Here is a 57,061-nt window from a genome sequence, read left to right as displayed (position 1 = left end):
CGCACACCGAGTCGAGCGGCACCGGCCTGCAGACCACCCGGTTGCGCGAGGACGCCCGCCAGATCATCCACGACAGCGTCGGCGGTGACGACGAGACCGCGGTGATCTTCTGCGGCTCCGGCGCGACCGGTGCGATCGACAAGCTGATCGGGATCCTGGGCCTGCGCATCCCGGCCGGGCTCGACGACCAGTACCACCTGACCGACACGATCCCGCCGGAGCAGCGGCCGGTCGTCTTCATCGGCCCGTACGAGCACCACTCGAACGAGCTGCCCTGGCGCGAGTCGATCGCGGACGTGGTGGTGATCGGCCAGGACGCCGACGGGCACATCGACATCCCGCTGCTGGAGAGCAAGCTGGTCGAGTACGCCGAACGGCCGCTGAAGATCGGCTCGTTCTCGGCCGCCAGCAACGTCACCGGCATCGTCAGCAACACCCATCGGGTCTCCGCGCTGCTGCACCGGCACGGCGCGCTGTCGTTCTGGGACTGCGCCGCAGCCGCGCCGTACGTCGAGATCGACATGTACGGCGGTCGTGACGCGGATCCGCTGGCCTACAAGGACGCGATCTTCCTCAGCCCGCACAAGTTCATCGGCGGTCCCGGTACGCCGGGAGTGCTGGTGGCCCGGCGTGAGCTGATGCGCAATCGCGTGCCCGACGTACCGGGTGGCGGCACGGTCGCCTTCGTGAACCCCACCGAGCACCGCTACCTCGACGACCCGATCCACCGCGAAGAGGGCGGCACACCGGCGATCATCGAGTCGATCCGGGCCGGCCTGGTCTTCCAGCTCAAGCAAGCGGTCGGCATCGACGTGATCCGCGCGCACGAGGACGCGTACCTCCGTCGTGCTGTCGAGGCCTGGCGCGAGGAGCCGGCGATCGAGATCCTCGGCAACCTGGACGCGGAGCGGTTGTCGATCGTGTCGTTCGTGGTCAAGGCGCCCTCGGGCCGGTACCTGCATCACAACTTCGTGGTCGCGCTGCTGAACGACCTGTTCGGGATCCAGTCCCGTGGCGGCTGTTCTTGCGCGGGCCCTTACGGTCACACGTTGCTCGGCATCGATCTGGCCCGCTCGGCCGAGTTCGCCGAGGAGATCGTGCACGGCTGCGAGGGGATCAAGCCGGGCTGGGTGCGAGTCAACTTCAACTACTTCATCTCGGAAGCAGTCTTCGAGTACGTCGTTGCCGCCGTGAAGCTGGTCGCTCGGGACGGCTGGCGGCTGCTCGGTGACTACCGTTTCAATCCAGCCAACGGCCTGTGGAAGCACTACCGGGGTCCGGTCGAGCCGCCGATGCGCCTGTCGCAGGTCGGGTACGACGCCGACGGCCAGCTCCGTTACCCCCGTCACGATGACAAGGCTCCCGAGTCGGCCCTGGCCGGCTACCTGGCCGAGGCCCGTACGCTGCTCTCGGCCTGCCAGCACAAGGATCCGCAGACCGAGGCCCACGTGAACGAGGAGTTCGACCACCTTCGCTGGTTCGACCTCCCGGCCGGCTGCGTCACGAAGTAGCGGTTCGCAACGCCTGCTCGTACTCCCCGTCAGCGCCCACCGTCCACGGCACCCCGTTGAGCAACAGGGTCCGCCCGGCGATGGGCGCTTTCGCTGTCGCCAGGACGGAATCGGTCTTCAGGTGGCAGCCACTGCGGTAGACGCGCTGGGTCACCCGTACCGCGATCGCGCCGGCGCCCTCGGCGTACGTGACCACCTGCGGCTCCTGCGCGCAGCCGGTCGGGGTGGCGACGATCAGCACGACCTGCTGCGGATTGCCCTTGACTACTTGTACTTCCATCACGCCGACCGCGACCGGGCGCCGATCCACGGAGGTGCTCGGGCTGGAGACCGCTTGAGGTTCGGGCGCCGGCTTCTCCTCGGGTGCCGACGATCCGAACACCTTCGACAACACGAACACGGTGAAGGCGAGCATCCCGACCAGGAAGGTCACCACCACGGCGATCCCGTACCCGAACCACGCACTGCCCGACGCTTTCACGCCTCGGATCCTAAGGGGGTGTGGGTGGCGAAGCCCCCACCCGCGCCGAAGGCGCACAAAATACCGAGGGCGACCGGTCTGCGCTTTCCGCAGACACGATCGCCCTCGTCCGAGGGTGAGTAACGGGACTTGAACCCGCGGCCCCCTGGACCACAACCAGGTGCTCTACCAGCTGAGCTATACCCACCATGTTTCAGCCGCCTGAATGAGCGCGACTGGAGAATCATAGCGATGAAGGTCAGGAACTTGAAATCGGGGTGCTGACCGCACTCGCGGCCGCCTTGGCGGTTTCCGTGTCGGGTCCGGGCAGCGGGACGAAAACGGTCTGCCGGTAGTAGCGGAGCTCGGCGATCGACTCGGTGATGTCGGCCAGCGCGCGGTGGTTGCCGTTCTTGGCCGGCGTCGCGTAGTACACGCGGGGGTACCAGCGGCGGACGAGTTCCTTGATCGAGCTGACGTCGACGTTGCGGTAGTGCAGATGCGACTCGACCTTGGGCATGTCGCGGACCAGGAAAGTGCGGTCGGTACCGACCGAGTTGCCGGCCAGCGCGGCCTTGCGCGGCTCCTTGACGTAGCCGGAGATGAAGTCGAGCACCTGCTGCTCGGCGTCGGCCAGCTCGATGCCGTTGGGCAGCTCGTCGAGCAGGCCGGAGCCGGTGTGCATGTCGCGGACGAAGTCGCCCATCTGCTCCAGGGCGCCCGGAGGTGGTGCGATCACCAGGTCGATCCCGTCCCCGAGCACGTTGAGTTCGTAGTCGGTGACGAGCACGGCGACCTCGATCAGGGCATCCTTTTCGAGATCGAGTCCGGTCATCTCACAGTCGATCCACACCAGCCGGTCGTTCATGGGCACCCACCTTAGCCGTCCCGGGACAGCTGTCCCGCCGATACCGGGCAAACCTCCCGTAGAGATCCGGGCTAACACTGTTGCGGCCTCACTACTGACGGTGTTGTCCTGTTTCTACGTACTCGGGGGAGTGCACACGGGGACACGGAGGTGGGGCATGGAGGGGACCGTCGCGCGGCCCAGGCTGACCAAGCTGCTCAGCGAGGGCGCTCGCCGCCGCCTGCTGACCGTGGTGGCCGACGCTGGGTTCGGCAAGTCCACTCTGCTCAGCGCCTGGGCTGCCGAGCGCCCCTGCGCTTGGTATACCGTCCGCGCCGAGGACCGCTCACTAGCTGCGATGGTCACCGGTCTCGTCGACGCACTGCGCCGCCAGGTGCCCGCACTGTCGACTGTGCTCGCCGCTGAGCTCCAGGGACCGCGCGGCCCCGACGCTGACGCCGAGCAAGGCACCAGAGCTCTCGCGTACGCCGCTTTGCTGGCCGACGCGCTCGAGCAGAACCTCACTGGTGACCTGGTGCTCGTGCTGGACGACCTGCACGAGCTCAATCCGGGTGACCCGGCAACGAAGTTGATCGAGGGGCTGGTGCGAGTCGCGCCGCCCTCGCTGCATCTTGTGGTGGCGTCGCGGACGGCCATGCCCTTCGGGATCGACCGGTTGCGTGGCCGGGGCCAGGTGCTGGAGATCGACGCGACAGCACTGGCTTTCACCGTGCAGGAGACCGTTGCCGTGCTCAACGTAGTACTGGGTGAAGGGGCTGAGGAGCTTGCTGAGCCGTTGCAGGCCGCAGTACAGGGGTGGCCGGCTGCTGTGCGACTGGCTGTCGAGGCGCTGCGGACAGTACCGGCCGCAGAGCGGCAGGGGCGGCTGCGGCGGGCACTGCGGTCGGATGGGCCGCTCTACGACTACCTGGCCGAGGAGGTCTTCGCAGCAGAGCCACCGTCTGTACGGCGGTTGGTTGCTGCGGTCGCCGTCTTGCCCAGGTTCAGTGCCGAGCTCTGCCAGGCGATAGGGCTCACCGAGAACGCGGAAACCCTGCAGCAGTTGCGTACTAGAGGTCTGCTCGTCTCTGCCGGCGAGATGGACGGCTATGAGCTCAACCCCCTTGTCCGGGGCTTCGCCATCGACAGGTTGTCGGCGGACGAGATCGGCATGGCTGAGCTGACACTGCAGGCTGGGCAGTGGTTCGAGTCCGTTGGAGACCAGCGAGACGCCCTGGCCTGCTACCAGGCAGTGGACTCAGCCCATGTGGCCCGGATGCTCAGGGAGAGAGGACCGGTCATGGTCCACGCTGGTCTGGGCGAAACGGTGGTTGCTGCCGTCACCTCTCTACCCGATGAGCTGCGGGACGCCGCGATGGACCAGCTGGAAGGCGAAGCGCGGCAGGTGCTCGGGGACTGGCAGGGCGCGGAGCACTGCTTCGACCGGATCATCGTGCCGGAGGGCGAGATCCCTGTCGCTATTGCTTGGCGGCTCGGCCTCATCCATCACCTGCGCGGCAGGACCGACGTAGCGGTCGCCGTGTATCGCAGGGGAAGGATCGACGGGCAGCACCCGGCAGACGAGGCGCTACTGCAGGCCTGGTGGGCTGCTGCGCATTGGCTGCGCGGGGAGTTCGACGAGTGCCGGGAGCTGGTCGGGGGCGCGGAGGTCTCGGCCAAGGTGTCGGGCGACGATCGAGCGCTGGCGATCGTCCACACGGTGCTGGCCATGCTCGCTGCCGTCGACAGCGATCCAGCGGGCAACGCCTCGCACTACCTGCGCGCTCTTGAGTACGCCGAGCGCGCAGGCGATCTACTGCAGTCGATCCGCATCCGGGTGAACCGGGCCTCGCACCAGATCGACGAGGGCTACTACTTGCTCGGCCTGGACGAGCTGGAGATCGCACTGGAGCTAGCCGACCGGGCCGGCTTCGCAGCGTTCCGGGCACTGGCTCTGAACAACAGGGGTGAGGCGCTGCTGCGGCTGGGCCGGCTGGACGAGGCCATCGTCGAGCTGGAGGCTTCGCGGGCGCTCTACCAGAAGTTGGAATCGAAGCAGATAGCGCTACCACTGACCACACTCGGTGAGGTCTACCGGGAGCGAGGGGACCGGGCCATGGCGAGAGCTTGTTACGAGGAGGCGATCGCGGTGGCGGACTCCAAGGACGTGCAGTCGGTAGTGCCGTCGCTGGCGGGCCTGGCACGCGTACTAGCGGTCGAGGAGCCGGAGCGAGCCGCCGAGCTTGCTGGCCTCGCCCGGAAGGCGGTGGCCTACGGTCCCGTACTGGACCTGTCCGGCGCGCTGGTCGGGCTGGGCTGGGTGTCGCTCCATGCGGGCAACAAGGACGAGGCTGCCGACGCGGCGATGGAGGCGGCTGCCCTATGCCGCCGTCGCCGGGACCGGGCCGGGCTGGCCGACGCACTCGAGTTGTACGCGGCTGCTGACGGCGGTGAGGTGCTGCACGAAGTACTGAACATCAGGCATGAGTTGGGCGACCCGCTGGGCCAGGCGCGGGCTGAGTTGATGCTGGCGCACCGCACACCGGGTGGTGAGGGTCGCGATCTGGCACTGCAGGCTCACCAGCAGTTCCTGGCTGCGGGAGCTACCCGCTATGCCGCGGCGGCTCTGGCGGCTAGTCAGCAGACAGGGCCGGCTCCGGTACGCATCGAGTGCCTGGGCGGCTTCCGCGTACTACGAGACGGCAAAGCCATCCAACTAGGCGAGTGGCCGTCCAAAAAAGCACGCGACCTACTGAAGATCCTGGTAGCCCGCCGCTGCCGCCCAGTCGCCCGGGTGCAGCTACTCGACCTGCTCTGGCCGGACCAAGGAGAGTCAGTCGCCTCGCCGCGACTCTCGGTTGCCCTCTCGACTGTGCGCTCGGTACTGGACCCGGAGAAGCGCTACTCGCCCGACCGCTTCATCGGGGCCGACCGGGCGACCATCTGGCTGGATGGCGACCAGACCTCCGTCGACGTCGAGGGCTTCCTCCACGACGCCCGGAGCGGCCTGGACGGCAACAGCATGCCCCTGCTGCGAGCGGCGGAGGCGGCGTACAGCGGGGACTTCCTGGAGGAGGACGTGTACGCCGACTGGGCCGCGGGGATGCGTGAGGAGGCTCGGGCGCTTTATGTCCGGGTGGCCCGGGTCCTGGCTGAGCGGGGGAAGGATGATCCCGACGCGGCCGCCGGGTACCTGCTGCGGATCCTTCAGCGCGACCAGTACGACGAGCGGGCCCACCTGGGTCTGGTGGGGGCTTTTCAGGCGAGTGGGGCGCATGGAGAGGCCAGGCGGGCGTACCGGACCTATATCCAGCGGATGGCCGAGCTGGAGGTCGAACCAGCTCCCTATCCGGCCCTCCCCGCGCGGGTTTAAGGCTGTCTGAAGGTTTGTCCGCACGCTCATCCCATGGCAGCTCCTGTACACAATGCGGACGTGACCTGCGAGTTCGGGGTCGCAGGCGGTGAGCAGCACGGCCTCCACTCGGGTCGTGACTACCGCGCGGCGGCCGGTACGCCGATCAGGGCCACCATGGCCGGGGTCGTCGTCCGGGTGCTCGCACATCAGGTCGTGGTCGAGTCCAATGCCATCTGGCATCTCTACGACCATCTCGCCGAGCCGGAGGTCCGCCAGGGCGACACGGTGGAGACAGGGGATCGCCTTGGCGTGGCCGCCGGCCCACACCTGCACTACGAGGAGCGGGTCACGCCGTACGGGACCGGTGATCACCGGAATCCGCGGTTCGACCTGCATCCGAACACCAGGCTTCGGGCGTAACGGGAGGAAAGAAGGGGCGGAGATGGCGACGAGCGGGCCGACCGTGGAGGGAGCGGCCGAGCCGCTCGAAGCTACCGTTAGCCGGATGATCGCGACCAGGTTCGTCACCGACCGGCTGGCGATGCTTCCGCTGCGGGTGGAGTACGCCGACGCGATGGCCAAGGTGCTCGCGGACAGCAAGCTCTATGAGTTCACCGGTGGTGAGCCGCCGACGGCAGAGGCGCTCGCCGAGCGGTACCGGCGTCAGGTGGTTGGGCCGGGGCGTCCGGGGGAGTCGTGGCTCAACTGGGTGATCAGCGCTACGCAGTACGACGAACTGGTCGGCTACGTGCAGGCCACCGTTCTCGGGGACGAGGCGGAGATCGCCTGGGTCCTGGGGACCGCTTGGCAAGGGCAGGGCTATGCCAAGGAGGCTGCTGTGGGGCTGGTCGGCTGGCTGGTGGCTCATGGGGCCGCGCGGATCATTGCGCACATCCACCCCGACCACACCGCTTCTGCTGCCGTCGCGGCCGCCGCCGGGCTTCGGCGTACCGAACAGCTGGTCGACGGCGAAGTTCTCTGGGTCAGGTAAAAAGAACGAGCCCGGCCGAAGACGGCCGGGCTCGTTCAAGCGGTGGTTCAGACCGGGCGGACGTTCTCCGCCTGCGGGCCCTTCGGGCCCTGGGTCAGGTCGAACTCGACCTTCTGGTTCTCATCGAGCGAACGGTAGCCGTCCGCCGCGATCGCCGAGTAGTGCACGAAGACGTCGGCGCCGCCGCCGTCCTGAGAAATGAAGCCGAAGCCCTTTTCACCGTTGAACCACTTCACTGTTCCGCTGGCCATGATCTGCTCCTTGTGTGGGGCGGGTAACAGGTCCCGACGGTCGTCGGTCCCCTGGTTGCCGAACGAGCCCTCCCACACCGGACCGAGGCCCAGAAATGAGAAAACGCCCTGCGGATCACAAATCCGCGGGCGTTTCAAAAACGAACGGGGAACTGCAAAACTGCAACCGTCAGAAACGGTAGCACACCGTGGCCGCGGGCACCCGACACGGCCACCGGCAAATTTCTCACCAGGATCCGCGGTGGTCGGGGACCAGCAGGGTGAGCGGGATGATCAGCAACAGCACCAGGGCGAAGACGACGAAGCTGTGCGCCTGGGCGAGGCCGCCGTTGCCGGCGTGGGCCAGCCGGGAGGTCGTCACGGAGACCGCGACGATCCCGCCCGACTGGCGGAACATGCCACGCAATCCTGCGATCGCCGAGATCTGATCGGGAGCAAGTTGCAAACTGGCGTTGTTGGAGGCGGGGATCGACAGGCCCATCCCGACGCCGGTGATCCCCGCGGCGAGAGCCAGCCATCCGTACGGCGTAAGGCCGTGTGGCGCCAGCGCCATGACGGTCATCCCGCCCGCGACCAGCAGGAAGCCACCGATCATCGGCGCCCGATAGCCGGTACGCCGGAGCGCGAAGACGGCCAGCCCGGCGACGCAGATCATCCCGACGGCCCTTGCGGTGAGCAACGTCCCGGCCTGGAGCGGCTGGATGCCGTAGCGCGATTCGGCGTACAGGGGGACCAGGGCGCCGAAGCCCAGGACGGCCGCGCCGAAGAGGAAGTTGATCGCGTTCATCGCGCCGAAGCCGCGGCCGCGGAGCAGGGTGATCGGGATGAACGGGTCCGCGTCGCGGTTCGCGTGCCGGACGAAGAGGAAACCGAGCGTGACCGCAATCACCTCGGCGGCGATGAACAACGGATCGGTCACCGAGGCGCCGCTGCTGCCGAGCGAGGTGATCCCGTACATCCCGAACAGGATCGTCAGCGCGAGCAGCACGGCGCCGGCAGTGTCGACGCGACCGGCCGGCTTGGGGGTGCTGCGCGGGATGAACGGGCGCCGAGCGCGATCAGCAGCACGCCGATCGGGACGTTGACGATGAAGATCTCCCGCCAGGACCAGTACGTGACGATGACGCCGCCGATGATCGGGCCGAGGATGCCGCCGATCGGGAAGATCGAGGTGAACATCCCGATCGCCCGGTCCCGCTCACGGCCGAACTGCTCGGCCACGATCCCGGTCGCGGTCGGCATGAAGGCGCCGCCGCCGATCGCCTGGAAGGCACGGAACACCACCAGCAGGTAGATGTTGTCGGCCAGGCTGCAGCACAAGGAGGCGACCGTGAACAGCGCGGCGGCGGCGAGGAAGACCCGCTTGCGCCCGAACTGGTCGCCGAGCCGGCCGGCCAGCGGCATCACGATGATCTGGCCGAGGGCGTAGATGGTGATCGTCCAGCCGCTCCAGTTGAGCTCCGCGTGCAGGTCGCCGCGAATGGCGTTCAGCGCGGTCGCCACTATGGTCTGATCGATCGAGGCCATCATCAGGCCGATCGCCACGATGCCGAAGACCAGCCGCCGGTGCGCCAGCGGTTCGTCCGCGGCAAGGTCGGCGGTCAGCTCGGCAGAACTCGACGGTTCCATCGATGAACAGACTACATTGCTTGCCAGCAGGCAATAAAGGCCGAAAAGAGATTCCTGAGATGACCGACACCGAGACGTTGAGCAAGCTCCGCGGCGTGATCTCCCGGCTCGCCCGCGAGCTCAACGCCACGGCCACCGCCGAGGGCCTGACCCCGACCCAGGCCTCCGTCCTCGGCCTGATCGCCTTCCGCGGCCCGTTGGGGCTGACCGAACTCGCGCAACTGGAGGGCCTCAACCCGACGATGCTGTCCCGGGTCGTCGGAAGGCTCACCGAACTCGGCCTGATCCAGCGCGACCCCAACCCCGACGACCTCCGCGCCATCCGCGTCGAAGCCACCGACGCCGGCCGCCACCTGCACGAACGAGTCAAACTCCTCCGCACCGAAGCCATCGGCAGCTGCCTGGACCAACTCCCGGCCGACACGGCGAAGACCATCATCGACGCGCTCCCCGCCCTGGACGAACTGGCCCAGGCGATGCGCGCCTCGCACTAGCCCCCGCGTGGCATCCCTGGGTGCTTTCATGGGCGGGTGGACTTCGAAGTACGGACGGCGCCGTTTCGGCGGGAGTTGCCGGCGCTTTGTTACCGGATGTCCGGGTCCAACCACGATGCCGAGGACCTGCTGCAGGAGACGATGATCCGGGCCTGGCGGGCTTCGACCGGTACGACGAGACGCGCGCCTCGCTACGTACCTGGCTCTACCGGATCGCCACCAATACCTGCCTCACCGCTGCAGGTCCTGCCGGCCAAGCAGCGCACCGTGTTGATCCTGCGGGACGTCCTTGCCTGGTCGGCGGCCGAGACCGCCGAGGTGCTCGAGCCGGATGACCCCAAGTGCGTCGACTTCCTCAACCGATACATCGAGGCCTTCGAGCGCGCCGACGTCGTGGCCTTCACCGACCTGCTGACCGAGGACGTCCTGCTGGAGATGCCACCGTTCTACAACTGGTTCCGCGGCCGCGACCATCACCTGCGCTTCGTCGCACGGGTCTTCGAACTCCGCGGTACCGACTGGCGCGTCCATCCGATCGCGGCCGGCATCTCCCACAACCACACGTTCCAGGACGATCAGGTGTTCGCGGCTTTCAAGCTCGCCGGTACTGCGTAAGTACCGGCGCCCCCACCTGCTCCGAGGAAACGCAGGCCAGGTGGACCGGCGGCGAGGTCGGGCCGAACAGCCGCTCGCCCGCACCCACGATCGACGGAAAGGTCAGCAGCCGGTACTCGTCGATCAGCTCGTGTTCCTGCAGCAGGTGCACGACGCTCGAGCTACCCGTCACGGTCACGTCGCGTTACTCGCTCCGGACGGCGTCGACAACATCGCCGTCGACCAGGGTCGAGTTGGACCACCCGGACACGTCCGTGAGGCGGTGCGATGCGACGAGCTTGGGGATCGCCCAGCCGCCGTACGGGGTACCGCCTGATCCGTCCGGATCGGTGACGTAGCCGTCGAGGCTGACGAACGCGATCGCGATGACTCTGCCCATGACCGAGGTCCTCTCGAAGAAGGTTGCTGTCACGGGTACGTACCGGCGGCGACGCCGGAACTCATCGGTGCTGCCTATCAAATCATCGCAAATGTGACCTGCGTCATGTCTTGACCCGTTCTCGACGGACGGCCTACTGTATGCGGTATACCAAACCGCTCCGGAAGGTGGGACCGATGGAGAATCGGTTTGCCGTCAACTGCTCGATTCTGTTCACCGAGTTGCCGCTGCTGGACCGGCCCGCGGCAGCCCGGGCGGCCGGGTTCGAGGGGGTGGAGTTCTGGTGGCCGTTCGACACCGCGTTGCCCGGCGATGCCGAGGTCGACGCGTTCGAACGGGCGATTCTGGATGCTGGTGTCCAGTTGGTCGGGCTCAACTTCGCTGCCGGTGACATGGCGGGCGGTGATCGCGGGCTGGTGTCGTGGCCGCAGCGGTCGTTGGAGTTCCGCGACAACATCGCGGTGACGCTGGGGATCGGCGAGCGGCTCGGCTGCCGTGCCTTCAACGCGTTGTACGGCAACCGGGTCGACGGCGTCGACCCGGCCGCGCAGGACGAGCTCGCGGTGGAGAACCTCGCCCTCGCCGGTACGGCGGCAGGCTCCTTCGGTGCGACCGTCCTGGTCGAGCCGGTCAGTGGCGCCGCGCGGTATCCGTTGCTCACGGCAACCGATGCGGTCGAGGTGATCGACCGGGTCGAGCGCGAGTCCGGCGTGACGAGTGTCGGACTGCTCGCGGACCTGTACCACCTGACCGTCAACGGGGATGACGTGAGCACGGCGATCTCGAAGTACGGCGATCGGATCGCGCATGTGCAGATCGCCGATGCGCCGGGCCGCAACGAGCCCGGCACCGGCGAGATCCAGCTCGAGCGGTACCTCGGTGAGCTCCAGGAGGCCGGCTACGACGGCTGGATCGGGCTCGAATACAAGCCCAGCAGTAACACCCAAGACAGCTTCACCTGGATCCACCGCACCTGAGAACCAAGGAGCCCTGTATGCCCCGAATGACTGCCGCCCGCGCGGCGGTGGAGATCCTCCGTCGCGAAGGCATCACGAACCTGTTCGGCCTCCCCGGTGCGGCCATCAACCCCTTCTACAGCGCGGTTCGCGCCCAGGGCGAGCTCAAGCACGTGCTCGCCCGGCACGTCGAGGGCGCCTCGCACATGGCCGAGGGCTACACCCGCGCCAAGGCCGGCAACATCGGTGTCTGCGTCGGTACGTCCGGTCCGGCCGGCACGGACATGATCACCGGCCTGTACTCCGCCAGCGCCGACTCCATCCCGATCCTGTGCATCACCGGCCAGGCGCCGGTCGCGAAGCTGCACAAGGAGGACTTCCAGGCCGTCGATATCGCCTCGATCGCGGCTCCGGTCGCCAAGTGGGCGGTGACGGTAATGGAGGCCGCGCAGGTCCCGGGCGCTTTCCAGAAGGCGTTCCAGTTGATGCGCACCGGTCGTCCCGGGCCGGTGCTCATCGACCTGCCGATCGACGTCCAGCTGACCGAGATCGACTTCGACCCCGACCTGTACGTTCCTCTGCCGATCGCCACGCCACGGGCGAGTGTCGCCCAGGCCGAGACGGTACTGCGCCTGCTGGCCGAGTCGGAGCGGCCCCTGATCGTGGCCGGTGGCGGGATTATCAACGCGGACGCGGCGGACCTCCTGGTCGAGTTCGCCGAGCTCACCGGCGTACCGGTGGTGCCGACGTTGATGGGGTGGGGGACCATTCCGGACGACCATCGGCTGATGGCCGGCATGGTCGGGTTGCAGACGTCGCATCGGTACGGGAACGAGACGCTGCTGGCCTCCGATCTGGTGATCGGGATCGGCAATCGGTGGGCCAACCGGCATACCGGGTCGGTGGCGACGTACACGCAGGGGCGGAAGTTCGTCCACGTCGATGTCGAGCCGACGCAGATCGGGCGGGTGTTCGCGCCCGACCTGGGCATCGTGTCGGATGCGAAGGCGGCGCTCGAAGTACTGATCCATGTCGCCCGGGAGAGTGCTCCGGTCAAAGACCGCTCCGAGTGGGCCGCCGCTTGCCGGGAACGGAAGCGGACGATGCTGCGGCGGACCGACTACGACGACGTCCCGGTGAAGCCGCCGCGGGTCTATCAGGAGATGAACAACGCCTTCGGGCCCGAGACGCGGTATGTGAGCACGATCGGGTTGTCGCAGATCCAGGCCGCGCAGATGCTGCACGTGTACCGGCCCCGACACTGGATCAATGCCGGCCAGGCGGGACCTCTGGGGTGGACCGGTCCGGCGGCGCTGGGTGTCGCGGTCGCTGATCCTGAGGCGACTGTCGTGGCGCTGTCGGGGGACTACGACTTCCAGTTCCTGATCGAGGAGCTGGCGGTCGGGGCGCAGTTCAACATCCCCTACATCCATGTAGTGGTTAACAACGCTTACCTGGGGTTGATCCGGCAGGCGCAGCGGGGGCTGGAGATGGACTACTGCGTGCAGTTGTCGTTCGAGAACATCAACACGCCGGAGCTGAACGGGTACGGCGTCGACCACGTGAAGGTCGCCGAAGGCCTTGGCTGCAAGGCGTTGCGGGTGTTCGAGCCGGACGGCATCCTGCCCGCGCTCGAGCAGGCGAAGAAGCTGATGGCCGAGTACCAGGTGCCGGTCATGGTCGAGGTCATCCTGGAGCGCGTCACCAATGTGTCGATGGGGACCGAGATCGACAACGTGGTCGAGTTCGCCGAGCTGGACGGCGTACAGAACCCGATCCCGACCGCCGCCGGCCTGCGAGACTAGGAGAATCAGCATGAAGGTTGCGATTCTGGGTGCCGGCGCGATCGGCGCGTACGTCGGCGCCGCGCTGCACCGTGGTGGTACCGAGGTGCATCTTGTTGCCCGAGGCCCCCATCTGCAAGCGATCCGGGCCAACGGGGTGCAGGTGTTCAGCCCGCGCGGAGACTGGGTGGCCCGTACACCGGCCACCGACGACCCCGCCGAGATCGGGCCGGTCGATGTCGTCTTCCTCGGGCTGAAGGCGAACTCGTACGCGTCCTGTGGCCCGCTGATCGAGCCGCTGCTGCACGACAAGACGGCCGTGGTGGCCGCCCAGAACGGCATCCCGTGGTGGTACTTCCATGGACTGCCAGGCCCGTACGAGGGTCGCCGGATCGAGTCGGTGGACCCCGGTGGTGAGGTGACCCGGGTCCTCTCGCTCGACCGCGCGATCGGGTGCGTCGTCTACTGCTCGACGGAGTTGGAGGGGCCTGGCGTCGTACGGCATCTCGAAGGCACCCGGTTCTCGATCGGCGAACCTGGTGGTGGCCGGTCGGACCGCTGCCTGGAGTTCAGCGAGGCGATGATCGCCGGCGGCCTGAAGTGCCCGGTCGAGGAGGACATCCGCAACGACATCTGGATCAAACTCCTCGGCAACGCCGCTTTCAACCCGATCAGCGCGCTCGCCCGCGCCACCATGGTCGAGATCGCCCAGCACCGCGGCACCCGCGCGATGGTCCGGCTGATGATGGAGGAAACCCTCGAGATCGCCGCCGCCGTCGGCTCCACCCCCGACATCTCGGTCGACAAACGCATCGACGGCGCCGAACGGGTGGGCGAACACAAGACCTCCATGCTCCAGGACCTGGAGAAGGACAAGCCGCTGGAACTGGACGTCATCCTCGCCGCCGTAGTCGAACTGGCCGACCTCACCGGTACCAAGGCCCCGACGCTCCGTGCCGTCCACGCGGTCGCCGACCTTCTCTCAACCAAGGTCGGCACCACCCCCATCGCCCACGCCCCCACGGCCGCCCGAGCGGTCTAGCCCAGCTGACCGCCCGAACCGTCCAGACCCAGGTGGGTCCGGAGCAGCGTGCCCTGCCAGGCCCCTCCGGACCCACCTGCCTCCACCCGTACTGCGCGCCTGATGCTGCTACAGATCGGTTGGACCGAGCGATGCGCCGGCGGTGAACTCTGCGATCCGGGAGGCCATCGTGTCGAGCTCCAGGACGACCAGGTCGTTTGCTCCTTGGCGGATGACGGTGCCGGGGACGTACAGCGTGTGCTGTGGGCCGCGGTGCCAGTAGCGGCCTAGGCAGAAGCCGTTGACCCAGGCGAATCCCTTGCCCCAGGCATCGGTCTTCAGGAAGTGGTCGACGGGGCCGTCGGCGTCGAAGGTCGCTCGCCAAGCAGTTGGGCCCGGGCCCGCGGACGCCTCCGCGCCGGACTGCCAGGGCGACGGAACGGTGTCGAGGTCGATCACGCAGGTCGACCAGTCGGTGAGCGGGACCGAGTCGAGCAGAACGCCGCCGATCAGTCCCTTCGGCTCACCGATCCGGGCACCGTAGTTCACCCGCCCCTGGTCCTCGACGACCAGTTCCAGCCGGCCGCGGCCGTGCGGCAGGAGGATGGCGCGGTCGTGGTTCTCGCGCTCCAGCACCCCGACCGGATGCCCGTCGAGGAAGATCTGGGCGCGATCGCGAACCTCGCCGACCTCGAGCAGCGCCGGCCCCTCGACGTCGATCTCGGTCCGGTAGACAGCGAGCCGGGCGCCCAGCTCGTCCAGAGTCGGCAGCGCCCCGGCAGCCGTCCACTGTCCCCGGACAGCAACCGGGTCGCCCAGAGGTACCGAGAACTCCGGCGCCGGCTCGACCGCGTCCAGTACAAGCGGCGGCACCGGCGCATACCGGGAGATCACCTCCCGGAACGCGTGGAACTTCGCGGTGAAGTTGCCCGCCTCGTCCAGCGGCGCGTCATAGTCGTACGACGTGACTGTCGGCCGGTAGACGCCCTTGTCGTTGGCCCCGTTCGTGAGGCCGAAGTTCGTACCGCCGTGGAACATGTACACGTTGACCGAAGCGCCCGCGGCCAGCAACGCATCCAGCTCCGCGGCCGCGTCCTCGACCGACGTCGTGTGATGCGGGCCGCCCCAGTGGTCGAACCACCCGTCCCAGAACTCCATGCACATCAACGGCCCCGTCGGCTGGTGAGACCGCAAGGTCCGCAGCCTTTCGGTACTACGGGACCCGAACGACCCAGTACGCAGTACGCCGTCCAGCCCACCCGCCGCGAGCATCTCATCCGTCGGCTGGTCCACGGTCACCAGCGGCACCGTGATCCCGCCCCGACCGATCAAGTCGGCAACAGCCTTCAGATAGACCTGGTCATTCCCGAAGGCGCCGTACTCGTTCTCGACCTGCACGAGCAGCACCGGCCCACCATGCTGGACCTGCAGCGGCGCCACGATCCGGAGTACCTGCTGCAGGTACTCCTCGATCGCCGCCATGAACCGCTTCTCGTACCGGCGTACCCCCACGCCCGGCTCCTGGAAGAGCCAGGCGGGGAGGCCGCCGTTGTCCCACTCCGCGCAGATGTACGGTCCCGGCCGCACGATCGCGTACATCCCCGCCTCCGCCACCAGCCGCAGGAAGCGCTCCAGGTCGAGGATCCCCGACGTGTCGAAGACCCCCGGCCGCGGGCTGTGCGCGTTCCACGGCACGTAGGTGTCGATGGTGTTGAGCCCCATCAGGCGGGCCTTCTCGATCCGGTCCGCCCAGGAGTCCGGGTGGACGCGGAAGTAGTGCAGGGCGCCGGACAGGATCCGGAACGGCGCACCGTCGAGGAGGAAATCGGACTCACCGATCGTGAAGTCGGACATGGATCCCTTTCTGCGCGGAATGCCCGGGAGTCGTGGAAATCAGCCGTTGGTCTGGAAGCCCTGCTGGTTGCCGTAGCTCACCAGCGCGTCCTGCCACGCCTTCAGCGCCGGGTTCAGATCGGACTTGCTCTGGTACGCCTTGCCGACGGTGTCGCCGAAGATGCTGTTCGCGTACAGCTGGAACGGCAGGTAGCTCCAGTCCTTCACGACCGAGTCGGCCGCGCCGGTGAGCACCTGGTTGATCTTCTGGCCGCCGAAGTACGCGCTCGGCTTGTCGACGAAGGCGGGATCCTTGAGGTCGGCGACGGTCGACGGGAAGCCGCCGCTGGCCAGGAACGGCTTCACACCGTTGTCGTGGTTGAGCCACTTGACGAAGCCGGCCGCCAGCGCCGGGTTCGCGCTCTGCTTGAGGACCGACTGGGTGCTGCCGCCGTTCTCCGCGGTGGCCGGCTGTCCGTCGTACGTCGGCAGCGGCGCGACCGCCCACTTGCCGGCGCCACCCTTGACCGACGACTCGAGCACGCCGGGCATCCAGGCGCCGACCGCCAGCGAGGCGATCGTGCCGTCGCCGAGCGCCTTGAACCACTCGTCCGACCAGCCCGGGATGCTCGCCACCAGGCCGCCCTCGACGAGCTGGTTCCAGACGCCGGTCCACTTCTGGGTGCCGGCATCCGCGAGGTTGATCGTGACGGACTTCCCGTTGGTGCTGAACGGCTTGCCGCCGGCCTGCCAGATCATGCTGGTCGCGAAGCCGGCGTCACCGGTGTCGTTGGTGAGGAACTTCTTCGGGTCGGCGGCGTGCAGCTTCTTGGCGGCCGCGACGTACTCGTCCCAGGTCTTCGGGACGGCGATGCCGTACTTGCCGAAGACCTCCTTGTTGTAGAACAGCGCCATCGGGCCGGAGTCCTGCGGCAGCCCGAAGAGTCCGTCGCCGGCGTGGACGGCCGTCCAGGTCGACGGCGTGTAGGCGGACTGGAGGCTGTCGAACCCGTACTGCCGCAGGTCGACCAGCGAGCCCGGCAACGCGAACTGCGGCAGCGCCTGGTACTCGATCTGCGCGACGTCCGGCGCGCCCGACCCGGCCTTGATGACGTTCTGCAGCTTCGTGTACTGGTCGTTGCCGGTCCCGGCGTTGACGTAGTTCACCTTGACGTTCGGGTACTCCTTCTCGAACGCCTTCACCTGAGCCTCGGCGGACGGTGTCCAGCTCCAGTAGGTGATGCTGCCGCCCTTCTCGAGCGCGGCCTTCACGGCATCCGGCGAAGCCGCCGGCTGGCTCCCCGAGCCGGTGGTGTCCGACCCGCCGCAGGCGGCGAGCAGAGCCGATGCGGCCCCGATGGCGACGGTGGCCACGACGGCCTTGCGGAGGCTGCGCCGATGACTGGTCTTCATGATGCGTCCCTTCACTGTTCCCACTGCTGGTTGATCTGGCCGTTGCAGGCCGAGACGGTGACTGCGCTTCCGTTGCCCGCGCCGGCGGCCTCGAGGCAGAGCCCGGGCTGGTCGACGGCGGCGATCGTCTTGTCCGGCCGGAGCTCCCACGTCTGGCCGGACGTACCTGCACAGGTGTCGATGACGGCGGAGCCGCCGGCGCCCGCGGTGAGGCACTTGGTGCCGTAGATCCGTACTTCCTTGGCGGCCGTGAGGTTCCACGACTGGTTGCCGCCGCCGTTGCAGTCCCACAAGTCGAGCGCGGTGCCATTGGTGGTGGAGGCGCCCGGTACGTCGAGGCAGCGGCCGCCTCCGACTGCCCGTAGTTCCGATCCCGGCGGCGCGGGCGGAAGGTCGTTGACCGGTTCGTTCTTGAGCAGACCCCAGCCCCACTGCAGCTGGGCCAGCCCGCTCGCGTTGTTGACCTCGAGGTCGCGCTCACTGACCCGCGTGGTCATCGAGTAGGAGTCGCCGTCGCGCAGGCCCGGCCAGTAGACGACGCCCATCTTCTGCTCGCGGGCGACCTGGGTGAGCGCGCCGAAGTACGAGGTGGAGACGTTGCCTTCGTGGTTGCCGTAGTTCAGGCCGGTCGTCATCGGGGAGCCGGCCTCGTCGATGATGGTGCGCCAGCCGTACTGGCCGATCCGCGGCCGGAGGTTCGCGAGCCACTCGGCCTCGGTGGTGGCGTCGTCCCAGAAGCCGTAGAAGTGCAGCGACAGCAGGGTTCCCTGCAGCGCGCGGACGGCGCCCACTCCAGTGACGTTGTCGTTGTAGCCGGTACCTGAGATGACGACCCGTCCACGCGGCACATCCCGGTGCCGGGCGAGCCAGGAGGTCGTGACCCCGACCCACTCGTCGAGCGAGTAGCCGAACGGCTCGTTCATCGGCTCGAAGTACACGCGCGGGTTCTTGCCGTACTTCTTGACGACCGTGTCCCACATGGCGGCGTAGGCCGTCGGGTCGTCCACCCGGCCGTCCTTGGCGTCGTTGGCCTCCCAGTAACTGAGGATGACCTTGAAGCCGTTGCCCGTGGAGGCATCGATCGCAGCCTGGTACGACCGCCACCAACTGGTGCCGACGCTCGACGGGTTGATCGGCAGCCGGATCGTGTTGGCCTTCAGCTCCGTGCGGAACTCGCGCACGATGCCGGTGGCCTTGCGGTAGGTGGTCGCGTAGTCGTCCGCGGTGCTGAGGCCGGACGGCACGACTTCGTCCGACGCATAGTTGTCGCGGGGGTCCGCCCAGTTCACACCGCGGTACTCGCTGGTGTTCCCCGGGGATGCGGCGGCGGTGGGGAGGGCCGTCACGACACCGGTCACCAGGACCAGTGCGGCGGCGACGTTTCGCCAGGCTGCAGGTCTCATCCGTAGTCCTTTCATTGTTTGACGCTGCCTGCGGTGAGGCCGGACTGCCAGAAGCGCTGCAGCAGGAGGAACGCGACGACGAGCGGCACGATGGTCAGCAGCGACCCGGTGATCACCAGGTTGTAGATGGGTCGCGCGCCGACGCCGGTCGCCTGGTTGCTCCACTGGGTGAGCCCGACGGTGAGCGGATAGAGGTTCGGTTTGCTGAGCATGATCAGCGGCAGGAAGTAGTTGTTCCAGGTGGACACCACCGCGAACAGCAGGACGGTGACGATGCCGGGGGCCAGCAGCCGCAGGGCGACGGTGAAGAAGATCCGGATCTCGCCGGCGCCGTCGATCCGGGCCGCTTCGAGCAGGTCGTACGGGACGGCCTCCGTCGCGTAGACCCAGATCAGATAGAGCCCGAACGGACTGACCAGGGACGGGATGATGATCGCCCAGACCGTGTTGGTCAGCCCCAGCTTGGAGAACATCAGGAAGGTCGGTACAGCCAGCGCGGTACCGGGCACGGCGACCGCTCCGAGCAGGACGGCGAAGACAGCGCGCCGTCCGGCGAACCGGTACTTCGCCAGCCCATAGCCGGCCGCGGTCGCGAGCAGTGTCGCGCCGCCCGCGCCGACGACGACGTACAGCACCGTGTTGCCGAGCCAGCGCAGGAAGATGCCGTCGTCGTAGGTCAGCGTGTCGCGGATGTTGCCGAACAGCGCGAACGATCGACCGAACCAGAGCCCCGGACTCGACACCAGGTCGCCCTGCGTCTTGGTTGCGCTGAGCAACAACCAGACCAGCGGGACCAGGGTGTACACCAGGTACAGCACCATCAGGACGGTCAGCAGCGGCGAGCGCCTCGGCCGCAGCGTCGACGTGGCCGTGCTCACAACGCCTCCCGGGATCCGCGCAGCTGGACCACGTAGGCGATCGCCGCGGTGATGACGCCCATCACGATCGCCACCGTCGCGGCGTAGTTGAACTGCTGGCCCGCGAACGACAGGTTGTAGGCGTACATGTTCGGGGTGTAGTAGGTGGTGATCACGTTCGGCGCCAGCGTGCGCAGGATGTTCGGCTCGTTGAAGAGCTGGAAGCTGCCGATGATCGAGAAGATGGTGGCGATCACGATCGCGCCGCGCAGGGCCGGCAGCTTGACCGCCCGGATCGTCCGGAAGGCGCCGGCGCCGTCGATCGCGGCGGCCTCGTACAGCTCGGCCGGTACGGTCCGCAGGGCCGAGTAGAAGATCAGCATGTTGTAGCCGACGAACTCCCAGGTGACGATGTTCGCGATCGACGGCAGCATCCACTTCCCGCTGAGCGGCTGGATGGCCGTCGTGCCGAGCAGGTCGTTGAGATCCGCGGCCAGCCCGAAGTTGTTGCCGTAGATGAAGCCCCACATCAAGACGGCGACCACGCCCGGGACGGCGTACGGGAGGAAGATCACCACCCGGAAGAAGTTCGCGCCGTGCAGCCGGGCGCTGTCGATGGCGAGCGCGGCGAGCAGGGCCAGGAGGAGCATCACCGGCACCTGGACGACCAGGAACAGCAGTACCCGCAGGAACGACTCCCACAGCTTCGAGTCCTGGATCGCGTCGACGTAGTTGTCGAGTCCGACGAACACCGTGCCGCCGAAGAAGGCCTGGTCGCGAAACAGGCTCAGGTAGATCGCGTAGCCGATCGGCGCCAGGAAGGTGAGCGCGAACACGGCGAGGAACGGCCCGACGAACAGCCATCCCCTGGTCTCTCGGTGCATCTGCCCACAGCCTCCATGTTTACGTCAACATTTCTTGCCGGGAAGCTAACGTGTTTACGTCAACATGTCTATAGTTCGGCGGAGACGACCGAGGGGGATGCCGATGACCGCAGACGAAAAGCAGGTACGCCGACGGCGCGGGGCGTCGATGGCCGACGTCGCCCGGCTGGCCGGCGTCTCCGGCCAGACGGTGTCCCGGGTCGCGAACGGCCGGCGCAATGTCGACGAGGCCACCCGGGACCGGGTGCTGGCCGCGATGCGGGAGGTCGGCTACCGCCCGAACAACGCGGCCCGGGCGCTGCGCAGCGGGCACTTCCGCAGCATCGGCGTGATCGCGTTCGAGCTGTCCAGCTTCGGAAACACCCGGACCCTGGACGCGATCGCCGCGGCAGCCACGTCCAGCGGCTACGCCGTGAACCTGATCCCGGTGCTGGACGGCACCCCGCACGACCTGTCGGGCGCCTTCGACCGGCTCGGTGAGCAGGCGGTGGACGGGGTGATCATCCTGATCGAGGCGCACCGGCTCGACGAAGCCGATGTGCAGATGCCGGAGGGGATGCCGGTCGTGGTGATCGACTCGAACGCCGACCTCGACTACCCGGTCGTCGACACCGACCAGGCCCAGGGGTCGCGGTTGGCGACCGAGCATCTGCTCGGCCTCGGGCACCGGACGGTCTGGCACCTCGGCGGCCCGGAGGACTCGTACGCCGCCTCACGCCGGCTCCGATCCTGGCGCCAGACCCTGACCGACCACGGCTGCCCGGTACCGCCCGTGCTCACCGGTGACTGGTCGGCCGGCTCCGGGTACGTGGCCGGACGCGAGCTCGCTGCCGACCCCGACGTCACCGCCGTCTTCGTGGCCAACGACCAGATGGCTCTCGGACTGTTGCGCGCCCTGCACGAGGCCGGCCGGGCCGTCCCGGGCGACGTCAGCGTGGTGGGTTTCGACGACATGGAGGAGGCAGCCCAGTTCTGGCCTCCGCTGACGACGATCCGTCAGTTCTTCCCCGAGGTTGCCCGCCGCAGCGTCGACGCCCTGATCGAGGGGATCCGGACCGGCGAGCACCACCACCAGCCCGTTGCCGTCGGCACCGAGCTGGTGGTGCGGGCCAGTACCGCGCCACCCCGCCGCTGATCAGCGACCGGACAACTGCTCGACCACCTTGAGGAGTGCCGAGTGGTCGAGCGAACCATTGCCCTGGGCGCGCGCTGCCGCGACCAGTTGAGCGACGATTCCAGTGACGGGCAAGGACACTCCCGCCGCGCGGGCTGAGGCCAGGGCGATGCCCATGTCCTTGTGGTGCAGATCGATCCGGAATCCCGGCTCGAACTGCCGAGCCAGCATCGAGGCGGACTTCAGGTCGAGGATCCGGTTGCCCGCCAGCCCACCGGCCAGTACTTCGAGCCCGCGCTCGCCGTCGACGCCCGAAGCCTCCAGCAGCACGATCGCCTCGCTGACCAGCGCGATGATCCCGGCCACCATCAACTGGTTGGCCGCCTTCACCGTCTGGCCCGCACCATGGCCGCCGACGTGCACGATGGTCCGGCCGAGGTCCTCGAAGATCGGCCGCGCCGACGCGAAGTCCTCCTCCGATCCACCGACCATGATCGACAGCGACGCCTTGATCGCGCCTTGCTCGCCACCGCTCACCGGCGCGTCCAGCACCCGTACTCCGCGCGCCGCGCCCTCCGCCGCGACAGCTTGCGAGGTCTCCGGCGCGATCGAGCTCATGTCGATCAGCAGGACTCCCGACGCAGCCGCCTCGAGCACCCCGCCCGGCCCGAGCACGACCTCCGAGACCTGCGGCGAGTCGGGCAGCATCGTGATGACCACCTCCGCGCCGTCGACCGCCGAGGCGATGTCGGGCGCGGGCTTGCCACCGGCCTGCAGCAGCTTCTCGACGGAGGCCGGTACGACGTCGTACCCGGTGACCTGGTGGCCGGCCGTGATCAGGTTCGCGGCCATGTGCGAGCCCATGATGCCGAGCCCGATGAATCCGATCTTCGCCATCGCGGTGCTCCTTCTAGTGCACGAGCAGTTGGTCGAGGGCTTCGCGCATCAGGCGAGCGGTCTCGCTCGGCGTCTTGCCGACCTTCACGCCGACCGCTTCGAGCGCTTCCTGCTTGGCGGCCGCGGTACCGGACGAGCCCGACACGATCGCGCCCGCGTGGCCCATCGTCTTGCCCTCGGGCGCGGTGAAGCCGGCCACATAACCGACGACGGGTTTGGTGACATATGAGCTGATGAACGCGGCCGCGCGTTCCTCCGCGTCGCCGCCGATCTCGCCGATCATCACGATCGCCTCGGTCTCGGGATCGTCCTGGAACGCCCGCAGCGCGTCGATGTGGGTGGTCCCGATGATCGGGTCGCCGCCGATCCCGATCGCCGTCGTGAAGCCGTACTCCCGCAGCTCGTACATCATCTGGTACGTGAGCGTGCCCGACTTCGACACCAGCCCGATCCGCCCGGGCCCGGCGATGTCGGCCGGGATGATCCCGGCGTTCGCCTTGCCGGGACTGATCAACCCGGGGGAGTTGGGCCCGATGATCCGGGTCGTGCCGGAAGCCTCCGCGTGCGCGAAGAAGGCAGCCGTGTCATGCACCGGGACCCCTTCAGTGATCACCACCACCAAAGGAATTCCTGCATCGATCGCCTCGATCACCGCGCCCTTCGTGAAGCGTGGCGGGACGAAGACGATCGAGACGTCCGCGCCGGTGGACTTCACCGCGTCGGCGCAGGAGCCGTAGACCGGGATCGACCGCTTGGCGAAGTCGACCGACTGGCCGCCCTTGCCCGGTGTCACGCCGCCGACGATATTGGTGCCTGCGGCAAGCATTCGGGACGTGTGCTTCTGTCCTTCGGCGCCGGTCATGCCCTGGACGATGACCCGGCTGTTCTCGGTCAGGAAGATTGCCATTGTGCTGTCTCCTTCACAGGCCTGAGGCGGCCAGCTCGGCGGCGCGGTCCGCGGCGCCGTCCATGGTGTCGACCACCGTCACGAGCGGGTGGTTCGCCTTCGCGAGGATCCGCCGGCCCTCGTTCACGTTGTTGCCGTCCAGCCGGACGACGAGCGGTTTGTTCGCCTCGCTGCCGAGCAGTGCGAGCGCTTGCACGATGCCATTGGATACCGCGTCGCAGGCGGTGATCCCGCCGAACACGTTCACGAACACGCTGCGCACCTGCGGATCGCCGAGGATGATGCTCAACCCGTTCTTCATCACCTCGGCGGACGCGCCGCCACCGATGTCGAGGAAGTTCGCCGGCTTCACCCCGCCGTGCGCCTCACCGGCGTACGCGACGACGTCGAGTGTCGACATCACCAGCCCGGCGCCGTTGCCGATGATGCCGACGGAGCCGTCGAGCTTGACGTAGTTCAGCCCCTTCTCGGCCGCCGCGACCTCCAGCGGATCGCCGGCGGCCTTGTCCTCGAAGGCAGCGTGGTCGGGATGCCGGTACGCGGCGTTCTCGTCCAGCGTCACCTTCCCGTCGAGCGCCTCCAGCGACCCGTCGGCCAGCTTCACCAGCGGGTTCACCTCGACCAGCGACGCGTCCTCCTTGATGAAGACGTCCCACAACGCCCGTACTACGGAAGCCGCCTCAGCCGGGAATCCCGCGGCAGCCACGATCTCGTCCGCCTTCGCCTCGTCGACCCCGGTCACCGGATCGATCGAGACCTTGGCGATTGCGTCCGGGTTGGAGTGCGCGACCTCCTCGATCTCGACGCCGCCCTCGGCGCTCGCGATGCACAGGTAACTGCGGTTCGCCCGATCCACCAGGAAGGAGAAGTAGTACTCCTCGGCGATGTCCGCGGCCGGGGCGAGCAGGACCCGCCGCACGGTATGGCCCTTGATGTCCATGCCGAGGATGTCGCGAGCGCGCTCGGTGGCCTCGGCCGGCGTCGCGGCCAGCTTGACGCCACCTGCCTTGCCCCGCCCGCCGGCCTTCACCTGTGCCTTGACGACCACGCGGCCGCCGAGTTCTTCCGCGGCCGCGGCGGCGTCGGCCGCGTCCTCGACGACTCGCCCGAGAGTGACCGGAACGCCGTGCCGGGCGAAGAGTTCTTTGGCTTGGTACTCCATCAGGTCCATGCAGACGACTGTATTCTGTATGCACTCACGTCACAAGACCCTCTCAACTCTGGACAACCGGTCACCCAGGGGAGTACCAAGGACGACATACGGTATGCAGTAGTCAGGAGACGCTCATGACAGCACGCGACGTGAGAGACGTGTACGGCCGCCAATACCGGGTCGGTGAGGATCCCCGGGAACTCACCGGCCATCCAAGGCGGTGGCAGCTCTGGGCTGCCTGGGCTTGCATGGTGGCGATCAGCCCGTTGCAGTACTCCTTCGGCTCCACCGCGCTGGACCTGCAGTCGAATCGCGGCTGGGGCTTCGTCCAGACGATGTGGCTGCTGGCGATCTTCGTCGCCTGTCAGGCGCTCGTCGCGATCCCAGCGGCGTGGCTCCAGCGCGTACGCCGGGCCTCGCCGACGCAGCTCGTAGTACTGGGTGGCGTCTTTGCAGCTGGAGGTCTGGCGACGCTGGCTCACGCGGGCAGCTATGCGGCCGTGGTGATCGGCTATGCATTGATCGGCGGGGTCGGGGCGGGACTCGTGTATGCCGCCTGCATCACGACCGCCGGCCGGTGGTTCCCGGACAAGCGGGTCGCGACGATCGGGTTCGTGACGGGTGGCTTCGCCGTCGGCGCCGTGCCGAGCATCGCGCTGCTCACGATCTTCGACTCGTCGGGTGGCCACCGCCTGGTCTTCGATCTGGCAGCCGCAGTCGCGCTGCTTGTAGTGCTGACGGCAGGTGGGGTGCTGAAGGATCCGCCGAGGCACTGGTGGCCGGCGGACCTCGACGCGCAAGCCTGGGCGATCGACCGCAAGCTCAACCGCAGCATCCCGAACAACATCCCGGCGGCCCGGCACTACCGTCCTGGTGAGGCGATGCGGACCGGTGCCTTGCCGCTCATGTGGCTGACGCTCGCACTCTGTACTGCGCTGTCGCTGTTCGGCATCGCCTTCGTCGTCAGCTATGCGATGCAGGCCGAGCTGGGCCTGGCCGTCGCCGGGTTCGCGGCCGGATTGCTTGCCGCGGTCAACGGTCTCGGCCGGTCGTTCGCCGGCCACCTCTCGGAGCAGTTCGGCCGTCGGCGGGTGCTGGCGGCGGTACTGATGATCGAAGGTCTGGCTCATGCCGGACTCGTGCTGGCGGGCGAGTCCGGCGTCGGGTGGGCGTTCGTGTTCTGCGCGATGTTCGCCGGCCTCGGCGGTGGCGCCTTCTACGCGATCATGGCGAACCTGGTGCTGGAGTTCTTCGGCGAGAACAGCCTGCTGCAGAACCACGCGATCCTCTACAGCGCCAAGGCGTTCGGTGGTCTGGTCGGAATCGGTGTGACCGCCAGCCTGGTCGAGGCGGTCGGCTACAAGCCGGTCTTCTTGGTGGCCGGCCTCCTCGGTCTCGTCACGTCGATGACGGTCCGATTCCTCAAACAGCCGGGCCGACCTTCGTTGACGGTCCGGCGGCAGTTGGGGACTCCGGTCGCCGGAGTAGTCCGGCCGGGCGAGTGAGCCACGCGGAGTACGGTCGGGTGGCGCGGCCGGAACCATGCGTACTGGAGCTGGTCTCCATGCTGGCCAGGGAACCCTGGACGGATCGGCCAGCCTGCGTCCACCCCGTCCTCGGGTCGATCGCCCGGATGGTCCACGACCACAGTACGAAGGCCGGGCGACGGGCCCTCCTGTCGTTCGCTCCTGACTTCCTCGAGACGGCCCACGTCGGCTTCGAGGGATCGGCCCGCCTGGTGGCGCTCTGTACGTCGACGGCCCTCGCGACGGCGGGGGAGTTGGTCGAGGATGAACGAAGACGCTTGTCCAACGCCCGCCGTACGGCGCTCTATCTGCTCGGTACTGCCGACGAGCCGGCCGGCCCCGCCAGATGGTGGCTGCCCGCGCTGAACCGGGTCGCGCTGGGTGAGCCGTTCTACCGAACTTTCGTCGCCCCCGAGCAAGCTGCCGAAGCCGTCGCCGTCACCGCGCGAGCGGCGGACGACATCCGGCTCCGGCAGCTCCTGAAGCAATGTCTCGCGGTTCAGGGGGCTCGGCGGCCTGGTGCGCCCAGCCCCTCGTGGTCCGCGTCGCCCGTTGCCCAGAGATTGTGGCTGTAGTCGTCGTCAGGGATGGCCACCAGCTCCTGCAGGCGCGGCGGACCGACTTGTTCCTCGAGCCGCCGCAGGTCAATCGAGCACCTCGCCACGTCGTCGATCAGGCGGAGTACGTCGAGATGCGCGCCGAGCTGATTCCGCAAGCCCGCAAGGGCTTTCTCGAGGTTCTGTACCGCGCGGCGGGTCTGGCCGAGTTCGTCATGAATCGACATGGCAACTCCAAGCTGGGCTCTGGACAAGGTGATCGGCAGTGCGGTATGACTACGACTACCAAATACTGTATGCAATCTACAGGCTGATAATCCAGCACGGCCTTCCTCTGAGGAGATGACTGCCAGATGGCCCAGACAGTGTCCGAAACGAACGCGGTTGCCCAGGTGACCGAGCCGGAGCCGAGCACCGCCACCATCTCGGGTGGACATCTGGTGGCGAAGGCCCTCAAGGCCGAGGGCATCGACGTGATCTTCACCCTCTGCGGTGGACACATCATCGACATCTACGACGGCTGCGTCGACGAGGGCATCGCCGTCGTCGACGTCCGGCACGAGCAGGTCGCGGCGCACGCCGCCGACGGCTACGCCCGGATGACCGGCAAGCCCGGTTGCGCCGTCGTCACCGCCGGCCCCGGTACCACCGACGCCGTCACCGGTGTCGCGAACGCCTTCCGCGCGGAGAGCCCGATGCTGCTGATCGGCGGCCAGGGCGCGCTGAACCAGCACAAGATGGGTTCACTGCAAGACCTCCCGCACGTCGACATGATGACGCCGATCACCAAGTTCGCCGCCACCGTGCCGCATACCGCACGGGTCGCCGACATGGTCTCGATGGCGTTCCGCGAGTGCTACAACGGCGCTCCCGGTCCCTCGTTCCTGGAGATCCCGCGCGACATCCTGGACAACTCCGTCCCGGTGGAGTCGGCGGTCGTCCCCGAGGCCGGCCGGTACCGCGCCTCCACCAAGAGCATCGGCGACCCGGCCAGCATCGAGGCGCTGGCCGACCTGATCGCCCGGGCCGAGAAGCCGGTCGTCCTGCTCGGCACCCAGGTCTGGACCGCCCGCGGCAGCGACGCGGCGATCGACTTCGTGCGCAAGCTGAACATCCCGGCGTTCATGAACGGCTCCGCCCGCGGCACCCTGCCGCCCGGCGACCCGCACCACTTCCACCTGTCCCGCCGGTACGGCTTCAACAACGCCGACCTGATCCTGATCGTCGGCACCCCGTTCGACTTCCGGATGGGTTACGGCCGCCGGCTGCCGAAGGGCGCGACCGTGGTCCAGATCGACATGGACTACCGCACCGTCGGCAAGAACCGCGACATCGACCTCGGCCTGGTCGGCGACCCGGGCGCGATCCTGGCCGCCGTCACCCAGGCTTCCTCGGGCCGGATCGCGAAGGCCGGTGACCGCAAGGCCTGGTTCAGCGAGCTGCGGGCCGAAGAGGACGCGGCGTACCAGAAGCGGCTGCCGCGGCAGCTCTCCGACGCCAACCCGATCCACCCGCTGCGGCTCGCGCACGAGATCAACGAGTTCCTCACCGAGGACTCGATCTACATCGGCGACGGCGGCGACATCGTCACCTTCTCCGGTGGCGTCGTCCAGCCGAAGTCGCCCGGCCACTGGATGGACCCGGGACCGCTCGGCACGATCGGCGTCGGCATCCCGTTCGTGATGGCGGCCAAGTACGCCCGGCCGGACAAGGAGGTCGTCGCGCTGTTCGGCGACGGCGCCTTCTCGCTGACCGGCTGGGACTTCGAGACGCTGGTCCGGTTCAAGCTGCCGTTCGTCGGGGTGGTCGGCAACAACTCCTCGATGAACCAGATCCGGTACGGCCAGGAGGCCAAGTACGGGCACGACCGCGGCCGGATCGGCAACACGCTGGGCGATGTCAAGTACGACCAGTTCGCCAAGATGCTCGGCGGCTACGGCGAGGAGGTCCGTGACCCCAAGGACATCGGGCCGGCCATGCAGCGGGCCCGCGAGTCCGGGCTGCCGTCGCTGATCAACGTATGGGTCGACCCGGACGCGTACGCGCCCGGAACCATGAACCAGACCATGTACAAGTAGCGGAGGACCCTTATGCCCAAGGCCCTTGACGGTGTTCGCGTGCTGGACATGACGCATGTGCAGTCGGGACCGTCCTGCACCCAGATCCTCGCCTGGCTCGGCGCCGACGTGATCAAGCTCGAAGCCCCGACCGGCGACATCACCCGCCAGCAGCTGCGCGACCTGCCCGACGTCGACAGCCTCTACTTCACGATGCTCAACTGCAACAAGCGCAGCATCACCCTGAACATGAAGTCCGAGCGGGGCAAGGAGATCTTCACCGACCTGGTGAAGAACTCCGACATCCTGGTGGAGAACTTCGCGCCCGGCGCGATCGACCGGATGGGCTTCACCTGGGACCGGCTCCAGCTGATCAACCCCGAGCTCATCTACGCCTCGATCAAGGGCTTCGGCCCAGGCCGGTACGAGGACTTCAAGGCCTACGAGGTGGTCGCCCAGGCGATGGGCGGCGCGATGAGCACGACCGGCTTCGAGGACGGGCCGCCGACCGCCACCGGGGCTCAGATCGGTGACTCCGGTACCGGTATCCACCTGGTCGCCGGCATCCTCGCCGCCTTGTACCAGCGGACGACGACCGGCAAGGGCCAACGGGTCTCGGTGGCCATGCAGGAGGCGGTACTGAACCTCACGCGGGTCAAGCTGCGTGACCAGCAGCGGCTCGCCCACGGTCCGCTGAAGGAGTACCCGAACGACAACTTCGGCGACGAGGTACCGCGCTCGGGCAACGCGTCCGGCGGCGGCCAGCCCGGGTGGGCGGTCCGGACCGCGCCCGGCGGACCGAACGACTACATCTACGTGATCGTCCAGCCGCCCGGCTGGGCCCCGATCGCTTCGTTGATCGGCAAGCCGGAACTCGCCGACGACCCGGACTGGAACACGCCGGCCGCCCGGCTCGACAAGCTCGACAAGATGTTCGGGCTGATCGAGCAGTGGACCGAGCAGCACACCAAGTTCGAGGTGATGGAGAAGCTGAACGCGCTGAACGTGCCGTGCGGCCCGATCCTGTCCACCAAGGAACTGATCGAGGACGAGACGCTGGCCGAGCTCGGCGCCGTCGTCGAGGTGAAGCACCCGCAGCGCGGCACCTTCAAGACCGTCGGCTGCCCGATCAAGCTGTCCGACTCCCCGGTCCAGGTGGAGACCTCACCGGGCCTGGGCGAACACAACTCCGTGATCTACGGCGGCCTCGGCATCGACACCGCCGAACTCGAAGAGCTCAAGGCCGCCGGCGTCGTCTGAACGCCATTCAAACACCTTCTGAGGAGCCTCAGGCATGACTTATGACAAGGCAGCTGTCCAGACCGTCCTCGATCAGGCGCTGGCGGAAGGCCGGACCTCGCTGAGCGCGCCCGAGGCCAAACTGGTCGCGGACGCGTACGGCATCCCGACCCCGGGTGAGGGGCTGGCCACGACTGCCGAGGGGGCGGCCGCGCTGGCCGCCGAGATCGGTTTCCCGGTCGTGCTGAAGATCGTGTCGCCGGACATCCTGCACAAGACCGAGGCCGGCGGCGTGGTGGTCGGCGTCGACAGTTCGGACGCGGCGATCACGGCTTTCGAGCGGATCATCGCGAACGCCCGCGGCTATGACGCCGACGCCGAGATCACCGGCGTACAGGTGCAGAAGATGCTGGTCACCGGGGGTGACGTGCAGGAGGTGATCGTCGGCTCCGTCACCGACGAGACGTTCGGCAAGATCGTCGCCTTCGGGCTGGGTGGGGTCCTGGTCGAGGTGCTCAAGGACGTCACCTTCCGCCTCGCGCCGACCTCGCCGGAAGAGGCCCGCTCGATGGTGGACGGGATCAGCGCGCACGAGATGCTGAACGGCGTCCGGGGCTCGAAGCCGGTCGACAAGGACGCGATCGCGGCCATCATCAGCAAGCTGTCCGACCTGGTCGAGGACTTCCCGCAGTTCGCCGAGGTGGACCTGAATCCGGTGCTGGCCGGGCCGGACGGCGCCACCGCGGTCGACTTCCGGATCATCGTGGACGCCGAGGCCGGCAAGCCGGTCGAGCGCTACACCCAGGACGAGATCCTGACCGCGATGACCCGGATCATGAAGCCGCGCGCGGTGGCCGTGATCGGCGCCTCGAACGAGGACGGCAAGATCGGCAACTCGGTGATGAAGAACCTGGTCAACGGGGGGTACAAGGGTGACATCTACCCGGTCAACCCCAAGGGTGGCGAGGTACTCGGGCTGAAGGCCTTCCCCTCGATCACGGACATTCCCGGCGACGTCGACGTCGCGGTGTTCGCGGTACCGGCCAAGTTCGTCGGCGGGGCGCTCGAGCAGTGCGGCCAGAAGGGCGTGGCAGGCGCGATCCTGATCCCGTCCGGGTTCGCCGAGACCGGTGAGCAGGAGCTGCAGGACGAGGTGGTCGCGATCGCCCGCAAGCACGGCGTACGGATCCTCGGGCCGAACATCTACGGCTACTACTACCTGCCGGAGAACCTCTGCGCGACGTTCTGCACACCGTACGACGTGAAGGGCAGTGTCGCGCTCTCCTCGCAGAGCGGCGGGATCGGGATGGCGATCCTCGGCTTCAGCCGGTCCAGCCGGATGGGTGTCTCGGCGATCGTTGGGGTAGGCAACAAGGCCGATATCGACGAGGATGACCTCCTGACGTTCTTCGAGCAGGACGACAACACCAACCTGATCGCCATGCATCTAGAAGATCTCAAGGACGGCCGGGCCTTCGCCGAGACGGCCGCGCGGGTGTCGAAGAAGAAGCCGGTCGTCGTGCTCAAGGCCGGCCGGACGAGCGCGGGCGCCAAGGCGGCCAGCTCGCACACCGGCGCACTGGCCGGCAACGACAAGGTCTACGACGACATCCTGCGGCAGAGCGGCGTCGTCCGGGCGCCGGGGCTGAACGAGATGCTCCAGTACGCCCGGGGGATCCCGCTGCTGCCGACGCCCAAGGGCGAGAACGTCGTCATCATCACCGGCGCGGGCGGCTCGGGTGTCCTGCTTTCGGACGCCTGTGTCGACAACGGGCTGCAGCTGATGACGATCCCGCCGGACCTGGACGCGGCGTTCAAGAAGTTCATCCCGCCGTTCGGGGCGGCCGGCAACCCGGTCGACATCACCGGCGGCGAGCCGCCGTCGACGTACCGGAACACGGTCGCGCTGGGGCTGGAGGACGACCGGATCCACGCCTTGATCCTGGGCTACTGGCACACGATCGTGACGCCGCCGATGGTGTTCGCGAAGCTGGTCGCCGAGGTGGTCGAGGAGTACCGGGCCAAGGGCATCGACAAGCCGGTCGTCGCCTCGTTGTCGGGTGACGTGGAGGTCGAGGAAGCCAGTCAGTACCTGTTCGAACACGGGGTAGTCGCATATCCGTACACCACCGAGACACCGGTCCAGGTGCTCGGTGCCAAGTACCGCTGGGCCCGGAACGCGGGTTCATTGCACTAGTTCCACCACCCCAGTTGGCGTCGATCTAAGGAGTCCGCCTTGGACGTCACAAGCAAGACCTCAGAAGTACCCGAAGAGCCCGCGGCAGCGGCGGTGACCGAACGGGTCTGGAAGGCCGGCCGGCTCGAACCGATGCCGATCCGGCCACTGCCACCCGCTCCACCGTCCCTGCACATCCTCGGTCCGACCGTCTTCCTGGTCGCGCTGGGCGTCGGCATGGGTGAGTCCTACATGTGGCCCCGGCTCGTCCTGGTGTTCGGTCCGGACATCCGGTGGCTGTTCATGGTCGGTGTCACCCTGCAGGCGTTCGTCCTGCTGGAGATGGCCCGGTACGCGATGGCGACCGGGGAGAGCATCTTCTTCGGCGCCGCGCGGGTGTTCAAACCGCTGATGTGGTTCTTCTACGTCGCGGCGATCCTGATCTACATCTGGCCGGGGCACCTCTCGGCCGGCGCGGCGGCGTTCGAGGAGATATCCGGCATACCTTGGCAGGCAACCGCCTGCGTCTGCCTGGTGTTCGTCGGGATCCTGTTCAGCATGCTCTCGGTGATCTACAACTTCCTCGAGAAGCTGCTGGGTCTGCTGATCGGCTTCCTGGTGGTCGGCACCTCGATCATCGCGGCGATCGTCGGCAGCTGGGACGACCTGGCCCAGACCCTGTCCGGCATGTTCGCGATCGGCTTCCTGCCGGACAAGGCGCTGACCGAGGCCTGGTTCCCGATCCTGGTCGGCTCGATCGCCTTCGCCGGCCCGTCGGGCATGCAGCAGATGTGGTACACGCTGCAACTGCGCGACAGCGGCGCCGGGATGGGCGCGCACATCCCGAAGGTCCGTGGTCTGCGGACATCGGGCGAGGCGGAGGCGATGCCGTCGCGGGGCTACATGTTCGACACCGAGGACCCCGCGGAGATGGCGAAGTGGAAGGGGTGGCGCAAGTGGGTCACCTTCGACGCGCTGCTGCTCTTCTGGGGCATCACGATGCTGGTCACGATCTCGTTCACCGTGCTGGCCATGTCGGCGGCCCGGCAGAATCCGAACGTGGCCAACCTGATCGAGGGCGGTGACCGGGAGGCGGCGCTGAAGGCGATGTCCGACTCGTTCGCCTCGGCCGGCAGCCCGATCCTGGGCACGCTGTTCTTCGCCTTCATCGCGCTGATCGGCCTGAACGCCACGCTGGGGTTGTTCGACTCGTTCTCGCGTGGCCAGGCGGACATGACGTACTACTTCATCCCGGGCGCCAAACGGTTCTCGATGTCGAAGCTGTACGCCGGGTTCCTCTGGGGCGTGATCACGTTCGGCATCCTGATCCTGCTGTTCGGTCCGGCCGACGGTCCGGCAGGGATCCTCGACGTGCTCGCGTTCTTGTCGACCTTCGCGATGGGCGCCTACTGCATCGTGTTGCTCCTGGTGAACAACAAGATGCTGCCCAAACCGATCCGGCCCGGACCGGTGCGGAACGTCATCATCGGGTTCGGGGCGGTCTTCTATCTGGGCATGCTGTTCTACAGCCTGGTGCGCTTCGGCGTGGTCGTGGGCTGACTCATGGACACAGTGAAGATCCGGCAGCTCGCGGAGTTCTCATTGCCCGCGGCCACCGTGGGAGTAGCAGCCGGGTTCGTCGCCGGTGGGTTGGCCGCGTTCGTCGGCCGGCCCATCGGCTGGGCGATCGTCACCGGGCTCGGACTGGCTGTCCCGCTGGTCCTGTTCGGTGCCGGGTACGCCGTACTGCTTGCCCTCGGCAAGCTCCCGGCCGGCGTATTCGCTCCCGCGGCGGTCTACTGGGTGATCGGCTTCCCACTAGCACTGCTGGTGCACGCCGTCGTCACCGAGTGGTCCGTGACGGGCACCCCCGGCCTCCCGGCAGAACCCTGGAAGTTCCTGGCCTTCCGTGCCCTGCTCAGCATGGGATTCGCCATCGGCTTCCTCTGGATGCACGAACAACTGGGCCGCCACTGGTGGCCCCGCATCATCACCCACAACCCGTACGCCCACCGGGTGGTCAGCGAGTACATCCAACTAGCCGACTCCCTGGCAGCCCGCAAGGCAGCCACCGACCGCAACCGCAAGAAACAACCCACCACCTAGCACCAGCACTTTCCAACTACAACCGACCTGAGCTTCGGCTCAGGTCGGTTGTTGCTGTTGAGGGCTCAGTCGGCGGCGCGGCGGCGGGTTGGCTTCTTGGGTGGAGTGGAGGGCTCTTCTGCGGGGGTGCCGGTCTGCAGTTCGTGGTAGGCCTTGCGGGTGTGTTCGGTGTGTTCTCGCATGATCTGGGCGGCCTTGTCCTCGTCGCCGTCGGAGATCGCCTTGACCAGGCGGGTGTGCTCACGCCAGGAAGCCGCACCGCGGACGGGGGCTACGGGGGTGTAGTACCAGCGGACGCGGCGGTCGACCTGGCCGGCGAAGTCGACCAGGAAACGGTTGCCGGACATCTCCGTGATGAGCCCATGTAGCTCGGCGTTGGTGCGGACGGCGCCGTCGATGTCGCCGGTCTCCTGCAGGTTCGCACCGATCTTGCAGAGGTCCTTGAGCTTGGCCACGGCGTCCTTGTCGGGATTGCGCGCGGCCAGTCGCGCGGACTCGGACTCGAGCGCGGCGCGGGCGGCCAGCAACTGGTCCACCTCGTCCTCGGCGGGTACATGCACCATCGCGCCGAAACCGGGCCGCAGATCCACCCAGCCCTCGTTGTTCAACCGCTGCAGTGCCTCGCGAACCGGCTGGCGGGAGACGCCGAGCATGCCGGCCAGCTCCACCTCGACCAGGTGCCGGCCACGCTCCAGCGTGCCGTCGATGATCATCTCGGTGAGGGCCTCGTAGACCGACTCCCGCAGTGGCGTCGGCCGCTTGACGTGCCGGACGCCAGGGGAGTCGGAGTTGGCTTCCGGGCCCGCGCTGGTTGTCGTCATGAGGTCCTTCCCCGCAGATGTGGAAAACATGTGTGGCACTTGGTAGACAGTCTACCAAGTGCCACGGTCTGTCGTCCTGCTTCCGGTGCTCCGGATCCTTGCATGCTGTCCCGCGGGGAGTCCGCCGCCGCGGTGGTGATGCGGTGTCCGGAGCACCGATCGGGGCCGGTGCCCCGAGTCGTCGATACTCAGGCGGCGGTGCTGACGCGCTTCCGCTCGCCGGCTTCGGTGTGCTTGTCGTCCTCGTGCTGGTGGAGCTCGACGTCGATGTCCAGCTGCTGCTGCAGCTCCGGTGCATCCGGGAACTGCGGCCGGGCCGCCAGAGCGCCGAACCTACGGGTGAAGATCATGGTGCCCTCTCATCTGGGTTGGAATTCTGCCTTCTGTATACATTCAACCAGGCGTACTCGCCGGTTATGCCCGCATCTCACGTGATCCCGGTTACGTCCCACGTGATCCCGGGCACAGCGGGCCGGTAACCAGCTAGGACTTGGTCGAATACGAGTGCGCCCCGGTACCGGCCAGCCGGCCGCCGTCGACGATCAGGTACTCGTCGCGGATCGGCGTACCGGCAAAGAAGGACTCGAGGATCTCGCGGGTGCCGGCCGCGTACCTGGCCTGGGCCGACAGCGATGAGCCGGAGATGTGCGGGGTCATTCCGTGGTGCGGCATGGTCCGCCACGGGTGGTCGGCCGGGGCGGGTTGCGGGTACCAGACGTCACCGGCGTACCCGGCGAGCTGGCCGCTCTCCAGCGCCCGGACGATCGCGTCCCGGTCGGCGATCTTGGCGCGGGCGGTGTTGATCAGGTAGGTGCCGCGCTTCATCGTGCCGATCAGCTTGTCGTTGAACAGCCCCTCGGTCTCGGGGTGGAGCGGCGCGTTGACGGTGACGACGTCGCAGTGCGGGACCATGCTCGCGGCGTCGGGGTGGAAGGTCAGGTTGAGTTCGCGCTCGATCGACTCGGGCAGGCGGTGCCGGTCGGTGTAGTGGAGCTTCACGTCGAAGGGCGCGAGGCGGCGCAGTACCGCAGTACCGATGCGGCCGGCCGCGACCGTACCGACGTGCATGCCTTCGAGGTCGTACGAGCGGGAGACGCAGTCGGCGATGTCCCAGCCGCCGTCGAGGACGACCTGGTGGGACGGGAGGTAGTTGCGGACCAGGCCGAGGATCATCATCACCACGTGTTCGGCGACGCTGATGCTGTTGCTGTAGGTGACCTCGGCAACGGTCAGGCCGTGCTTGGTGGCTGCTGCCAGGTCGACGTGGTCCGAGCCGATGCCGGCGGTGATCGCCAGTTTGAGGTTCGGCGCCTTCGCCATCCGCTCGGCGGTGATGTAGGCAGGCCAGAACGGCTGGGAGATCACCACGTCGGTGTCGGGCAGTTCCCGGTCGAGGACCGAGTCGTCGCCGTCCTTGCTGGAGGTGACGACGAGGGTGTGGCCCTGGCTCTCCAGGTAGTCGCGCAGGCCGAGCTCGCCGGAGACGCTGCCGAGCAGAGCGCCCGGGGTGAAGTCGATCGCCTTCGGGGTCGGCGCCGTCTGGCCGCCCGGATAGGAGGCGATGGTCGGGATGTCGTCGCGCGCATAGCTGGTCGGGTAGCCGTTCTTCGGGTCGTCGTACAGCACGCACAAGACCTTGGCCATGATGGCAACTCCTCAACGTCTGAAGGGGATTCGGTCCTTCAACCGTGCTGGTTCGGAGGTGCCGCCGTCCAAGACTTGCTTGCTATTTCGGGATAGGTGCGCGCTATCGGGTCAGCTGTCCACCCATCAGGTGGACGTCGAGGAGTTCGTCCAGGGCGGTGTGTACGCCGGCCTGGCGGGCGACGTCGAGGAGGGCGCGCGCGAGGACGGGTTCGGGGCTCCGTGCGGCGATCACCAGGCCGACGCGTGGGCCATGCGCGGGGGACTTCAGTGGTACGACCTTCATGCCCGCCGGTACGCCGAACATGTGCAGCCAGGCATGGGAGATGACCGTGCTCCAGTGGTTGCCGCGCAGATGGCTGTAGAGGCCGGAGACGGTGTCGCTCTCGATCGCGGGGGTGGCGGTGACGCCGTCGTCGGTGAAGTACCCGTTCATGATGCGGCGGTTGCGCATCTGGGGTGACAGCAGGCAGAGCGGTTGCTCGGACACCTGTGCCCAGGTGGCGACCGGCAGCTCGGCGAGGTCGCCGGTCTCGGGGGTCAGGAGGAGGTAGCGCTCTTCGTACAGCGGGGTTTTGCGGACCTGGCCGAGGGTGTCGTCGTCGAGATAGGTCATCGCGACGTCCAACTCGAACTCGGCGAGCTTCTGCGTGATGTCGCGCGACGAGAGCGACTCCAGCGTCACCCGGGCCTGGGCGTGCCGCTCGCAGAACGGGGTGGTCAGCAACGAGACGACCGGCATCGCAGTCGGAATCGCGCCGAGCCTCAGCGTCCCGGTCAGGCCGCCACGCATCACCGACAACTCGTGCCTGAGGGCGTCGCGCTCGGCCAGGATGCGCTGCGCCCAGAGCAGGACCCGCTCGCCTTCGGGAGTCAGGCCCTCGAACCGGCGCCCGCGACGGACGATCGGTACGTCCAGCTCCTGCTCGAGCTTGCGAATCGCCGCGGACAGCGACGGCTGCGAGACATAGCAAGTGTCCGCCGCCCGAGCGAAGTGCCGCTCCCGAGCGAGCGCGACAAGGTACTCGAGCTGACGCAGCAACATCGCGCCTCAGCCCCGCATCCGGCCGTAGCCAGCATACCGTTCACCTGTATACATAATCCAACACTACGCGCTCAGGCGTAGAGCGGGAAGACGTTACGCGGCCCGGACCAGAACTGGTCCGGGCCGCGGGCGGCTACTCGGAGGGGATGGCGTCGAGTGTTGTCAGGTCTGTGGGGGACAGGTGGATGGTGCCGGCGGCGAGGTTTTCGGTGAGGTGGGTGGGGTTGCCGGTGCCGGGGATGGCCAGGACGTGGGGGCCTTTGGCGAGGGTCCAGGCGATTCGGATCTGTGCGGGGGTGGCGTTGTGGGCGCGGGCGATGGTGTCGACCGGGTCGGAGTGGACTACTCCGCCTTGTTCGCGGCCGGTGGCGGTGACGGCGAAGAAGGGGACGAAGGCGATGCCTTGGGCGCCGCAGGTTTCCAGCATGGTGTCGTTGACCCGGCCGAAGCCGACGCCGTAGCGGTTCTGTACCGCAGTCACGGGCGCGATCTCCTGCGCCTGCGCGAGGTGCTCCAGCCGTACGTTGGACAGACCGAGGTTCTTGATCAGACCAGCGGCGCGCAGCTCGGCCAGTACGCCGAAATGCTCCGCGACCGAATCGAGCCCGTGCTGGCGGAGGTACACCAGGTCAAGCGTCTCGAGCCCGAGTTGGCGCAGGTCGTGTTCGACCAGCGCGCGCAGCTGGTCGGGCCGGGCCAGTCCGTGCTCCGTCGGACCGACCTTGGTGGCGATCGTGAGGTCGTCGGAGTACGGCGCGAGCGCCCGCCGGACCGCGTCATTGGCCCACTCGAGGCTGTCGTAGCCGTGCTGCTCGCCGGCGCGTCCGACGGAAGGATAGAAGGCGGCTGTGTCGAGGTGGTTGACCCCGAGCGCGACGGCCTGGCGCAGCAACGCGATCGCCTGGCCGGCGTCGCTGCCGAGTCGTTTGGTGCCGAAGCCGATCCGGTTGACGGCCTGCTCACCGAGCCGCCAGGTGCCTGCTTCGTTTGAGGGCTTGCGTTCTGCTTCGTCAGATGCTAAGGTTGAGCTGAGATCTGTGTTCACATCTGTTCTATGCATGTGGACAGGATAAGGCCCCGCTCGCTTCCGGTCTAGTGCCGTTTGCTTGCTCGGGGCTTCTTTTTTGGGCGGACCCTTGAATCCCGGCCGCTGCTCGCCCTCCTGCGTGGGATTCTTCGGCCATGAATTCGGAGATGGTCGCGGCCGACCCGGGCCGCCACATGCTCAGTACTTATCGGCACGGCTGGGATGGGCAGGGGCAGGCCGTCCAGGCGCCTGTCGAGTTCCGCGAGCAGGCCGCCGGTTCACGTGAGTCGCTGCGGCCGCCGCAGGACGAGGACGCGGCTCGGACGGTCGAGTTGGGCGGTACCGAGGTACTGGTTGCCGCATCCCTGCTCCGGGAGCTCTCAGCGCGTCTGCGCCACGACGCTGCCCGTGGCCTGATCAGCCCGGACGCCGAGCAGGTAGCGGCGCTGTCCGACGAGCTGGTCGAGCGCTTCTACACCGCCACCGGCCTGCGCGGCTGACCGAGAACACCGGAGGAACGAAAAGCATGTCCGATCCCTTCGAGGGTCTGCCGAACACTGGTCGTCCGCTGCGCGTACTGGCTCTCGCCGACAAGTGGTACGGCGGCGGGCCGTTCGCGGTGAACCGTGAGGTCGCCCAGTCGCTGGCCCGGATGGGCCACCAGGTCACCGCCCGGGTCACCACCCCGACCGACCCGCACCCGCTGGTCGACATCCAGGTGCTCAAGCCCGTCCCCGGTATCAGCGACACCCGGGCGCAGTTGCTGCGTGCCGACGGGCTGCCGCCGGATGTCGACGTGATCCTCGGCCACGGCCGGTTCTCCGGTGGCGCGGCCGGCTACCTGCGGGACAACTTCTATCCGAACGCCAAGGTCATCCACTTCATGCACGTCACGGCCGACGAGATGGACCGCGGCCGCGGCAACCCGCAGCAGTCCAACGAGCACACCATTACCGAGCGGGCACTGGTCGAGCGGGCCGACCTCGTGGTCGGTGTCGGGCCGTTGCTGACCGAGGAGGGCCGCAGGCTGGCCCGGATGTGCGAGAAGCCGCCGCCAGTCGTCGAGCTGAAGCCCGGCATGGTGATGGAGTCCCCGGCCGTGCACGACCCCAACCAGCGGATGAAGAACCTGCTGGTCTTCACCCGTACCGACGACCCGCTGAAGGGCGCGGACATCGCGGCGCGGGCAGCGGCCGAGTTGCGGGCCCGGGGCCTGCAGGTGCAGTTGACGATGCTCGGCGCGCGGTCGGCCGAAGTACCGGAGCAGGAGCGGGCACTGTCCGACATTGCCGGCTTCCCGGTCCGGGTGCGCGGCTATACGAAGGACCTGAGCGTGATGGCGGCCGAGATCCGGGGTGCGGACCTCGCCATGCACACAGCCCGCTGGGGTGACTACGAGCTGGCCCCGCTGGAGGTAGCCGGCTACCGGGTGCCAGTGATCGTCGGCAACCACACAGGTGTCGGTATGGACCTCAGCGACCCGAACAGCGTGCCGCAGGGCATCGGCGACGCGGCAGTCGTCGACACCACCGGCTTGTCCCAGGACCAGTACCACCTTGCCTTCGCGGACAAGGCCGAGTGGCATCTGCGCAACCCGGATGAGTCGAAGGCCTCGGCGAACCGGCTGGGCGACTACTTCGAGCAGAACCGCAGCTGGGATCACGGCACCGCCGGGCTGGTCAAGGAGATGAGCAAGCACGGCATGATGCCGAAGCCCGAGCCTGGTCAGCCGATCAAGGGCCCGGCCGACATGAGCCGCTTCCTTGGTACCGGTGGCGCGGTCGACCTGTCGAAGGGCGACGGTGCCCGGGACAAGCCGGCCACTGTCACGTCCATCGGCCGGCCCACCCTGGAGCGTTGATGGCGGGCAGACCCTGGGTGCTGGTCGACATCGACGGGGTGCTGAACCCGGAGAAGAACCAGGCCGAGCGGGGCTTCACGCCGTACCGGCTGAAGGGTGAGGAGTACCTGGTCTGGCTGCATCCCGAGCACGGGCGGATGCTGAACGACCTGGATCGCGAAGGGCTGGTCGACCTGCGCTGGGGGACCACCTGGAACGACGCCGCCAACCGGATGGTCGGTCCGGCGATCGGGCTGGACCGGCGCTGGGAGTTCGTCAACATCGACAGGGCTGCGGCTGGGCCTGTCCGGTTCGGGCACAACTGGAAGGCGGTCAGTGTTCGGGAGGGGGTCGGCGACCAGGCGTTCGCGTGGCTGGACGACGCGATCACCGAGCCGGACCGGCTGTGGGCCGAGGACCGGGTGCTCGACGAGGGCATCCCGACCCTGCTGATGCCGATCGATCGGAATGTCGGTCTGCAGCCGGCGCATCTGGATGAGGTGCGGCACTGGGCTCGGAGCGTGTCCGAGCCGTCGCCGGTCAGCACTGAGCAGTTGCTGCGGCGTACGCCGGACCTCGCGGCCGACCCGGTCGCAGTGGCCCGGGCAGAGTGGCTGGCGCGGACGGTGGCGGCGTTGCCGGACACAGTTGCTGCTAGCAACGGTCCGTTGAGCCGGAGCGAGTTGGCGCTGTCGGTGTGGGATCGGACGGCGCATGCTGTCACTGCGGAGTACAAAGCCTCTGGTGCTGCTCCTGTCGATGACTTCGTGCGGCAGTCTCTGCGCCGGTATGTCCGTGGCCAAGGTGATGCGGCGATGGCGTGGGCGGATCGGGCGGCGCTTCGTGCGGCGACTCCGCATGCCGGGCATGTGCGGCCGGTGGGTCCGCATGAGCATCGGCTGGTGCTGCCGGCCGAGCCGGGTCGTGAGCACGGGTATCAGGTGCAGGCGTTGATCGACTCGGCTGCTGCGGTGATCGGGACGAACCCTGATTGGCAGCGGGTGCAGAAGTCTGTCCAGGTCGGTGCGGACGGGCCGACGATGCTGGTCAATCTGCGGGCGGACCGGAAGACCACTTCGACCGGCTTGACCCTTGCCTTCGGCAACGCTGGGGCAGTCGAGCGGCCGTACGAGGACCTGCTGCGCGGTGGGCCTGAGGCTGCGCTGGAGGCTGTGCGGACGGCCACCGACTACGAGATCGAGCCGCTTGGGCAGGTCGTACAGGGGTCACAGGCAGACGCGCAGGGGTTGCGGCTGTCGCCGCTGACGGACCCGGCGTTGCTGCCGCCGGGAGCGGCCCGCCCGGGAACTACAGTGCCGCAGGGCACGCGAGCCGAGAACAGTCGCTGGACCGGTACGGCCGGCCAGCAGAACACGACGAGGACGATGGAATGACTTTCGACCAGCCTGAGCGCAAGAGCCTGGCGCAGCAGTCCGTGGATGACTGGGAGGCGCTGCGGAGCGTGGGGGAGCTGTTCCCGGGCACTCCGCTGGCGGACAGCGCTTCGCAGTTGCCTGCTTGGCCGGAGAACCTGCAGGGCACGCCAGTGGTGCTCGCTGTGGGGGCTACCGACCCGGTACTGCGTATTGCGGCCTCCACTGCTCGGGAACTCGCACTGGTCGTCACCGACGACGTGGCGGCGGCGCGCGCGGTATTGGACTCGTTGGAGCGCCAGGACGTGAAAGTGGCTGCTGAGGCTTCGGCGGTTGCTGAAGTACAGGGCGAGGGACCTGTGCGCTGGATTGGCGCTAGCCGGGAGACCAGTGCGCTGACGACCCTGCTGGACTCGTCGGTTGCTGAGCGGCTGCGAGTGACGCAGTTGCAGGTTGACGGGGGTGCGGGGGCGGTACTGGAGGCTGCAGCCTCTGGGCGGTTGAAGCTGGACCTCGTCAGCCCTAACCCGGACGATGGAGAGCTCGGGCCGGCGGTAGTGGTCGCTGCCGCGCTGGCACTGCCATTCGTCGACTTCAGGCAGGTACCGGTCGGTGTGGACTCTCTGGGACGGTTCCAGCCGCAGCAGGGCGGTGTCGTCCTCTGGTGGGGCGTGAGCACCGAGGCTGGGGCGTTGCAGGCCTGGCTGACCCGAGTCGACGGCGGTAGGTGACCGTGGCGATCGAACGAGAGCTCCCGCCGCTGGCGGCGATCAGCGATGCGTACGGGCTGAAGGACAAGGCTGACCGGGACGCAGTGGAGCGCATCTACAACGCGTTCCGGGCACATCACGCGCGCTTCGTCACCTCGATCGCACGGGACATGCTGCGCGACCTGCGTCGGGAGGTGGCGGCCAACCCGCACACCAGGGTGGTGTTCCTCGGCCGGGACGGCTACAGCCTGTCGGTAGCGGCCCGGACGCTGGATCCCGAGTTCTTCTCGGCACACTGCCATGACGCTGTCCTATCCCGGGCGGTCGCGGAGGCCGCAGTACAGGACCTGGAGCAGAACGGTGGCAAGTCGTTCCCCGAGATCGCCGGGTACCGGGAGAACACGGCCAGTGTGTCCGCAGAGGACGTCGCCGGGTCGTACCAGCAGCTCACCCGCTACCTGCGTGGCGCAGGCGTCCCCGTCGGTACGCCGGGCAGCCGGGTCGTACTGATGGACAGCTGTCTCAAAGGGACCGTGCAGGAGTTGCTGTCGTCGGCATACCCGGAGACGAAGTTCGAGGGCCGGTACATGTTCTACGACGGCATCGCGTCGGATCCCCACCCGGGGACGAAGCGGGGGTACGTACTGCACCGCGACGAGGGCATCGGCGGCGGCATGAAGGAGCTGCCGCGGGATCCGTCCCTGACGTTCGGGAGCCTCGCTGCGATCCGTACCATCGAGAACTCGCTCCAGGGGCCACTGAGCAGCCCCAAGGCCCTGGACGAGTCTGGCCCGGTCCAGCGCCGCCTCACTGAGGAGCAGGACCGCACCTTCGGCGTCAACCCGATCCTGGTCGACCCGCCGTACCTGAACCCGGTTGTCCGCGAGGCCTGCAAGGTGGCCGGCCTTCGGGCGGTCATGGACGCGGCGGCCGAGGTACGGGACGGCGCTCCGCTCGACACCGCGGCCGTCCAGCAACAGTTCACCAACGACGTCCGGGCCTGGCTGACCCACGCCCCCGGCCAGGACCCTGAACTCAAGGTCCTCCTCGACAGCTTCGTCCACCGCGACGACCACCGAATGGTCCGTCAGGTCGACAAGATGCTCCACGAGAGCACCTTGACCCCAGAGACCCACCAACAGGTCTGGCAGAGCTTCGAGGTGGCCCAGACCCTCCAGGAGAAGCAGGCGGTACTGGCCAACGTCCAGGCCATGACCCAGCAGGCCAAGCCGCAGACCGCTCAGACCGCCGCCGCGGACACCTCGGTCACCCAGCAGGCTGACCGGTCACCGCGGCGCCCCAACCAGTCCTACGAAGTGGGCTGAGTCGGCGCGACTGAGGCGCGTCCGGCTCACCGGGCATTTTCCCGACGCCGCCGATGTTCCCCTCACTACAGTAGTTGAAATTTTAATTAGTGAGTGGGACGTCAGGAGCTCCGATGAACGGAAAGAACGAAGGCCTGAGCCTCGGATATCGGCTCGGGTGGCGGCTGAACTACCTTCTCTTGCACGTGGCCGGGCCGGCCACGCTGTCCAAGGAACTCGATCCACGCTGCAGGATGCGCCGTGAGCGGGCCGCCCGAGTCCGGAAGGCGCGGAGAGTCGCGTTCAGAAGGCGCGCCCGGCAGGATTCGAACCTGCGACCAACGGATTAGAAGTCCGACGCTCTATCCAGCTGAGCTACGGGCGCTCGGCCGGATCGGTGTCCGGCACGGATCAGAGTCTCTCAGATGGTGGGCCGATCGTGCTCGTGGGTTCCTCCGGCGAGGCGGGTACGGCGGTAGGGGCGGCCGGGGCCGGTTGGGCTGCGGCCGCCGGGCTACTGCGAAGTACAGGGTTGTCGTTCCATCCCGGTAACGCCGAGTGGCCGGTCCTGCCTTGTGGAGGGCTCTACAACTAGGCTGCGTGCATGAGTTACCCCTCAGGAGGCCCGCCCGAGTCGCCGCAACCCGCGGTGGAGGCTGTCGGCGCGCCCGGCCAACCAGGCCAGCAACCGGAGCCCAACCGGCTCGGTACCCACCCGGTGCCCGGTCAGCGGCGGAACCAGAGCATCCTGATCGGCGTCGTCGTCGCGGTCGCCTTCGCGATCGCCGGGCTGGGCATCTTCGCCATCGTGGCGAAGTCGACCGGCGCCAGCGGGTTCATGTGGGGCCTGGTCTTCGCGTTCATCCCGGTGGTACCGGTGATCGCGCTGTACCTGTGGCTGGACCGCTACGAGCCGGAGCCGGCCAAGTACATCCTGACCGCGCTGTGCTGGGGTGCCTTCGTCGCGACCCTGGCCGCCATCTTCATCAACACCCAGGCGTCCGAATGGCTGCACGAGTCCGGCAGCGGTGGCAGCCGGGCCGCGGTCTTCGTGGCGCCGCCGGTGGAGGAGTTCGCCAAGGGCTCCATCATCGCGTTGCTGGCGCTGCTGCGGCGCAAGGAGTTCGACGGGATCATCGACGCCCTGGTGTACGCCGGCATGGTCGGCGTCGGCTTCGCCTTCACCGAGAACATCCTGTACTACGGCCGCCTGTTCCATCAGCTGTCCGAGGAGTCCGGCAGCGACGCCGGTCTGCGCGGGACCTTCTTCCTGTTCGTGTTCCGCGGCGGGATCTCGCCGTTCGCGCATCCACTCTTCACGTCGTTCACCGCGATCGGGATCGGGATCGCCGTCCGGCATCGCAGTACCGTCGTGCGGTACCTGGCGCCGATCGTCGGCTACCTGGCCGCCGTACTGGCGCACGCGTCCTGGAACGGCGGGGCGAGCCTGTCCGGCGGTGGCGGGTTCCTGATCGTGTACCTGTTCCTGATGTTCCCGATCTTCATCGCGATGTTCATCTTCGCGCTGGTGATGCGGTCGCGGGAGGGGCAGATGATCGCGTCCCGGCTGTACGACTACGTGCGGTTCGGCTGGCTGGCGCCGCAGGACGTCCCGTTGATCGCGACGCTGCGCGGGCGCAAGGCGCTCCGGCAGAACGCGAGACGGTACGGTCCGCAGGCGGCGGCCGCTGCCAAGGCGTTCCAGCAGACCGCGACCGAGCTGGCCTACCTGCGAGACAAGATCGTCCGCCAGGTGATCGGGCCTGACGCACTGGTGACGGAGAAGGAGCTGCTGGACGAGCTCCGGGCCCGACGGCCCAGCGTGCCGTTCCCACCGATGCCTGCGTTCGCCCAGGCGGTCGTCCCGGCACCGCAGGGCATGCCGCAGGGGATGCCGCAGTACCCGCTCGGAGCGCCGCAGGCGGCGGCCGGTGGGTCGCAGTATCCGGCGCAGGGCCAGATGCCGGTGGGTGGGTCGCAGTATCCGGGTGGGCCGCAAGGTTCGCAGTACCCGGGTGGAGGCACGCAGTACCCGGCGGGCGGGCCGCAGGGACCGCAGTATCCGGGTGGTGGACCGCAGGACCCGCAGTACCAGGGGAGTGCCCCGCAGGGGGCTCAGTACCCGGCTGGCGGGGCGCAGGGGGCGCCGTACCCGGGAGGGCCTGGATATCCACCGGGACAGGCGGGTTATCCACCGCCTCAGCCGGGGTATCCCTCCGGGCAACCCGGCTACTCAGCGGGCCAGCCCGGTTACCCACCGGGACCCCCCGAACCGTCCGGAACGCCGGGAGGATACGGTCCGTATCCACCGTCGCAGTGACTGCCACCCGTCCACGCCGCCAAACGGGGATGAAGATGACTTTGCTTCTGCGCTGTCCGAACGGGCACTCTGTGCTCGTGGGCGGTAGCCGTGGCTGACACCAGGCCAGCTGGTGAGGGTTCGGAGCGTTCGGGAGAGCCGAAGGTTCCGGCCCAGGATCAGCCTGTCTCCGAACTGGCCCGGCTGATCGCCGAATCCGATGCCAAAGGCAAAGGTTTCTGGCGCCGCCGCAAACGCAAGTCAGCCAGTACGCCGACTGCCCCCACCCCCCAGCCAGAACCGGCCGCCCCCCAGGCGACGGCCCCCCAGGCGACCGAGCAGGCAACGGACGCCCAAGCGACGACCGAGAAGGCCCCCAGCCAGCAGGCGACGACAGGCAAGCTGGCGAGCGTCAGCGCGCCCACCGGCACACCCGAGGCCGACAAGCCGACAACGGACGACCTCGCGACCGCGAAGACGAGCGACCAGCCCGCGGTCAAGCAGCCAGCCGAGCCTGCAGCCGACCAGCCCACAACCGAGAAGCCAGTCGACCCAACGGCCGACAAGCCAGCTGCCGCCACCACCGGCAAGCCTGCCGACGCAACAAGCGGCAAGCCTGCCGACGCAACGACCGGCAAGCCTGCCGACCCCGCCGCCGACGCGGCGGTCGCGACCGCCGATGCAAACGCAACCACCGACGCTGCCGCATCCGCCGACGCGGACAACTCACCCACAGACCAGAACAAGCCCACCGGAGCGACCCCCACCGATCCGACGGCTGCCGACTCAACCGACGCCGAGCCGACCGACGCCGAGCCGGCTGACACCCAGGCGAACGACATCCACGCAACCGACACCCACGCAACCGACACCCACGCAACCGACGGTCAGGCAACCGACGGTCAGGCAACCGAGACCCAGGCAACCGAGACCCAGGCAACCGACGGTCAGGCAACCGACGGTCAGGTCGCCGGCGCCGAGGTAGCCGGCAGCGAGCCGACTACAGCCCAGCAGACTGACGCCGAGTCAGCCGACGGACAGGCGTCTGACGTCCAGGCAACTGACGGTCAGCCGGCCGATGGCGAGCAGTTGATCGGTGCGGAGAAGGCGGCCGACGAGCAGTCTGCAGACCAGTCGCCAACCCAGGTACCGGCCGCCGATGCGTCCACTGCGTCGCCCACCGAGGTACCGGCGGTCAACGCGTCCGCCGCCTCGCCCACCGAGGAATCAACCGATGAACACCGCCCGGCCGAGCCCGAACCCGCCACCGCGGTGACCCTGACGGCAGAGGAAGAGGCGTCCCGCCCGAAGGTCGGCGTCGTCTACGAACCGGACGAGTCGGCTGAGGGCTTCCCCCTCGAATACGGCGACATCATCATCGGCCTCCCCAAACAACCAGGTACCCCCGAAGAGCCCACAGCCCTCCGCGACGAAGCCGACGCCGAACTAGAAGCCGTCTCCGCCGCCGAAGCCGAAGCCGCCGCCCAGGAAGCCGAACACCACCTCCAGCCTCCCGCCCAGCCCGAGGCCCCTGCCCAACCCAACGCGGACCCAACCACCGACACTCCAACCGGGCCCGACCCCAAGGCAGCTGGACCGCAGGCCGGGGAGCCGACCGGCGATACTCCGGCAGAGTCCGAAGCCGAAGGTCCCACAGACCCCAAGGCAAACAGCAACGCCGAGCAGACTCCGACCGCTGAGGTCGCCCTGACCGCAGAGCCAGACTCCGCAACACCTGCCGAGCCAGCAGCACAGGACGACGCTCCTGCCCAGGGGCAAGCACAGGACAACGCTCCTGCCGAGGCGGAAGCGCAAGACGGCGCACCCGCCGAGGCGGAAGCGTTGGATGACGCACCTGCCGCGGCGGGCGGAGAGCAGGACGACTCGGCCGCCGAGCCGGAAGCACAAGACGATGCGCCCGCCCACGCGGAAGCACAGGACGACGCATCTGCCGAGCCGGATGCGGATGCTGAGCCGACGGCGGACGCCGAACCGAGCGTCGAGGTCGAGTCGGCTGCGCCTACTGATGACGGAGCCGTGCGGACCGACGACTCTGCCGCCGAGGCGGCCGCAGATGCAGAGGCTGAGGCATCGGCGCCTGCGGAGGGTGAGCCAAGCGCTACCGCAGAGGACAAGACCGCGGACGCCGGCGGTGAGAGCGCTGAAGCTGACTCCGACGACAGCGCGGCAGAAGCTCCTGCGGATGCTGAGCCGTCTGCCTCTGCGTCTGCATCCGCGGAGGGGCAGCCGAGCGCCGTCGCGAACGACGAGAGTGCCGAGGGCGACTCCGACGGCAGCGGCGAGGGCGACATCGACGCTGCGGCCAGCGACTCCAGCGCGGATGCTGACGCAGATGCCGACGGGGACGCCGCCGATTCTGACGCGGACGCCGCTGCCAACTCCGGCAAGGACGACGTCGCCGATTCCGCTGCGGACGCCGCTGCCGAGTCCGGTGGAGATGATGCAGCCGATTCCGCTGCGGACGCCAACACCCACTCCACTGCGGATGCGGACGCCGCCGACGCCACTAAGGACGATGTCGCCGATTCCGGTGTGGACGCCGGTACCGACTCCGGTGCGGATGCCGGTACGGACTCCGACTCCGACTCAGGTACGGATGCCGACTCCGATGCGGATGCGGGCGTCGGCGACGACTCCAGTGCCGGTGGTGCTGACTCTGGTGCTGCGGCTGTGGATGCTGGGCGGGAGAAGTCTGCTGAGGAGGTGGCTACTGAGCAGGCGGCTATGGCGTTGATTACGGCGTTGATGAAGCTGCGCGGCGCCTTGGCTGCCAGTCGGTTGCCTATTGACGTGGTGGGCGCCGACGAGGCTCGCCAGCAGCAGAAGGCGATGCTGGATCAGCTTGACGACTACGTGCTGCCGCGGCTGGTACAGCTCGAGGCGCCGGTACTTGCGGTGGTCGGTGGTTCCACCGGAGCCGGCAAGTCGACGCTGGTGAACAGCATCATCGGCCAGGTCGTCAGCGAGCCCGGCGTACTGCGGCCGACCACCCGTTCCCCAGTTCTGATCCACCACCCGGCCGATGTCGACTGGTTCACCAACGACCGGGTACTGCCCGGCATGGCGCGCTCCAGCGGTGACAGCCCGGGTGGGATGGAGGACCCCGGGCAGATCCGCCTGGTTGCCGCCGACACCATCCCGCAAGGCCTCGCCATCCTCGACGCCCCCGACATCGACTCGGTCGTCGAGGCCAACCGAGACCTCGCCACCCAGTTGCTGGCAGCTGCCGACCTCTGGCTGTTCGTCACCACCGCCGCCCGGTACGCCGACGCGGTCCCGTGGGAGTTCCTGCAGAGCGCCTCGGACCGCAGTACTGCGGTAGCCGTAGTGCTCGACCGCGCCCCGTCCGACACGATCGACGACATCACCGGCCATCTGGCGCAGATGCTGCTCGAGCGTGGACTCGGCGACTCACCGCTGTTCAGCATCAAGGAAACAGTTGTCGACGGCAACGGAATGCTGGCCGGCGAGGTCGTTGCCTCGATCAAGGACTGGCTGATCGACCTGGCCGCCGACGCTGAGGCGCGCTCGGGCGTTGTACGGCGTACCCTGCAAGGCGCCGTCACCGCGATGACCAAGAAGACCCCGGCCTTCGCCAAGGCGGTCAGGGCGCAGGCCGACACTGTCGTGGAGTTGCGGTCGACTGCCGAATCGGCCTACGACCAAGCCGTACAGGACATCGCCAAGGCGACCGAGGACGGCACCATGCTGCGCGGCGAGGTACTGGCCCGCTGGCAGGAGTTCGTCGGCACGGGTGAGTTGCTCAAGGGCCTGCAGACCAACGTCGGCCGCCTGCGCGACAAGGTCCGTACTGCGGTAGTCGGCAACCCGCCGCCGACGCGGGACCTCAAGGATGCCATCGAATCCGGCCTGGAGTCGTTGCTGCGTGAGCACGCCGCAGCCGGTGCTGAGCGGGCGGAGGCGGCTTGGCAGGCGTCGGCGCCGGGTCGCCAGTTGCTCGCGGCCGGTGACCCCGGGATGGGCGGGATGTCCGAGGAGTTCCCGGACGCGGCTGGTCGGGCGGTACGGGAGTGGCAGGAGGGCGTGTTCGAGCTGATTCGCCAGGAGGGCGCCGACAAGCGCAGTACGGCGCGGATCCTTGCCTACGGCGAGAACGGCCTCGGCTTGGCTCTGATGATCTCCATCTTCGCCAGTACTGCGAGCGTCCCGGCCGGCTCGAAGGCCACGACCGGAGTCAGTACTGCCGTGGTCGGACAGCGGCTGCTGGATGCGGTCTTCGGCGAAGAGGCGGTTCGCGGGCTGGCCGCTAAGGCCCGGGACGATCTTGACGCTAGAGTTCATGCGTTGATGGATGCCGAATTCGCCCGCTACCTGGCTGTGCTCGACCAGCATCCGGTCGATCCCGATGCACCCAGGCAACTGACGGAGGCCGCGCGCGCGGTGGAGGACTGCACGTGACGGGAACTGTGGATACGGTCAAGGGCCTGACACGAGGCGCTACCGATGTCCTGACGAAGATCGAGGCCGTGGAGGACGCTGCCGAGGCCGGCCGGGGACGGCTGGACCAGGTGGTCCTGAGCGAGGCGTCGCAGATCGTGGACCGGGCCAGTCAACGGCTCAGGATGTCCGGCGATCTGACAGTCGTGGCGCTGGCCGGTGCGACCGGTTCGGGCAAGTCGTCGCTGTTCAACGCGTTGACCGGGCTGGACCTGGCCGCGATCGGGACCCGGCGCCCGACCAGCTCGATGCCGCTGGCCTGTGTGTGGGGCGAGGAGCCGGCCGGTGAGCTGCTGAACTGGCTGGGCATCCCGCGCCGGCACCAGGTGCAGCACCGCAGCTCGCTCGAGGACGCGCACTCCGAGGACCTCGACGGGCTGGTACTGCTGGACCTGCCTGACCACGATTCCACCGAGGTCGAGCACCGGCTCATCGTCGACCGGCTGGTCGAGCTGGTCGACGTACTGGTCTGGGTGGTCGATCCGCAGAAGTACGCCGATGCCGCGCTGCACAACCGGTACATCAAGCCATTCGCGTCGCACTCGTCGGTGATGGTGTTCGCGCTGAACCATGCCGACAAGCTCACCGACGCCCAGCGCGAGAGCTGCCTCGCCGACCTGACCCGGCTGCTCAAGTCGGACGGTCTCAAGAACCCGCAGCTCGTGGCGACGTCTGCCATGAGCGGCGACGGGCTGGACGACCTTCGGGACCTGCTGGTCAAGCGGGTGAGCGCCAAGCGGGCTGCCCGTGAGCGGCTCGCTGCTGACGTGGATCGCGTTGCAGACCGGATGGCCAGCCAGTGTGGCAACGCCAAGACGCCGGAGATCGCGCAGGCGGATGTCACCGAGCTAGTGGACGCACTGTCGGACGCTAGTGGCCTGCCGGTCGTTGTTGAGGCTGTACGCCGGTCCTACCTCCAGCGGGCGACCGCTGCGACCGGATGGCCGGTCACCAAGTGGCTTGCCCGCTTCCGGCCGGATCCGTTGCGGCGCTTGCATCTGGACCAGGTGCCCCGCCAGCAAGGCAAGGCGCTGCGCAAGTCGGCCTCCAACGAGGTGTCGATCGCCCGCTCAACGTTGCCTGCGGCAACACCCGTGCAGCGCGCACGGATGGACACTGCTGTCCGGACCATCACCAACAAGGCCGCAGCCGGTCTGTCCCGCCCCTGGGCCGATTCAGTCCGTACTGCGATCCGCCGGCGCGAGGAGTCCCTCGGAGACGAGTTGGACCAGGCAGTGGCTCGTACGGACCTGGGCACCAACAACGACCCGGGCTGGTGGGCCGCGGCGCGGTTCCTGCAGTGGCTGCTGTTCCTGGTGGCGCTGGGTGGAGCTGTCTGGCTCGTACTGGCCGCCTTCCTCAAGGACCTGACGCTGCCGGAGTGGGAGGGCATCCCGTACGCGACGATGATGCTCGTTGGCGGAGCAGTCCTAGGAGTGGCTCTCTCGATCGCCTGCCGCCTCTTCGCGACGAGCGGCGCCAACCGACGGGCTCGCCTGGTGGCCAAGGCGCTCCGCACGGAGCTGGAGAAGGTTGCCGACAGCCACGTCGTCGCTCCGGCGCGCGAGGAGCTCAACGCTTACACCATCTGCCGCGACAAGTTGGCCATCGCCCGGGGCTGACGACGCCTGGTTGTTACACCCCATGTAGCGGATTTGATTCGCAGAGTAGTCGAACATATGCTCGATTCATGAGCAAGCGTTCGATTGGTCAGCCGGTGGACGGGCCTGTGCGCCCGCCACGTCGGCCTGCCGGACGTCCGCCACTGCTGAGCTTGTTGAGGTTCGACAAGGAGAACGATCCCGCGCAAGGACTGCCGTTATACGAGGCGGTGGTCTCCCAGGACAAATCCCACCTGACTGACGACGGCTGGCTGGATCGGCTGGACGCGATCGGTCGGCTCAAGTGCCGCCTGGCCGCCCTGGAAGCCGAGACCATCGCTGGGTTCGACGATTCCTTGCATGGCGTGTCGGCGGACCTGGGCCATCGGCACCCCGAACCAGGGGATCGGGCGGCGACAGCCGGCGAACGTCGCTGGATCGCCGGTGATCTGCGGTCGGTCTCGGATGAGATCGCCGGCATCATCGAGATGCGCCGAGGCTCTGCGACGACCCGGATCCACAGGTCCTGCGAACTGGTCCACAACTTCCCCGCGACCTTGGCGGCATTGTCCGAGGGGTTGCTGACGGAACGCGCGGCGTTCACGATCGTGGCCGAGTTGTCGGTGCTCGACGACCTCGGCGAGCTGCGCGCGGCCGAAGCGGCCATCTTGGACTGGGCCAGGACGCATCCGCTGGTGGACATCAAGCAGGAGTGTCAGCGCGAGGTGGCTCGCCGCTGTCCGGAGGCGATCGAGAAGGCCTACCAGGGTGCCCACGACAAGCGATCCGTGCAGATGTGCACCGATGATGTCGGCAGAGCCCATCTGATCCACGATCACGACGCCGTCGACGCCGCAGCAGTGATGACCAGCCTGTCCCGAGCCGCGATCTCCCGACGCCGCCAGGGCGACACCCGCACCCTCGACCAGCTCCGCAACGACATCGCCCTGAGCCGCCTCCTCCCACGCAGCAAGCGCCCCACCCCAGCCGCCGCCGCTTCCGAGCCACCCCCCACCCACAAGCCAGCCGACAACAACTCCACCACCGCAACAACAGCCGCCGACACGGGCATCCCCACAACGACCCCAGAGGACACTAACCCGGCTGGCGCCGCCCGAGCCCGCACTCCCGCAGCGACCCCAGAGGACACTCCCGCGGACGGCGCCGACACTGCGCACACTCCCGCAACGGCCACAGACGCAGAGGGGACTCACCCGGCTGGCGCCGCCGCAGCAAGCACACCGCCAGCGGCCACAGAGGACACTCACGCGGACGGCGCCGACACTGCGCGCACTCCCGCAACGGCCACAGAGGGCCGCCACCCAGACGACGCCGCCACTGCGCGCACTCGCGCAGCGACCGGAGAGGACGCCCACTCGGAGGGCGCCGCCACGGAGGAGCCCTCCGCAGCGAGCGCCGTCGATCCGGGACCCACCGGAGATTGCGGATCCTGGCCCGATCGCGACATGCCTGCTGATCGAGACGTGATGGACGAGACAGCAATCGGCGCCGACGCCACTGTCGTCATTCACGCGACCGGCGCCGAGATCCGCGCTCTGATCAACAGTGAGGTAGCCACCGGCGGTGAAGCCGATCACCACGGACCAATCCCGCAAAGCTCATTGCGCAAACACCTCCTCAGGGCCCTCGCGCAAACCCTCGTGCCCGACCGCCCCACCACCCCCAATCGCAGCAGCAACTCCGGCGCAGCAGCCCACCGCGCCCCCACCACGAACGCCGACCCCCGCACCGCCTGCGCCGACCCCCACATTGCGAATGCCGACCCCCGCACCGCGAATGCCGGCCCCCACATCGCGAATGCCGGCCCCCATGCCGCGAGCGCCGGCCCCCATGCCGCGAGCGCTGACCCCCGCACAACGAGCGCCGAACCCCGCACCACGGGCTCCGGGCGCCGGATGCCGAGCGCCGATCCTCGTATGCCGAACAATGACGCCGGTATGCCTCGTGCCGTGATTCCCAACCCCGGTTCACGCATCGAGCTTCAGATCACCGACGAACCGCCGCCCAGCAATCCCGATCGCTACACACCATCACCTGCACTGGACAGGTACGTCCGCCTGCGCGATCGCACCTGCCAATTCCCCGGCTGCAACCGCCCTGCGGAGTTCACCGACGTCGACCATCGAAGCGCCTTCGCCGCCGGCGGGCGCACTACGGCGGCCAACCTGGGCTGCCTGTGCCGTCACCACCACCGACTAAAGCACGAGGGCGGCTGGCACATCCGCCCCAACCCCGACGGCAGCTCCACCTGGATCAGCCCGATCGGCCGCAACTACCCCAACAACCGCGCCCAACCAATCGACGACCGATGACCACGACGTACGCGTCAAGGCACCGAGTGCTTGTCGCCGACTGTCGAGCTGCAGACTCTCGAGGTGCCGACTCTCGAGAGGGTCGCCTCTCGAGAGGGCCGACTGCTGAGGGGCCGACTGTCGAGGCGGCCGACTGTCGAGGGGCCAAGTGCTTGAACACGGTGCGAGCCGAGTGCTTGAACACGGTGCGAGCCGAGTGCTTGAACACGGTGCGAGCCGAGTGCTTGAACACGGTGCGAGCCGAGTGCTTGAACATGTGCGAGCCGAGTGCATGAACACGTTGCGACTCGGGATGGCCTGACCTAGGCCACCCCGTGCGTGTCAGCGCTCTGGTGTTGATCCGCATCCCGTAGTACGGGTCAGATGAAATCGTCCAGGGCAGATCCCGGGGCGAACTGGTTGACCGAGGCCTCGACCGCGGCGCGTAGTTCGTCCTCGGAGACCAGGCCGGACTCGCGGAGCGCCTTGGTCCAGGCGTGGATCGACGCCTTGTTGAACTCGATGACCTCGGGGGAGTTGGCCATCTCCTGTGGGTCGTGGTGCTCCTCCAGCTTGCCCTCGACGTACAGGGCGAGTCCGAGCAGGGCGCCATCCCAGCCTGGGCCCACGTAGAGCGCCCCGCTGGCGCCGCCGAAGTCAGCCGGCACCGAGTGGTCCATCTTGAGCTCGGTCGACTCGCCGTCCTGGCCGGCGTTCAGACTGATCTCGACCAGGCTGGCCGGTCCGCCGAAGTTGACCTTGAAACGCTGCGGTGGTTCGCATTCGAGGATCTCGCCGCCCGCGTTGCCCTCCAGCTGGAAGCTGCCGCCGACCTTCAGCTCACCGGTGATCGGCATCAGCCAGCGGCGGATCCGGTCAGGGTCGGTCAACGCGTCCCAGACCTCCTCGACCTCTGCCTGGTAGGTACGCCGGAGCACCACGCGGACCTCTTCGCCGGTCTGCTGGACCTGGCGCTGGATCGCGGTGATGTGCTCGAGGATGTCGATCACTGGTCTGCCCTCTCGGTCGGTCGTGCTGCTTGCTCTGTTGCCCTGCTTGTCCGTGGTCGCACCAGAGTGCCGGGCTGCGCTTATATAAGTCAAGCCTGAAATAGAGTTTTCCCCAGGCTGGAAAGTCGTATCCGGAATCGGGCCGGAGGCTGGCACCTTCTCTGGTGACAGCACAGATGCGACCCGAGGAAGGCAGAGGACATGAGCATCAGCGAGACCTACGTGGCAGTGCAGGGGTGGATCGGCAGCGACCTCCGGTACCGGGAGGTGTCCGAGGGGGTGCCGGTGGTGTCGTTCCGGCTGGCGACCACGCCCCGCCAGTTCGACCGAGCCTCCGGCGGCTGGATCGACCGCCCGACGAACTGGTTCACCGTCGAGTGCTGGCGCGCGCTCGCGACGAACGTCAAGCAGTCGATGGAGCGCGGCCATCCGGTCGTGGTGACCGGCCGCTTCCGTACCAACGAGTGGCGGGACGAGGAGGGCACGCCCAGATCCCAACTGATCCTCGAAGCCTTCGGCGTCGGCCATGATCTCTCCCGAGGCACGGCTACCTTCACCAAAACCCCACCGCGCCCTCAACTCCAGGAACTCCCACCCCTCGACCGGGACCTCCCATCCCGACTCGACACGACCCCACTCGACCCGGCCACACCCGACCAGAACTCCGAGTCCCAAGCCGCCTAGCGTCTGGCACTCGAACCTGTGTGTCCGCTCGCATGCCCGTGACCTGACACCCGAAATGACTGCCAGCCAAACGAAAAGGGGTGGCCGCGACCTGTCGGAGCGGGTTGGGTGTAGCCGGTCACCTGTTCATCTGTCCGCGGGCATGATCTGGCGACGGTGCGCTCGGCGGGACGATCGTTCGTCATCACCCCAGAACCTGAAGGGAATCTCGATGGTTGATTCGCAGATCCTGGCGATGGGCGGTGGCGGCTTCTCGATGGAGCCGGACAACCCGTTGCTCGATGACTACCTGCTCTCGCTGGCTCCGGCCGGCCGCACACCACGGGTCTGCTTCGTGCCGACGGCCAGCGGCGACTCCGAGGGCTACAGCGAAAAGTTTCTCGCCGCCTTCGGTCCGGAGCGCGCCGAGGCGACGGTGCTCTCGCTCTTCAACCGCACCGTCGCTGACCTCGACGAGTTCGTCCTGGAGCAGGACATCATCTACGTCGGCGGCGGAA

50 protein-coding genes and 2 tRNA genes (2 of these 52 cut by a window edge) are annotated in these 57,061 nt (G+C 67.9%); 28 read left to right on the top strand and 24 right to left on the bottom strand.

Going from position 1 to position 57,061, the window contains the following annotated elements:
* On the top strand, window positions 1-1,511 hold the 3' portion of the coding sequence (locus tag ACIA12_RS15290) for an aminotransferase class V-fold PLP-dependent enzyme (RefSeq protein WP_396367588.1). The gene continues 214 nt to the left of window position 1, outside the view; the window shows 1,511 of its 1,725 coding nt (coding positions 215-1,725); the start codon falls outside the window, past its left edge; the stop codon is at window positions 1,509-1,511.
* Here ACIA12_RS15290 and ACIA12_RS15285 read toward each other — a convergent pair.
* The 3 genes from ACIA12_RS15285 to orn form a co-directional block, all read right to left on the bottom strand.
* On the bottom strand, window positions 1,501-1,992 hold the full coding sequence (locus tag ACIA12_RS15285; protein ID WP_396367587.1) for a hypothetical protein: 492 nt from the start codon (window positions 1,990-1,992) through the stop codon (window positions 1,501-1,503). The genes ACIA12_RS15290 and ACIA12_RS15285 overlap by 11 nt on opposite strands.
* Before the next feature lie 114 nt (window positions 1,993-2,106).
* Window positions 2,107-2,179: transfer RNA gene (locus ACIA12_RS15280), tRNA-His, on the bottom strand.
* 51 nt (window positions 2,180-2,230) lie between these two features.
* Window positions 2,231-2,839 (bottom strand): oligoribonuclease, encoded by a 609-nt coding sequence (gene orn / locus ACIA12_RS15275; protein ID WP_396367586.1) that lies wholly within the window; start codon window positions 2,837-2,839, stop codon window positions 2,231-2,233.
* A gap of 157 nt (window positions 2,840-2,996) precedes the next feature.
* On the opposite strand from orn, the gene ACIA12_RS15270 reads away from it, so the two are divergent.
* From ACIA12_RS15270 to ACIA12_RS15260, 3 genes are all read left to right on the top strand, one after another.
* Entirely contained in the window at window positions 2,997-6,191 is a 3,195-nt protein-coding gene (locus ACIA12_RS15270) for a tetratricopeptide repeat protein (protein WP_396367585.1), read from the top strand.
* Window positions 6,192-6,224: 33 nt separating this feature from the next.
* Window positions 6,225-6,593 (top strand): M23 family metallopeptidase, encoded by a 369-nt coding sequence (locus ACIA12_RS15265; protein WP_396367584.1) that lies wholly within the window; start codon window positions 6,225-6,227, stop codon window positions 6,591-6,593.
* Between the two features lie 85 nt (window positions 6,594-6,678).
* A complete protein-coding gene (locus tag ACIA12_RS15260) occupies window positions 6,679-7,164 on the top strand; it encodes a GNAT family N-acetyltransferase (protein WP_396367583.1) in 486 nt (161 codons plus the stop codon).
* Between the two features lie 47 nt (window positions 7,165-7,211).
* Here ACIA12_RS15260 and ACIA12_RS15255 read toward each other — a convergent pair whose 3' ends face one another.
* The 3 genes from ACIA12_RS15255 to ACIA12_RS15245 form a co-directional block, all read right to left on the bottom strand.
* On the bottom strand, window positions 7,212-7,415 hold the full coding sequence (locus ACIA12_RS15255; RefSeq protein ID WP_026163488.1) for a cold-shock protein: 204 nt from the start codon (window positions 7,413-7,415) through the stop codon (window positions 7,212-7,214).
* A gap of 226 nt (window positions 7,416-7,641) precedes the next feature.
* Window positions 7,642-8,403 carry an MFS transporter gene (locus ACIA12_RS15250; RefSeq protein WP_396367582.1) on the bottom strand — a complete coding sequence of 254 codons (762 nt, stop codon included), beginning with the start codon at window positions 8,401-8,403 and terminating at the stop codon, window positions 7,642-7,644.
* Complete coding sequence (locus ACIA12_RS15245; protein WP_396367581.1) at window positions 8,388-9,044, bottom strand: MFS transporter; 657 nt, start codon at window positions 9,042-9,044, stop codon at window positions 8,388-8,390. Before ACIA12_RS15245 ends, ACIA12_RS15250 begins: the two co-directional genes overlap by 16 nt.
* Before the next feature lie 59 nt (window positions 9,045-9,103).
* On the opposite strand from ACIA12_RS15245, the gene ACIA12_RS15240 reads away from it, so the two are divergent.
* Window positions 9,104-9,538 (top strand): MarR family winged helix-turn-helix transcriptional regulator, encoded by a 435-nt coding sequence (locus ACIA12_RS15240; RefSeq protein ID WP_396367580.1) that lies wholly within the window; start codon window positions 9,104-9,106, stop codon window positions 9,536-9,538.
* A gap of 36 nt (window positions 9,539-9,574) precedes the next feature.
* The gene (locus ACIA12_RS15235; RefSeq protein ID WP_396367579.1) at window positions 9,575-10,153 is read left to right on the top strand and encodes a sigma factor; all 579 of its coding nucleotides are present in this window, start codon (window positions 9,575-9,577) and stop codon (window positions 10,151-10,153) included.
* On the opposite strand, the gene ACIA12_RS15230 is transcribed toward ACIA12_RS15235, so the two are convergent.
* Together ACIA12_RS15230 and ACIA12_RS15225 are read right to left on the bottom strand one after the other, a co-directional pair.
* On the bottom strand, window positions 10,131-10,331 hold the full coding sequence (locus ACIA12_RS15230) for a dihydrofolate reductase family protein (RefSeq protein WP_396367578.1): 201 nt from the start codon (window positions 10,329-10,331) through the stop codon (window positions 10,131-10,133). The two genes, ACIA12_RS15235 and ACIA12_RS15230, sit on opposite strands and share 23 nt — an antisense overlap.
* A 6-nt stretch (window positions 10,332-10,337) precedes the next feature.
* Window positions 10,338-10,532, bottom strand: a complete 195-nt coding sequence (locus ACIA12_RS15225) for a hypothetical protein (protein ID WP_396367577.1) — start codon at window positions 10,530-10,532, stop codon at window positions 10,338-10,340.
* Window positions 10,533-10,708: 176 nt separating this feature from the next.
* Here ACIA12_RS15225 and ACIA12_RS15220 point away from each other — a divergent pair, with 176 nt between their 5' ends.
* From ACIA12_RS15220 to ACIA12_RS15210, 3 genes are read left to right on the top strand one after another with little or no spacing between them, the layout of a single operon-like run.
* Entirely contained in the window at window positions 10,709-11,509 is an 801-nt protein-coding gene (locus tag ACIA12_RS15220; protein ID WP_396367576.1) for a hydroxypyruvate isomerase family protein, read from the top strand.
* Between the two features lie 17 nt (window positions 11,510-11,526).
* A complete protein-coding gene (gene gcl, locus ACIA12_RS15215) occupies window positions 11,527-13,293 on the top strand; it encodes a glyoxylate carboligase (protein ID WP_396367575.1) in 1,767 nt (588 codons plus the stop codon).
* A 10-nt stretch (window positions 13,294-13,303) separates the two neighbouring features.
* Entirely contained in the window at window positions 13,304-14,314 is a 1,011-nt protein-coding gene (locus tag ACIA12_RS15210) for a 2-dehydropantoate 2-reductase (protein WP_396367574.1), read from the top strand.
* A 108-nt stretch (window positions 14,315-14,422) separates the two neighbouring features.
* Here ACIA12_RS15210 and ACIA12_RS15205 read toward each other — a convergent pair whose 3' ends face one another.
* From ACIA12_RS15205 to ACIA12_RS15185, 5 genes are read right to left on the bottom strand one after another with little or no spacing between them, the layout of a single operon-like run.
* Entirely contained in the window at window positions 14,423-16,147 is a 1,725-nt protein-coding gene (locus ACIA12_RS15205; RefSeq protein WP_396367573.1) for a beta-galactosidase family protein, read from the bottom strand.
* A gap of 39 nt (window positions 16,148-16,186) precedes the next feature.
* A complete protein-coding gene (locus tag ACIA12_RS15200) occupies window positions 16,187-17,539 on the bottom strand; it encodes an ABC transporter substrate-binding protein (protein ID WP_396367572.1) in 1,353 nt (450 codons plus the stop codon).
* 11 nt (window positions 17,540-17,550) lie between these two features.
* A complete protein-coding gene (locus tag ACIA12_RS15195; RefSeq protein WP_396367571.1) occupies window positions 17,551-18,942 on the bottom strand; it encodes a ricin-type beta-trefoil lectin domain protein in 1,392 nt (463 codons plus the stop codon).
* An 11-nt stretch (window positions 18,943-18,953) separates the two neighbouring features.
* A complete protein-coding gene (locus ACIA12_RS15190) occupies window positions 18,954-19,820 on the bottom strand; it encodes a carbohydrate ABC transporter permease (RefSeq protein WP_396367570.1) in 867 nt (288 codons plus the stop codon).
* Window positions 19,817-20,683, bottom strand: a complete 867-nt coding sequence (locus ACIA12_RS15185; RefSeq protein ID WP_396367569.1) for a carbohydrate ABC transporter permease — start codon at window positions 20,681-20,683, stop codon at window positions 19,817-19,819. The genes ACIA12_RS15190 and ACIA12_RS15185 overlap by 4 nt, the downstream gene beginning before the upstream one ends.
* A 103-nt stretch (window positions 20,684-20,786) precedes the next feature.
* On the opposite strand from ACIA12_RS15185, the gene ACIA12_RS15180 reads away from it, so the two are divergent.
* Window positions 20,787-21,818 carry a LacI family DNA-binding transcriptional regulator gene (locus ACIA12_RS15180; protein WP_396367568.1) on the top strand — a complete coding sequence of 344 codons (1,032 nt, stop codon included), beginning with the start codon at window positions 20,787-20,789 and terminating at the stop codon, window positions 21,816-21,818.
* Here ACIA12_RS15180 and ACIA12_RS15175 read toward each other — a convergent pair whose 3' ends face one another.
* Genes ACIA12_RS15175 through sucC form a run of 3 tightly spaced genes read right to left on the bottom strand, consistent with a single transcriptional unit; the run spans window position 21,819 to window position 24,772 of the window.
* Window positions 21,819-22,694, bottom strand: coding sequence for a 2-hydroxy-3-oxopropionate reductase (locus ACIA12_RS15175; protein ID WP_396367567.1), 876 nt, complete (start codon window positions 22,692-22,694; stop codon window positions 21,819-21,821). It abuts the gene before it with no gap.
* Window positions 22,695-22,707: 13 nt separating this feature from the next.
* Window positions 22,708-23,601 (bottom strand): succinate--CoA ligase subunit alpha, encoded by an 894-nt coding sequence (sucD, locus tag ACIA12_RS15170; protein WP_396367566.1) that lies wholly within the window; start codon window positions 23,599-23,601, stop codon window positions 22,708-22,710.
* A 13-nt stretch (window positions 23,602-23,614) separates the two neighbouring features.
* Entirely contained in the window at window positions 23,615-24,772 is a 1,158-nt protein-coding gene (sucC, locus tag ACIA12_RS15165) for an ADP-forming succinate--CoA ligase subunit beta (protein WP_396367565.1), read from the bottom strand.
* A 116-nt stretch (window positions 24,773-24,888) separates the two neighbouring features.
* Between sucC and ACIA12_RS15160 the strand changes: the two genes are divergently transcribed.
* Window positions 24,889-26,259 (top strand): OFA family MFS transporter, encoded by a 1,371-nt coding sequence (locus ACIA12_RS15160; RefSeq protein WP_396367564.1) that lies wholly within the window; start codon window positions 24,889-24,891, stop codon window positions 26,257-26,259.
* 59 nt (window positions 26,260-26,318) lie between these two features.
* Window positions 26,319-26,855, top strand: coding sequence for a hypothetical protein (locus ACIA12_RS15155; protein ID WP_396367563.1), 537 nt, complete (start codon window positions 26,319-26,321; stop codon window positions 26,853-26,855).
* Here the strand turns inward: ACIA12_RS15155 and ACIA12_RS15150 are convergent.
* Window positions 26,780-27,064, bottom strand: coding sequence for a hypothetical protein (locus ACIA12_RS15150; protein ID WP_396367562.1), 285 nt, complete (start codon window positions 27,062-27,064; stop codon window positions 26,780-26,782). The two genes, ACIA12_RS15155 and ACIA12_RS15150, sit on opposite strands and share 76 nt — an antisense overlap.
* Before the next feature lie 126 nt (window positions 27,065-27,190).
* Between ACIA12_RS15150 and ACIA12_RS15145 the strand changes: the two genes are divergently transcribed.
* From ACIA12_RS15145 to ACIA12_RS15125, 5 genes are read left to right on the top strand one after another with little or no spacing between them, the layout of a single operon-like run.
* Window positions 27,191-28,915 (top strand): thiamine pyrophosphate-binding protein, encoded by a 1,725-nt coding sequence (locus tag ACIA12_RS15145; RefSeq protein WP_396367561.1) that lies wholly within the window; start codon window positions 27,191-27,193, stop codon window positions 28,913-28,915.
* A gap of 12 nt (window positions 28,916-28,927) precedes the next feature.
* Window positions 28,928-30,154 carry a formyl-CoA transferase gene (gene frc, locus ACIA12_RS15140; RefSeq protein WP_396367560.1) on the top strand — a complete coding sequence of 409 codons (1,227 nt, stop codon included), beginning with the start codon at window positions 28,928-28,930 and terminating at the stop codon, window positions 30,152-30,154.
* A 34-nt stretch (window positions 30,155-30,188) separates the two neighbouring features.
* A complete protein-coding gene (locus ACIA12_RS15135) occupies window positions 30,189-32,330 on the top strand; it encodes an acetate--CoA ligase family protein (protein ID WP_396367559.1) in 2,142 nt (713 codons plus the stop codon).
* A gap of 39 nt (window positions 32,331-32,369) precedes the next feature.
* Window positions 32,370-33,869, top strand: a complete 1,500-nt coding sequence (locus tag ACIA12_RS15130; RefSeq protein ID WP_396367558.1) for an Nramp family divalent metal transporter — start codon at window positions 32,370-32,372, stop codon at window positions 33,867-33,869.
* A 3-nt stretch (window positions 33,870-33,872) separates the two neighbouring features.
* Window positions 33,873-34,415, top strand: a complete 543-nt coding sequence (locus ACIA12_RS15125) for a hypothetical protein (RefSeq protein WP_396367557.1) — start codon at window positions 33,873-33,875, stop codon at window positions 34,413-34,415.
* A gap of 65 nt (window positions 34,416-34,480) precedes the next feature.
* On the opposite strand, the gene ACIA12_RS15120 is transcribed toward ACIA12_RS15125, so the two are convergent.
* The 5 genes from ACIA12_RS15120 to ACIA12_RS15100 form a co-directional block, all read right to left on the bottom strand.
* Entirely contained in the window at window positions 34,481-35,236 is a 756-nt protein-coding gene (locus ACIA12_RS15120) for a GntR family transcriptional regulator (protein WP_396367556.1), read from the bottom strand.
* A 188-nt stretch (window positions 35,237-35,424) separates the two neighbouring features.
* A complete protein-coding gene (locus tag ACIA12_RS15115) occupies window positions 35,425-35,586 on the bottom strand; it encodes a hypothetical protein (RefSeq protein WP_396367555.1) in 162 nt (53 codons plus the stop codon).
* 133 nt (window positions 35,587-35,719) lie between these two features.
* Window positions 35,720-36,880, bottom strand: coding sequence for an NAD-dependent formate dehydrogenase (locus ACIA12_RS15110; protein WP_396367554.1), 1,161 nt, complete (start codon window positions 36,878-36,880; stop codon window positions 35,720-35,722).
* 103 nt (window positions 36,881-36,983) lie between these two features.
* Window positions 36,984-37,925, bottom strand: coding sequence for a LysR substrate-binding domain-containing protein (locus ACIA12_RS15105; protein ID WP_396367553.1), 942 nt, complete (start codon window positions 37,923-37,925; stop codon window positions 36,984-36,986).
* Window positions 37,926-38,058: 133 nt separating this feature from the next.
* Window positions 38,059-38,985: an aldo/keto reductase gene (locus tag ACIA12_RS15100; RefSeq protein ID WP_396367552.1), complete on the bottom strand. Its 927-nt coding sequence runs from the start codon at window positions 38,983-38,985 to the stop codon at window positions 38,059-38,061.
* Window positions 38,986-39,107: 122 nt separating this feature from the next.
* Between ACIA12_RS15100 and ACIA12_RS15095 the strand changes: the two genes are divergently transcribed.
* From ACIA12_RS15095 to ACIA12_RS15075, 5 genes are read left to right on the top strand one after another with little or no spacing between them, the layout of a single operon-like run.
* Window positions 39,108-39,452 (top strand): hypothetical protein, encoded by a 345-nt coding sequence (locus tag ACIA12_RS15095; protein ID WP_396367551.1) that lies wholly within the window; start codon window positions 39,108-39,110, stop codon window positions 39,450-39,452.
* Between the two features lie 26 nt (window positions 39,453-39,478).
* Window positions 39,479-40,813, top strand: coding sequence for a glycosyltransferase (locus ACIA12_RS15090; protein WP_396367550.1), 1,335 nt, complete (start codon window positions 39,479-39,481; stop codon window positions 40,811-40,813).
* Entirely contained in the window at window positions 40,813-42,186 is a 1,374-nt protein-coding gene (locus tag ACIA12_RS15085; protein WP_396367549.1) for a hypothetical protein, read from the top strand. Before ACIA12_RS15090 ends, ACIA12_RS15085 begins: the two co-directional genes overlap by 1 nt.
* The gene (locus ACIA12_RS15080) at window positions 42,183-42,896 is read left to right on the top strand and encodes a hypothetical protein (protein ID WP_396367548.1); all 714 of its coding nucleotides are present in this window, start codon (window positions 42,183-42,185) and stop codon (window positions 42,894-42,896) included. Before ACIA12_RS15085 ends, ACIA12_RS15080 begins: the two co-directional genes overlap by 4 nt.
* Before the next feature lie 2 nt (window positions 42,897-42,898).
* Window positions 42,899-44,200 carry a hypothetical protein gene (locus tag ACIA12_RS15075; RefSeq protein ID WP_396367547.1) on the top strand — a complete coding sequence of 434 codons (1,302 nt, stop codon included), beginning with the start codon at window positions 42,899-42,901 and terminating at the stop codon, window positions 44,198-44,200.
* Window positions 44,201-44,490: 290 nt separating this feature from the next.
* Here the strand turns inward: ACIA12_RS15075 and ACIA12_RS15070 are convergent.
* Window positions 44,491-44,564 (bottom strand) — tRNA-Arg (locus tag ACIA12_RS15070).
* Between the two features lie 219 nt (window positions 44,565-44,783).
* Between ACIA12_RS15070 and ACIA12_RS15065 the strand changes: the two genes are divergently transcribed.
* The 4 genes from ACIA12_RS15065 to ACIA12_RS15050 all read left to right on the top strand — a co-directional run bounded on the left by ACIA12_RS15065 (window position 44,784) and on the right by ACIA12_RS15050 (window position 54,891).
* Window positions 44,784-46,499: a PrsW family glutamic-type intramembrane protease gene (locus tag ACIA12_RS15065; RefSeq protein ID WP_396367546.1), complete on the top strand. Its 1,716-nt coding sequence runs from the start codon at window positions 44,784-44,786 to the stop codon at window positions 46,497-46,499.
* A gap of 90 nt (window positions 46,500-46,589) precedes the next feature.
* Window positions 46,590-50,918 (top strand): dynamin family protein, encoded by a 4,329-nt coding sequence (locus tag ACIA12_RS15060; protein WP_396367545.1) that lies wholly within the window; start codon window positions 46,590-46,592, stop codon window positions 50,916-50,918.
* Window positions 50,915-52,579 (top strand): GTPase, encoded by a 1,665-nt coding sequence (locus tag ACIA12_RS15055; RefSeq protein WP_396367544.1) that lies wholly within the window; start codon window positions 50,915-50,917, stop codon window positions 52,577-52,579. Before ACIA12_RS15060 ends, ACIA12_RS15055 begins: the two co-directional genes overlap by 4 nt.
* A gap of 68 nt (window positions 52,580-52,647) precedes the next feature.
* The gene (locus tag ACIA12_RS15050; protein WP_396367543.1) at window positions 52,648-54,891 is read left to right on the top strand and encodes a DUF222 domain-containing protein; all 2,244 of its coding nucleotides are present in this window, start codon (window positions 52,648-52,650) and stop codon (window positions 54,889-54,891) included.
* Window positions 54,892-55,250: 359 nt separating this feature from the next.
* Here the strand turns inward: ACIA12_RS15050 and ACIA12_RS15045 are convergent, their stop codons facing one another.
* Complete coding sequence (locus ACIA12_RS15045; protein ID WP_396367542.1) at window positions 55,251-55,880, bottom strand: SRPBCC family protein; 630 nt, start codon at window positions 55,878-55,880, stop codon at window positions 55,251-55,253.
* 201 nt (window positions 55,881-56,081) lie between these two features.
* Here ACIA12_RS15045 and ACIA12_RS15040 point away from each other — a divergent pair, with 201 nt between their 5' ends.
* Together ACIA12_RS15040 and ACIA12_RS15035 are read left to right on the top strand one after the other, a co-directional pair.
* Entirely contained in the window at window positions 56,082-56,564 is a 483-nt protein-coding gene (locus ACIA12_RS15040) for a single-stranded DNA-binding protein (protein WP_396367541.1), read from the top strand.
* Window positions 56,565-56,775: 211 nt separating this feature from the next.
* Window positions 56,776-57,061: the 5' end (the start) of a Type 1 glutamine amidotransferase-like domain-containing protein gene (locus ACIA12_RS15035; protein WP_396367540.1), read on the top strand. Its footprint extends 434 nt past the window's final position; only the first 286 of its 720 coding nucleotides appear in the window; the start codon lies at window positions 56,776-56,778; its stop codon lies off the right edge, out of view.

This window comes from Kribbella sp. NPDC051620, from assembly GCF_044453825.1.
GTDB lineage: Bacteria > Actinomycetota > Actinomycetes > Propionibacteriales > Kribbellaceae > Kribbella.
The sequence above is the reverse complement of the archived record's forward strand: the minus strand, read 5'-3'. Positions and strand labels throughout refer to the sequence as shown.

Coding starts and splice junctions, on each gene's coding strand:
- orn (WP_396367586.1), bottom strand. CDS start 2,839: ATGAACGACCGGCTGGTGTGGATCGACTGTGAGATGACCGGACTCGAT.
- ACIA12_RS15270 (WP_396367585.1), top strand. CDS start 2,997: ATGGAGGGGACCGTCGCGCGGCCCAGGCTGACCAAGCTGCTCAGCGAG.
- ACIA12_RS15265 (WP_396367584.1), top strand. CDS start 6,225: ATGGCAGCTCCTGTACACAATGCGGACGTGACCTGCGAGTTCGGGGTC.
- ACIA12_RS15260 (WP_396367583.1), top strand. CDS start 6,679: ATGATCGCGACCAGGTTCGTCACCGACCGGCTGGCGATGCTTCCGCTG.
- ACIA12_RS15255 (WP_026163488.1), bottom strand. CDS start 7,415: ATGGCCAGCGGAACAGTGAAGTGGTTCAACGGTGAAAAGGGCTTCGGC.
- ACIA12_RS15245 (WP_396367581.1), bottom strand. CDS start 9,044: ATGGAACCGTCGAGTTCTGCCGAGCTGACCGCCGACCTTGCCGCGGAC.
- ACIA12_RS15240 (WP_396367580.1), top strand. CDS start 9,104: ATGACCGACACCGAGACGTTGAGCAAGCTCCGCGGCGTGATCTCCCGG.
- ACIA12_RS15225 (WP_396367577.1), bottom strand. CDS start 10,532: ATGGGCAGAGTCATCGCGATCGCGTTCGTCAGCCTCGACGGCTACGTC.
- ACIA12_RS15220 (WP_396367576.1), top strand. CDS start 10,709: ATGGAGAATCGGTTTGCCGTCAACTGCTCGATTCTGTTCACCGAGTTG.
- gcl (WP_396367575.1), top strand. CDS start 11,527: ATGCCCCGAATGACTGCCGCCCGCGCGGCGGTGGAGATCCTCCGTCGC.
- ACIA12_RS15210 (WP_396367574.1), top strand. CDS start 13,304: ATGAAGGTTGCGATTCTGGGTGCCGGCGCGATCGGCGCGTACGTCGGC.
- ACIA12_RS15205 (WP_396367573.1), bottom strand. CDS start 16,147: ATGTCCGACTTCACGATCGGTGAGTCCGATTTCCTCCTCGACGGTGCG.
- ACIA12_RS15200 (WP_396367572.1), bottom strand. CDS start 17,539: ATGAAGACCAGTCATCGGCGCAGCCTCCGCAAGGCCGTCGTGGCCACC.
- ACIA12_RS15195 (WP_396367571.1), bottom strand. CDS start 18,942: ATGAGACCTGCAGCCTGGCGAAACGTCGCCGCCGCACTGGTCCTGGTG.
- ACIA12_RS15185 (WP_396367569.1), bottom strand. CDS start 20,683: ATGCACCGAGAGACCAGGGGATGGCTGTTCGTCGGGCCGTTCCTCGCC.
- ACIA12_RS15180 (WP_396367568.1), top strand. CDS start 20,787: ATGACCGCAGACGAAAAGCAGGTACGCCGACGGCGCGGGGCGTCGATG.
- ACIA12_RS15175 (WP_396367567.1), bottom strand. CDS start 22,694: ATGGCGAAGATCGGATTCATCGGGCTCGGCATCATGGGCTCGCACATG.
- sucD (WP_396367566.1), bottom strand. CDS start 23,601: ATGGCAATCTTCCTGACCGAGAACAGCCGGGTCATCGTCCAGGGCATG.
- sucC (WP_396367565.1), bottom strand. CDS start 24,772: ATGGACCTGATGGAGTACCAAGCCAAAGAACTCTTCGCCCGGCACGGC.
- ACIA12_RS15160 (WP_396367564.1), top strand. CDS start 24,889: ATGACAGCACGCGACGTGAGAGACGTGTACGGCCGCCAATACCGGGTC.
- ACIA12_RS15155 (WP_396367563.1), top strand. CDS start 26,319: ATGCTGGCCAGGGAACCCTGGACGGATCGGCCAGCCTGCGTCCACCCC.
- ACIA12_RS15150 (WP_396367562.1), bottom strand. CDS start 27,064: ATGTCGATTCATGACGAACTCGGCCAGACCCGCCGCGCGGTACAGAAC.
- ACIA12_RS15145 (WP_396367561.1), top strand. CDS start 27,191: ATGGCCCAGACAGTGTCCGAAACGAACGCGGTTGCCCAGGTGACCGAG.
- frc (WP_396367560.1), top strand. CDS start 28,928: ATGCCCAAGGCCCTTGACGGTGTTCGCGTGCTGGACATGACGCATGTG.
- ACIA12_RS15135 (WP_396367559.1), top strand. CDS start 30,189: ATGACTTATGACAAGGCAGCTGTCCAGACCGTCCTCGATCAGGCGCTG.
- ACIA12_RS15125 (WP_396367557.1), top strand. CDS start 33,873: ATGGACACAGTGAAGATCCGGCAGCTCGCGGAGTTCTCATTGCCCGCG.
- ACIA12_RS15120 (WP_396367556.1), bottom strand. CDS start 35,236: ATGACGACAACCAGCGCGGGCCCGGAAGCCAACTCCGACTCCCCTGGC.
- ACIA12_RS15115 (WP_396367555.1), bottom strand. CDS start 35,586: ATGATCTTCACCCGTAGGTTCGGCGCTCTGGCGGCCCGGCCGCAGTTC.
- ACIA12_RS15110 (WP_396367554.1), bottom strand. CDS start 36,880: ATGGCCAAGGTCTTGTGCGTGCTGTACGACGACCCGAAGAACGGCTAC.
- ACIA12_RS15105 (WP_396367553.1), bottom strand. CDS start 37,925: ATGTTGCTGCGTCAGCTCGAGTACCTTGTCGCGCTCGCTCGGGAGCGG.
- ACIA12_RS15100 (WP_396367552.1), bottom strand. CDS start 38,985: ATGCATAGAACAGATGTGAACACAGATCTCAGCTCAACCTTAGCATCT.
- ACIA12_RS15095 (WP_396367551.1), top strand. CDS start 39,108: ATGAATTCGGAGATGGTCGCGGCCGACCCGGGCCGCCACATGCTCAGT.
- ACIA12_RS15090 (WP_396367550.1), top strand. CDS start 39,479: ATGTCCGATCCCTTCGAGGGTCTGCCGAACACTGGTCGTCCGCTGCGC.
- ACIA12_RS15085 (WP_396367549.1), top strand. CDS start 40,813: ATGGCGGGCAGACCCTGGGTGCTGGTCGACATCGACGGGGTGCTGAAC.
- ACIA12_RS15080 (WP_396367548.1), top strand. CDS start 42,183: ATGACTTTCGACCAGCCTGAGCGCAAGAGCCTGGCGCAGCAGTCCGTG.
- ACIA12_RS15065 (WP_396367546.1), top strand. CDS start 44,784: ATGAGTTACCCCTCAGGAGGCCCGCCCGAGTCGCCGCAACCCGCGGTG.
- ACIA12_RS15050 (WP_396367543.1), top strand. CDS start 52,648: ATGAGCAAGCGTTCGATTGGTCAGCCGGTGGACGGGCCTGTGCGCCCG.
- ACIA12_RS15040 (WP_396367541.1), top strand. CDS start 56,082: ATGAGCATCAGCGAGACCTACGTGGCAGTGCAGGGGTGGATCGGCAGC.